The 56,701-nt window shown below is 63.6% G+C and carries 52 protein-coding genes, 1 tRNA gene and 2 pseudogenes (1 of these 55 cut by a window edge); 33 read left to right on the top strand and 22 right to left on the bottom strand.

What is annotated here, in order from left to right; all coding sequences use genetic code 11:
* The 3 genes in view from ACHIRB_RS23685 to ACHIRB_RS23675 are tightly spaced (each overlapping or abutting the next) and all read right to left on the bottom strand, a layout consistent with a single transcriptional unit that may run on beyond the window.
* Positions 1–892, bottom strand: the 5' portion of a protein-coding gene (locus ACHIRB_RS23685; protein WP_395117425.1) for a HesA/MoeB/ThiF family protein. It extends 407 nt beyond the left edge of the window; the window shows 892 of its 1,299 coding nt (coding positions 1–892); its start codon is at positions 890–892; its stop codon lies off the left edge, out of view.
* Complete coding sequence (locus ACHIRB_RS23680) at positions 879–1,493, bottom strand: hypothetical protein (protein ID WP_395125310.1); 615 nt, start codon at positions 1,491–1,493, stop codon at positions 879–881. Before ACHIRB_RS23680 ends, ACHIRB_RS23685 begins: the two co-directional genes overlap by 14 nt.
* Entirely contained in the window at positions 1,490–2,455 is a 966-nt protein-coding gene (locus ACHIRB_RS23675; protein ID WP_395117429.1) for an SMODS domain-containing nucleotidyltransferase, read from the bottom strand. The genes ACHIRB_RS23680 and ACHIRB_RS23675 overlap by 4 nt, the downstream gene beginning before the upstream one ends.
* Positions 2,456–2,761: 306 nt before the next feature.
* Between ACHIRB_RS23675 and ACHIRB_RS23670 the strand changes: the two genes are divergently transcribed.
* The 3 genes from ACHIRB_RS23670 to ACHIRB_RS23660 all read left to right on the top strand — a co-directional run bounded on the left by ACHIRB_RS23670 (position 2,762) and on the right by ACHIRB_RS23660 (position 4,292).
* Positions 2,762–3,130: a helix-turn-helix domain-containing protein gene (locus tag ACHIRB_RS23670; protein ID WP_188550641.1), complete on the top strand. Its 369-nt coding sequence runs from the start codon at positions 2,762–2,764 to the stop codon at positions 3,128–3,130.
* Between the two features lie 3 nt (positions 3,131–3,133).
* Positions 3,134–3,706: an ImmA/IrrE family metallo-endopeptidase gene (locus tag ACHIRB_RS23665; RefSeq protein ID WP_395117431.1), complete on the top strand. Its 573-nt coding sequence runs from the start codon at positions 3,134–3,136 to the stop codon at positions 3,704–3,706.
* A 193-nt stretch (positions 3,707–3,899) separates the two neighbouring features.
* On the top strand, positions 3,900–4,292 hold the full coding sequence (locus tag ACHIRB_RS23660; RefSeq protein WP_395117433.1) for a sulfate permease: 393 nt from the start codon (positions 3,900–3,902) through the stop codon (positions 4,290–4,292).
* Here the strand turns inward: ACHIRB_RS23660 and ACHIRB_RS23655 are convergent.
* Entirely contained in the window at positions 4,204–4,662 is a 459-nt protein-coding gene (locus ACHIRB_RS23655) for a helix-turn-helix domain-containing protein (RefSeq protein ID WP_395127786.1), read from the bottom strand. The genes ACHIRB_RS23660 and ACHIRB_RS23655 overlap by 89 nt on opposite strands.
* 206 nt (positions 4,663–4,868) lie before the next feature.
* Between ACHIRB_RS23655 and ACHIRB_RS23650 the strand changes: the two genes are divergently transcribed.
* The 3 genes from ACHIRB_RS23650 to ACHIRB_RS23640 are packed head-to-tail and all read left to right on the top strand — an operon-like array spanning position 4,869 to position 6,113.
* A complete protein-coding gene (locus ACHIRB_RS23650) occupies positions 4,869–5,345 on the top strand; it encodes a MarR family winged helix-turn-helix transcriptional regulator (RefSeq protein ID WP_395117437.1) in 477 nt (158 codons plus the stop codon).
* Positions 5,346–5,397: 52 nt separating this feature from the next.
* Entirely contained in the window at positions 5,398–5,754 is a 357-nt protein-coding gene (locus ACHIRB_RS23645) for a DMT family transporter (RefSeq protein ID WP_395117439.1), read from the top strand.
* On the top strand, positions 5,751–6,113 hold the full coding sequence (locus tag ACHIRB_RS23640) for a DMT family transporter (RefSeq protein ID WP_395117441.1): 363 nt from the start codon (positions 5,751–5,753) through the stop codon (positions 6,111–6,113). Before ACHIRB_RS23645 ends, ACHIRB_RS23640 begins: the two co-directional genes overlap by 4 nt.
* A 55-nt stretch (positions 6,114–6,168) precedes the next feature.
* Here the strand turns inward: ACHIRB_RS23640 and ACHIRB_RS23635 are convergent, their stop codons facing one another.
* Positions 6,169–6,372, bottom strand: a complete 204-nt coding sequence (locus ACHIRB_RS23635) for an excalibur calcium-binding domain-containing protein (protein WP_199708178.1) — start codon at positions 6,370–6,372, stop codon at positions 6,169–6,171.
* A 115-nt stretch (positions 6,373–6,487) separates the two neighbouring features.
* On the opposite strand from ACHIRB_RS23635, the gene ACHIRB_RS23630 reads away from it, so the two are divergent.
* Complete coding sequence (locus ACHIRB_RS23630) at positions 6,488–7,417, top strand: acyl-CoA dehydrogenase family protein (RefSeq protein WP_395117443.1); 930 nt, start codon at positions 6,488–6,490, stop codon at positions 7,415–7,417.
* 66 nt (positions 7,418–7,483) lie between these two features.
* Here the strand turns inward: ACHIRB_RS23630 and ACHIRB_RS23625 are convergent, their stop codons facing one another.
* The gene (locus ACHIRB_RS23625) at positions 7,484–8,971 is read right to left on the bottom strand and encodes a flavin-containing monooxygenase (protein ID WP_395117445.1); all 1,488 of its coding nucleotides are present in this window, start codon (positions 8,969–8,971) and stop codon (positions 7,484–7,486) included.
* Positions 8,972–9,164: 193 nt separating this feature from the next.
* On the opposite strand from ACHIRB_RS23625, the gene ACHIRB_RS23620 reads away from it, so the two are divergent.
* Positions 9,165–10,304: a multicopper oxidase family protein gene (locus ACHIRB_RS23620; RefSeq protein ID WP_395125311.1), complete on the top strand. Its 1,140-nt coding sequence runs from the start codon at positions 9,165–9,167 to the stop codon at positions 10,302–10,304.
* Between the two features lie 11 nt (positions 10,305–10,315).
* On the top strand, positions 10,316–10,666 hold the full coding sequence (locus tag ACHIRB_RS23615; protein WP_395127784.1) for a multicopper oxidase domain-containing protein: 351 nt from the start codon (positions 10,316–10,318) through the stop codon (positions 10,664–10,666).
* 14 nt (positions 10,667–10,680) lie between these two features.
* Here the strand turns inward: ACHIRB_RS23615 and ACHIRB_RS23610 are convergent, their stop codons facing one another.
* Positions 10,681–11,358, bottom strand: a complete 678-nt coding sequence (locus tag ACHIRB_RS23610; RefSeq protein ID WP_395117449.1) for a hypothetical protein — start codon at positions 11,356–11,358, stop codon at positions 10,681–10,683.
* A gap of 52 nt (positions 11,359–11,410) precedes the next feature.
* Complete coding sequence (locus ACHIRB_RS23605; protein ID WP_395125313.1) at positions 11,411–11,788, bottom strand: nitroreductase family deazaflavin-dependent oxidoreductase; 378 nt, start codon at positions 11,786–11,788, stop codon at positions 11,411–11,413.
* A gap of 113 nt (positions 11,789–11,901) precedes the next feature.
* On the opposite strand from ACHIRB_RS23605, the gene ligA reads away from it, so the two are divergent.
* Positions 11,902–13,893, top strand: coding sequence for an NAD-dependent DNA ligase LigA (ligA, locus tag ACHIRB_RS23600; RefSeq protein ID WP_395125314.1), 1,992 nt, complete (start codon positions 11,902–11,904; stop codon positions 13,891–13,893).
* 80 nt (positions 13,894–13,973) lie between these two features.
* Here ligA and ACHIRB_RS23595 read toward each other — a convergent pair whose 3' ends face one another.
* On the bottom strand, positions 13,974–17,147 hold the full coding sequence (locus ACHIRB_RS23595; RefSeq protein WP_395125315.1) for an AfsR/SARP family transcriptional regulator: 3,174 nt from the start codon (positions 17,145–17,147) through the stop codon (positions 13,974–13,976).
* Positions 17,148–17,256: 109 nt separating this feature from the next.
* Between ACHIRB_RS23595 and ACHIRB_RS23590 the strand changes: the two genes are divergently transcribed.
* From ACHIRB_RS23590 to ACHIRB_RS23560, 7 genes are all read left to right on the top strand, one after another.
* Entirely contained in the window at positions 17,257–18,153 is an 897-nt protein-coding gene (locus ACHIRB_RS23590; protein ID WP_395117457.1) for an alpha/beta fold hydrolase, read from the top strand.
* Complete coding sequence (locus tag ACHIRB_RS23585; protein ID WP_395117459.1) at positions 18,153–18,746, top strand: NADPH-dependent FMN reductase; 594 nt, start codon at positions 18,153–18,155, stop codon at positions 18,744–18,746. Before ACHIRB_RS23590 ends, ACHIRB_RS23585 begins: the two co-directional genes overlap by 1 nt.
* Before the next feature lie 59 nt (positions 18,747–18,805).
* Positions 18,806–19,351 (top strand): dihydrofolate reductase family protein, encoded by a 546-nt coding sequence (locus tag ACHIRB_RS23580; protein ID WP_395117461.1) that lies wholly within the window; start codon positions 18,806–18,808, stop codon positions 19,349–19,351.
* 180 nt (positions 19,352–19,531) lie between these two features.
* The gene (locus tag ACHIRB_RS23575; protein ID WP_395117462.1) at positions 19,532–19,750 is read left to right on the top strand and encodes a hypothetical protein; all 219 of its coding nucleotides are present in this window, start codon (positions 19,532–19,534) and stop codon (positions 19,748–19,750) included.
* A gap of 25 nt (positions 19,751–19,775) precedes the next feature.
* Positions 19,776–20,996, top strand: a complete 1,221-nt coding sequence (dinB, locus tag ACHIRB_RS23570) for a DNA polymerase IV (protein WP_395125316.1) — start codon at positions 19,776–19,778, stop codon at positions 20,994–20,996.
* Between the two features lie 129 nt (positions 20,997–21,125).
* A complete protein-coding gene (locus ACHIRB_RS23565; RefSeq protein WP_395125317.1) occupies positions 21,126–22,124 on the top strand; it encodes an ATP-binding cassette domain-containing protein in 999 nt (332 codons plus the stop codon).
* The gene (locus ACHIRB_RS23560; RefSeq protein ID WP_199708150.1) at positions 22,121–22,924 is read left to right on the top strand and encodes an ABC transporter permease; all 804 of its coding nucleotides are present in this window, start codon (positions 22,121–22,123) and stop codon (positions 22,922–22,924) included. Before ACHIRB_RS23565 ends, ACHIRB_RS23560 begins: the two co-directional genes overlap by 4 nt.
* Before the next feature lie 22 nt (positions 22,925–22,946).
* Here the strand turns inward: ACHIRB_RS23560 and ACHIRB_RS23555 are convergent, their stop codons facing one another.
* Entirely contained in the window at positions 22,947–23,774 is an 828-nt protein-coding gene (locus ACHIRB_RS23555) for an arylamine N-acetyltransferase family protein (protein ID WP_395117468.1), read from the bottom strand.
* Positions 23,775–23,896: 122 nt separating this feature from the next.
* Here ACHIRB_RS23555 and ACHIRB_RS23550 point away from each other — a divergent pair, with 122 nt between their 5' ends.
* Positions 23,897–26,137, top strand: a complete 2,241-nt coding sequence (locus ACHIRB_RS23550) for an MMPL family transporter (RefSeq protein ID WP_395117470.1) — start codon at positions 23,897–23,899, stop codon at positions 26,135–26,137.
* A gap of 36 nt (positions 26,138–26,173) precedes the next feature.
* Here the strand turns inward: ACHIRB_RS23550 and ACHIRB_RS23545 are convergent, their stop codons facing one another.
* Positions 26,174–26,653, bottom strand: a complete 480-nt coding sequence (locus ACHIRB_RS23545; protein WP_395125319.1) for a hypothetical protein — start codon at positions 26,651–26,653, stop codon at positions 26,174–26,176.
* Positions 26,654–26,743: 90 nt separating this feature from the next.
* On the opposite strand from ACHIRB_RS23545, the gene ACHIRB_RS23540 reads away from it, so the two are divergent.
* Positions 26,744–27,271, top strand: coding sequence for a peptidylprolyl isomerase (locus ACHIRB_RS23540; RefSeq protein WP_307829913.1), 528 nt, complete (start codon positions 26,744–26,746; stop codon positions 27,269–27,271).
* Between the two features lie 13 nt (positions 27,272–27,284).
* A complete protein-coding gene (locus tag ACHIRB_RS23535) occupies positions 27,285–28,238 on the top strand; it encodes a rhomboid family intramembrane serine protease (RefSeq protein WP_395117474.1) in 954 nt (317 codons plus the stop codon).
* Here ACHIRB_RS23535 and ACHIRB_RS23530 read toward each other — a convergent pair.
* Together ACHIRB_RS23530 and crgA are read right to left on the bottom strand one after the other, a co-directional pair.
* Positions 28,235–28,672 carry a PH domain-containing protein gene (locus ACHIRB_RS23530; RefSeq protein ID WP_395117476.1) on the bottom strand — a complete coding sequence of 146 codons (438 nt, stop codon included), beginning with the start codon at positions 28,670–28,672 and terminating at the stop codon, positions 28,235–28,237. The two genes, ACHIRB_RS23535 and ACHIRB_RS23530, sit on opposite strands and share 4 nt — an antisense overlap.
* A 69-nt stretch (positions 28,673–28,741) precedes the next feature.
* Positions 28,742–29,005 carry a cell division protein CrgA gene (crgA, locus tag ACHIRB_RS23525; RefSeq protein WP_199708139.1) on the bottom strand — a complete coding sequence of 88 codons (264 nt, stop codon included), beginning with the start codon at positions 29,003–29,005 and terminating at the stop codon, positions 28,742–28,744.
* 73 nt (positions 29,006–29,078) lie between these two features.
* Here crgA and ACHIRB_RS23520 point away from each other — a divergent pair, with 73 nt between their 5' ends.
* On the top strand, positions 29,079–29,813 hold the full coding sequence (locus ACHIRB_RS23520) for a DUF881 domain-containing protein (RefSeq protein WP_395125320.1): 735 nt from the start codon (positions 29,079–29,081) through the stop codon (positions 29,811–29,813).
* Positions 29,814–29,872: 59 nt separating this feature from the next.
* Complete coding sequence (locus ACHIRB_RS23515) at positions 29,873–30,514, top strand: aminodeoxychorismate/anthranilate synthase component II (RefSeq protein WP_395117480.1); 642 nt, start codon at positions 29,873–29,875, stop codon at positions 30,512–30,514.
* A gap of 68 nt (positions 30,515–30,582) precedes the next feature.
* Here ACHIRB_RS23515 and pknB read toward each other — a convergent pair whose 3' ends face one another.
* The 7 genes from pknB to ACHIRB_RS23480 all read right to left on the bottom strand — a co-directional run bounded on the left by pknB (position 30,583) and on the right by ACHIRB_RS23480 (position 40,344).
* The gene (gene pknB, locus ACHIRB_RS23510; RefSeq protein WP_395125321.1) at positions 30,583–32,514 is read right to left on the bottom strand and encodes a Stk1 family PASTA domain-containing Ser/Thr kinase; all 1,932 of its coding nucleotides are present in this window, start codon (positions 32,512–32,514) and stop codon (positions 30,583–30,585) included.
* Positions 32,511–33,995, bottom strand: a complete 1,485-nt coding sequence (locus ACHIRB_RS23505; RefSeq protein WP_395125334.1) for a serine/threonine-protein kinase — start codon at positions 33,993–33,995, stop codon at positions 32,511–32,513. The genes pknB and ACHIRB_RS23505 overlap by 4 nt, the downstream gene beginning before the upstream one ends.
* A complete protein-coding gene (locus ACHIRB_RS23500; protein WP_395125322.1) occupies positions 33,992–35,458 on the bottom strand; it encodes a peptidoglycan D,D-transpeptidase FtsI family protein in 1,467 nt (488 codons plus the stop codon). Before ACHIRB_RS23500 ends, ACHIRB_RS23505 begins: the two co-directional genes overlap by 4 nt.
* On the bottom strand, positions 35,455–36,921 hold the full coding sequence (locus ACHIRB_RS23495; RefSeq protein ID WP_199708123.1) for an FtsW/RodA/SpoVE family cell cycle protein: 1,467 nt from the start codon (positions 36,919–36,921) through the stop codon (positions 35,455–35,457). The genes ACHIRB_RS23500 and ACHIRB_RS23495 overlap by 4 nt, the downstream gene beginning before the upstream one ends.
* A gap of 3 nt (positions 36,922–36,924) precedes the next feature.
* A complete protein-coding gene (locus ACHIRB_RS23490; protein ID WP_395125323.1) occupies positions 36,925–38,373 on the bottom strand; it encodes a PP2C family protein-serine/threonine phosphatase in 1,449 nt (482 codons plus the stop codon).
* A complete protein-coding gene (locus ACHIRB_RS23485; RefSeq protein ID WP_199708120.1) occupies positions 38,370–38,834 on the bottom strand; it encodes an FHA domain-containing protein FhaB/FipA in 465 nt (154 codons plus the stop codon). Before ACHIRB_RS23485 ends, ACHIRB_RS23490 begins: the two co-directional genes overlap by 4 nt.
* A 214-nt stretch (positions 38,835–39,048) precedes the next feature.
* Complete coding sequence (locus ACHIRB_RS23480) at positions 39,049–40,344, bottom strand: FhaA domain-containing protein (protein WP_395125324.1); 1,296 nt, start codon at positions 40,342–40,344, stop codon at positions 39,049–39,051.
* A gap of 176 nt (positions 40,345–40,520) precedes the next feature.
* Between ACHIRB_RS23480 and ACHIRB_RS23475 the strand changes: the two genes are divergently transcribed.
* From ACHIRB_RS23475 to ACHIRB_RS23455, 5 genes are all read left to right on the top strand, one after another.
* Positions 40,521–40,603, top strand: a tRNA-Leu gene (locus tag ACHIRB_RS23475).
* A 256-nt stretch (positions 40,604–40,859) separates the two neighbouring features.
* Positions 40,860–42,704: a Cof-type HAD-IIB family hydrolase gene (locus ACHIRB_RS23470; protein ID WP_395125325.1), complete on the top strand. Its 1,845-nt coding sequence runs from the start codon at positions 40,860–40,862 to the stop codon at positions 42,702–42,704.
* Between the two features lie 24 nt (positions 42,705–42,728).
* On the top strand, positions 42,729–43,826 hold the full coding sequence (locus tag ACHIRB_RS23465) for a phosphoribosyltransferase-like protein (protein ID WP_395125326.1): 1,098 nt from the start codon (positions 42,729–42,731) through the stop codon (positions 43,824–43,826).
* Positions 43,827–43,909: 83 nt separating this feature from the next.
* Positions 43,910–45,781, top strand: coding sequence for an ORC-CDC6 family AAA ATPase (locus ACHIRB_RS23460; RefSeq protein WP_395125327.1), 1,872 nt, complete (start codon positions 43,910–43,912; stop codon positions 45,779–45,781).
* Positions 45,778–46,875, top strand: coding sequence for a hypothetical protein (locus tag ACHIRB_RS23455; RefSeq protein ID WP_395125328.1), 1,098 nt, complete (start codon positions 45,778–45,780; stop codon positions 46,873–46,875). The genes ACHIRB_RS23460 and ACHIRB_RS23455 overlap by 4 nt, the downstream gene beginning before the upstream one ends.
* Here the strand turns inward: ACHIRB_RS23455 and ACHIRB_RS23450 are convergent.
* Complete coding sequence (locus ACHIRB_RS23450; RefSeq protein ID WP_395125329.1) at positions 46,835–47,854, bottom strand: carbohydrate kinase family protein; 1,020 nt, start codon at positions 47,852–47,854, stop codon at positions 46,835–46,837. The two genes, ACHIRB_RS23455 and ACHIRB_RS23450, sit on opposite strands and share 41 nt — an antisense overlap.
* A 141-nt stretch (positions 47,855–47,995) precedes the next feature.
* On the opposite strand from ACHIRB_RS23450, the gene ACHIRB_RS23445 reads away from it, so the two are divergent.
* From ACHIRB_RS23445 to ACHIRB_RS23420, 6 genes and pseudogenes are all read left to right on the top strand, one after another.
* Entirely contained in the window at positions 47,996–48,268 is a 273-nt protein-coding gene (locus tag ACHIRB_RS23445) for a hypothetical protein (RefSeq protein WP_395125330.1), read from the top strand.
* A gap of 1,541 nt (positions 48,269–49,809) precedes the next feature.
* Positions 49,810–50,418: an ATP-binding protein gene (locus tag ACHIRB_RS23440; RefSeq protein WP_395125331.1), complete on the top strand. Its 609-nt coding sequence runs from the start codon at positions 49,810–49,812 to the stop codon at positions 50,416–50,418.
* Positions 50,304–52,214 (top strand): annotated as a pseudogene (locus tag ACHIRB_RS23435) (nSTAND1 domain-containing NTPase); the annotation flags it as partial. The gene ACHIRB_RS23440 and the pseudogene ACHIRB_RS23435, both read left to right, overlap by 115 nt.
* Positions 52,153–52,449 (top strand): annotated as a pseudogene (locus ACHIRB_RS23430) (hypothetical protein); the annotation flags it as partial. The pseudogenes ACHIRB_RS23435 and ACHIRB_RS23430, both read left to right, overlap by 62 nt.
* 126 nt (positions 52,450–52,575) lie before the next feature.
* Complete coding sequence (locus ACHIRB_RS23425; protein ID WP_395125335.1) at positions 52,576–53,712, top strand: WD40 repeat domain-containing protein; 1,137 nt, start codon at positions 52,576–52,578, stop codon at positions 53,710–53,712.
* Between the two features lie 174 nt (positions 53,713–53,886).
* On the top strand, positions 53,887–54,099 hold the full coding sequence (locus tag ACHIRB_RS23420) for an NHL repeat-containing protein (RefSeq protein ID WP_395125332.1): 213 nt from the start codon (positions 53,887–53,889) through the stop codon (positions 54,097–54,099).
* A 381-nt stretch (positions 54,100–54,480) separates the two neighbouring features.
* Here the strand turns inward: ACHIRB_RS23420 and dxs are convergent, their stop codons facing one another.
* The gene (gene dxs, locus ACHIRB_RS23415) at positions 54,481–56,490 is read right to left on the bottom strand and encodes a 1-deoxy-D-xylulose-5-phosphate synthase (protein ID WP_395125333.1); all 2,010 of its coding nucleotides are present in this window, start codon (positions 56,488–56,490) and stop codon (positions 54,481–54,483) included.
* Positions 56,491–56,701: the final 211 nt, after the last annotated feature.

Raw genomic sequence — 56,701 nt, 5'->3', positions numbered from 1 at the left:
CCAAGATCGCCGGCTTCCGTGCGCGCCTGGAGAGGTGGCTGACGACACGCCTGGGAGCAATACCGTCTGCGGCACAGAGCACCAGGTCGACGCGGTCGACGATGGGCCGGATGTAGTGCGCCTCGGCAACCACGTCGCGTCGGTGGGCAAGTACTGTCTGTTGCGGCCAGTGCTGGGCGAGGTGATCTTTCATGGCCGCCACCTTGAACCGCCCGACGCTTTCGGCGCCGAGAGTGTGGCGAAGCATGTTGTGCCAGAGGAATCGGTCCGGGTCGACAAGTTCCACACGTCCGACTCCGTATCCTGCTAGCGCCTCTGCTGCGGCGCTGCCGATGCTGCCGCAGCCCACGACCATGACGCTGTTGGCGGCGAGCTGCTCGATCGGCCACTTGCCAGCCAACTGTGCCAGGCCAACAACTTCTGGCTCCATCTCGATAGCGAGCGGTTCCACACCGCTGCGCCGGACAGCCCATCCCGCAAACTCCGAGGCACCGGCCTCCACCAGCTCCGGTGGAAGATCGGGGTCGTGAGTGACGACCACGCCAAGGTGGTTGCCGGGATCGGCAACGCCCGGCACCAGCTCCCTGAATTCTTTGAACCCTATGGAGATATCGGGGCGTCTGGACAAGAAGAGATGGTGAAGATGGGCGTCGTTCGGTGCCACCCTGATCCACTGAGCGGCATGGTGGGGGTCGCCTGAACGAAGCGCGGCGTACTCGCGTGGGACTTCGGCTGGAAGCCGGATGTCTTTGCCGGTTTCCACGGTCTGGACGACATACATATCGTCCGCGGGAACGCGGCGGAGCACCAGCGATCCGCCCGACAGGTCGGAGCCTGCGATCTTCGTGACCGCGTCTCTGGGCATCACGATGTAGGGGTTACTGGGAGACATCTGTGTCTCCCGCCTCGGTCGGGTCCGGTGTTGGAGCTGCTCGCTGAATCGCTCGGTCAATCAGGTGGTCGTGCGAGGGGTCAGAGACGATGCCATTGACCGACATCTCATTGATGACTCCAGCCTTCATGAGGGCGTACTCGATTCGCCACCCCGATGCCTTCGCCAGAAGCTCGGTGAGGCTGGCTTCGGGCTGCCAGCCGCCATCGCTCTGGAGCAGACAGAGCGATCCTCCTGGGGCTACGTGCCATGCGGACTGTGTCTGTTCCCAGATCGACGGCTCCGGATCGAGGGAGTAGATGGTCGGCGGCACCATCGGGTGCGCCGCGGAGTAGGCGACGAGCACCCGCAGTTCCTGGTCCCCGAGCAGCTCGTCGAGAGTATTGGGCTGCGGCCGCTCGAACGGCCAGCGGGGGAGCACGCCGATCCATCCGCCGTGCGGCAAGCCGTCGTCTGCTGGACTCTGGTATTCGAGCAACGGCGCGAATGCCTGGACTTCATCTTGGTCGCGCGCCAATCGCACAGGTTCACGTTCAGTCCAGAGCACGGGGTTGAGCGCCGCGGTGCCCGCGCCGCGATCCGGCCCTGTTGCGCGAGTCATCCCTGCGGAGTGTCCTTCACCGGTCGGGGCGCCGCTGGTACGACCGCAGGCGCCGGGTTGCCAGTGGAGGCGGGAGGCTTCGGGAAGTCGTCCCCAAACACCTCACCCCAGTGCTTGATCGCAGCGGCAGTGTCGTTGTTCGCCTGTGCCTGGAAGGCCTTGATCGCGTTATCTCGTGCAGATCGAAGGGAATCGGCGAACTCGCCGTAGTCGATGTCAGGCTGAATCGGTCCACAGAGCCCAGCAGGATCGGCCACTTCGTTCCCGCCCTCAATGTGGTAGCAGGCGCTGACGAAGAACTGCTTGATCGCAGCGGGCTGGTTGACGTCCGTCAGCAGGAAGTCGAGCGCGAGGACCTCCATGACGAGAGACTTGATCTTGGTGTCTTGCTCGGCGGCCCACCACTTGAGCATCCGAACAGTGCCGGCGAACTTGTTCCACTGTGCGTGCCTATCCGCGACCTCGGCGATCAGGGATTCGGGGTCGCAAGCGACCCAGTCTTCCGAGAGTGCTTCAGGAATGAGGAGCCGCCCATCGCGGCGAAGTGCTGGCATGGCATCAACCGTGAAAGCGTCAGGATCGTCGGGGTCATCTAGGAAGCACTTGACGGCATGGTTGCGCCACCGGGCCAGTCGGACGGCGTGGTCGTAGGTGCCGTTCGTCGCCCCGAGCAGCGCGTTGACACGCTCGCGCGTGTGATCGAGAGCGTCCGCGGCGGAACCTCCCGGCGCTCCCCACTCAGGATGCTCGTCCTGATCGAAGACGACGATCACATCGACGTCATGGATCGGGTCCTTGTGCGTCCCTCGCGCGAGCGATCCGGACGCGATGACTTCCTCCACATCGTCCTCGGTGCCGAAGGCACTCTTGAAGAGATCGCGCCGGGCGCGCGCTTCGCGGACGTGTGTGATGTCAGCGTTCACGACGTCCTGAAAGGTCTTGAAGGCGTCCGTCACGCTCATAGTCGTTCTCCTGGTTGGTTCGTCGTTCGATCACCGTAGTTACTGCCACCGACATTGCTGCGTCGAGCAGGTGCGGCTCGCTGCCTACTTCTTCTTGCTGCGCTTGCCGGTGGTCTCGTTGGTCGTGGTCTTCGGGTGACGCTTCACCGTGGACTGCTTCACGAACCGACCCGTGACCGCGCTGCGCCCTCGCTTGCCTGCCATGCTCCTCACCTCCTCGGCGTTCTAAACTCGATGCTGCGTTTCAATTCTAACACAGTCCGTGTCGGAGGCGACGAACTGTCGCAGATGTGACACACTGGGGGTATGGCCAAAACCACGATCAACACGGCCGCGCTGTACTCCGCCCTAGACGCCGCGCGTCAAGAGCGCCAACTCTCCTGGCGAGCACTGGCCGGTGAGATCGGCGTGAGCCCCTCCTTGCTCTCCCGGCTCGGCAACGGCCTCAAGCCAGACACCGACGGCTTCGCCACGATCATCGCCTGGCTCCGACTCCCGGCCGAGGACTTCTTCGAGCACGAGGGAGAACGTGACGCCGACGACACTCGCGAACCCGACCTCATGGCCCAGCTCGCACCGCTCCTGCGCGCCCGGAAGGACCTCAGCGAAACCGACGTCAAGTACCTGCAACAGGTGATCGGCGCGACCATCGAACGTGCACGGGCCCAGGGATGACTCGTGCGTCGAGGATTCAAGACCGAGGCGAAGAGCCTCGCGCTGGAGCTACGAGCCGAAATCGGCCTCGACGCGCACGCGCCGTTCGACCCCTATGCCTTCGCGTCTGAGTACGGCATCCCCGTCGTCCAGCTCAGCGACCTCGATGGTGTGGCGCGCGACCACTTCCTACGAGCGGACGGGAGCGCACTATCCGGGGCGCTGATCCCGAACGGCAGCGGGGTGGTCATCCTGGAGAACGATGCTCAGCCCTTGACTCGTCGGCGCACCACCATGTGCCACGAACTCGCCCACGTCGTCCTGGAGCACCAGTTCGGCGTTTCGCTTTCCGACGAGAGGAAGTGTGGGCTGGGCGGCGACCAAGAAGCCGAAGCTGACTGGCTCTCGGGGGAGATGCTGATCCCCAACGACGGAGCCTTCCGGCTCGCCCGAGCGAACGCCACCGACGACGAGGCCGCGGATGCCTACGACGTCAGCCTCGCTGTCGCCCGCTGGAGGATGAACCACAGCGGCGCCCGCAAGGTCATGGAACGCGCTCGCGCCAAGTGGTCCAAGGCGCCCAGCTCCTACCGATAGTTGCGACCCAGCAGCGGGCGATCGGCCTGGGCTCGGTGCGAGTTCGCCCGTCCCTTCCTTCACGTCGGGCCCGAGGCGTAGACTTGGCCTTGAGGCGGATTTCTCCTCTGTAATGCGCCGCTTGCGGCAGACCCTCGGGTCACTCTTCAACGCACCGCCTCGTCAGATGAACTGTGCGATGGAGAGGAAGACCATGATCCGTCTGATCTGGACCGTCAGCGTCCACACCCGCTACTTCCTGCGGCGCTACATGCCTACCAACATCCTGCTGGATGCGATCCGAACTCACCGACGCGGCTTGAAGTGGGGTATCCCCGCGATGCTGCTCGCAGTCCCGTACATCCTGATCGCGAACGTCTGTGTCCAACTCATCGAGGACGGCGCACCCGGATGGCTCCACCTCGCAGTGCTGTGGGCGATCTGGAACATGCTCAAGATGCTCTGGATCGGGCCGGTCAGCGCTGTGCTCCTAATCCGCGCCCGTGTCCGCGAGTCCGTCACCGCCCGTCGCGAGCGCGCCAGCTCGCCCAGCGAAGCAGACGACGCAGAAGAGCGTGCCGTGGTGGACGCGATAGGTATCCGGTGAGGTGTGAGAACTCAGGCGCCGACCCGGCGACGACCGCCGGCACGGATCGTCCCGCCGCACGGATCGTCCCGCCGCACGCGAGCACCGCCGAGCGCACGGCCTCATGGCTTACTCCGAGTCGCGCGGCGACCTGAGCGAGCGTCATCCCACCCGCATAGAGCTGAGCGGCGTCCACTCGGATCGCGTCCGGCAACTCCGGGCGACGCGCCGCCAAGCCTGCCTGCCGAGCTATCTCCCGCACAGTGCCGCGGTGCACGTTGAATCGCGTCGCAAGCTCCCGCACGGGCACACCATCGGCGTACCCGGCGAGCAGCTCGGCTCGATTGGAGACGCTCAAACGGGTTTGAGACTGCCGAGAATTCTCACGCACCGGACCGCGCTCATCGGTCAACCGAGCACCCCGAGCGCGCGGCCGACGAGCCCGAGAACCCCGTAGAACGCGGGAAATCAGCGATCCGAGAGGCTTCCGGGGGTTTGAGAAGCTGCTACGGAGGTCCACAGTTCGCAACGGCAAGTAGCCCGCTCCCGATTGGGGGCGGGCTTTCTTGTTGGTCGACCTCCCGTTAGCTTATATGTATGTACATGAATCGATCGGAGTCCGGCGAAGCTGCCGGAGACTTGTTCGATGACTGGGTCCAACTCGCGTCGTTCGTAGCCTCGGTCGATACCAGCCTCGGGAAGTGGTTGACGGATCACCACAGACTCGTCCTTACCGAGTACCGCGCCTTGCGTCAGCTCGATTCGATGCCGGACAAAGAGCTGAGGATCAACGACCTTGCCCACCGGATCGGCCTGAATCAGAGTTCGGTGACTCGCCTGCTGGTTCGACTCGAGACGCGAGGGCTCACCCGTCGTGACACCTGTTCCGAGGATGGGCGCGGTGTCCACGCGGTCATCACGGCCGAGGGCGAAGCTCTCGTGGCGCAAGCGCGCGAACCGTTTCGAATTCACCTCGACCGGACTCTGCAGCGATTGCACGAGTTGTACCCCGCGCTCGTCGCACTGCCTATCGGTCGAGCTCTAGCGGACCTCGACAGCCCCGACGACACCTGACGCGTTGCGGCATCGACAGCTGCGAGATACGCCAGCTCCTGCCTCGCTTTATATGTATGCACGTACAACTAGAAACCGAAAGAGTGACAATGAACTGGGTATATCTGGCTATTGCAGTCATCTTCGAGATCGCAGTCGCGATATCGGCCGGAAAAGCAGCCGATTCACGAACCCACGATGGACGATTGCCACCCTCGCAAGCGGTGGCATCGCTACCTACTTCCTCAGTCGCGCATTGCTCACCTTCGATGTCGGTGTCGGCTACGCGATGTGGACTTCGATTGCCGGTGTCGGAATCGTCCTGCTGGGCACGCTGCTGTTCAACCAGCGACTCGACTGGCGTAAAGCGATCGGCATCGCCATCGTCATCGGAGGAGTCGCCGGCCTCCAACTCAGCGGTGTTGCGTGAGCAGCACTGTGGAACGGACCAGCGAAGCCCGAGCCTGGATCGTTCTTCTTCTGGCCGGAGTCTTCGAAGTCGGCTACGCCCTGTCAGTGGGGGGAAGCCGCGGCTTCACCGTGCTGACCTGGTCGCTCGTGGCGATCGTCTTCTTCCTGCTCACCCTCTTCGCCCTCAGCGTAGCCCTGAAGTCGATCGAGGTCGGGATCGGATACGCAGTTTGGGCAGGAATCGGCGCCGTCGGTGCCGCGCTACTCGGACCAGTCTTCTTCGATGAAACACTTACCGCCGCAAAAGGCTTCTGGCTCGCGGTTGTCATCGTCGGAGTGATCTGGCTGAAACTCGCTGACCGTACGAAGGATGCGTGATGTGGGTCCAGGAGTCTCTACTGGTCTGGCAAGTGCGGGCTTTCTGTTCGGCTGTCTATTCGCAGGCGACGCCATCGTCGTCGCGGTCGAGGTGCGCGGCATAACCCGGGTCTCCTCGATGCAAGGGAGTCACGCCGGCCTCGCGAGCTTCGGTGCAATTTTTGTAATCGGGCTCCGGCGCAGCGGATGCGATCGTGGGTGAAGCGAGGGTGAGCATTGCTGCGCCGAGGAAGCTTGCGCAGACGAGGCGAACGACCATGTCTTTCTCGATTCGTGCGGGTAGTAAGCGAGTGGTAACCCACAATTTCTACTCTCAAATTGCTCAGGTGTCCTGAGTAGTCTGCTACCTGACCGTCCACGCTACGGTCAGCCAAGTGAACAGGCTTCTCGAATACGTCCTGACGACGTCACCGGAAACTGCACCGACAACGTCGGTCGACGACTCCTGGCAGCGACAACTCGAGCTTGCGGATCGATTTCCGCGACAGATCGACAGGGCCGCCGCCGCTGGATTCGGCGCCGACCGCCTCGGGTACGCGTTTCTCTCCGGTTATCAAGCAGCGCTGCACACGATGCTTCCCGACGTTGCTCAGGACAAGACGATCTCGCTGTGCGCCACCGAGGCGGGCGGAGGTCATCCAGCGGCAATCCGGACCGCGTTGAGGCAGGACGGCGTCGACCGTTGGTCCCTTTCCGGCACCAAGTCCTTTGTGACGCTCGGGACACGCGCTGACATTCTGGTCGTCATCGCGAGTGTCGGCGAGGACACGTCGGGACGGAACAGTCTCCGGGCAGTGACCTTCGAGAACGGGCGAGCAGGCGCCCAGGTTACGGACCTTCCCGCGATGCTGTTTGCGCCGGAAATCGGGCACGCATCGCTGGAGCTGTCAGATGTGATGATTAGACCCGACGACCTGCTCCCCGGTGATGCCTACGTCAACTACCTCAAGCCGTTTCGAACGATCGAAGACCTGCATGTGCTCGCTGCTGGATGCGGAATGCTCGTCCAGGTCGCCAGGCGATCGAACTGGCCGGCTTCGGTGGTGGAGCGAATTCTGGTGTTGCTCACAGCGATCCAATCGATTGCGGCCGCGTCACCTGCAGCGGCGTCGACGCATGCAGCGCTCGGCGGGGTGTTCGGCGCATTCACAACGCTGATCGACGAGCTCGGCGACCACTGGGCGGCCGTCGACGCCGACACGCGGTCGCTGTGGGAGCGGGACCGACCGATTCTCGGGATCGCCGGAACTGCGCGGGCGAAGCGGCGTGAGGTTGCGTGGCGGGCGCTCGGCGTCGCCACGTAGTTGGATGCAAAGCGGCCGGGAAGGTTTCACGGGAAACCTTCCCGGCCGACGGCGGAGAGCGTTCGATCAGGCGTACGTGTAGTCCTCCAGCGGGAAGCGGCTCGCCTCGCGGAGCGCGTTGAGGGTCGAGGTCGGGCGCAGAATCGCCGCCTCGCCGTGCTGGTTGAAGTAGTAGCTACGCGAGGTCTGGCAGTTGCCGTTGTAGAAGACCGAGTCGTCGAGCTGCTCGGTGCAGCGATCCAGGAACTCGTCGTTGGCGTCCTGCTTCACCTCGAAGGTGGTTGCGCCGCGTCGCTTGGATTCGGAAAGCAACCTGTCCATGTGCTTCATCTGCGACTCGATCGTCGTGAAGTACGACAGTCCGCTGTAGGAATACGGGCTGGCCAGCGTCATGAAGTTCGGGAAATGCGGAACGCTGATCCCCTCGTAGGCCTGGAAACGGTTGTCGCGCCACCACTTTCCGAGGTTGCGTCCGTCGCGACCGAGGATCTCGATGGCTGGGAAGTTCACGTCCCACAGGTTGAAGCCCGTTGCCAGGATCAGCGTGTCGATCTCGGTGCGGTTGCCGTCGGTCGTCACGATTGCGTTGGGTTCGATGTGATCGATCGACGTGGTCTCCAGCCGAACATGGTCCTTGTTGAACGCCGCCAGATATTCGTTGGAAAACGAGGGCCGCTTGCAGCCGAAGGAGTAGTCCGGAGTGAGTTCCTCGCGGGTCTTCTTGTCGCGAACCTGCGCTCGTAACTGTGCGCGAGCGATCAATTCGGCGCCCTTGTTGAAGATCTTGGCCTGCCGATAGTGCAGCACGCCGGCGACCATGATCGCCTCGAGAACGCTCGAATTGACGACGCGGGCGACCTTCTGAGTAACCGGTGCCCTGTCGAAAAGTCGCTGCACGACGCCCGGAATCGGCAAGTCGACTTTCGGCACCAGCCAGATCGGGGTGCGCTGGTAGACAGTCAGCTCGCGGACCTTGTCAGCCACGCGCGGAACGAGCTGGACCGAGGTCGCGCCGGTGCCGATGATCGCCGCGCGACGATCGGTGAGGTCGTAGGTGTCGTCCCACTTGGTCGTATGAATGACCTTGCCCTCGAACGTGTCGATTCCCGCGATGTCCGGCGTCTTCGGCTGGGACAGAAAGCCAGTCGCCGTGAGCAGGTACCGAGCCGTGATCGACGGACCGTCCTCGACATTGACGACCCAGTACTGCTCGTCTTCGTCCCAGCGTGAGCCGGTGACGGACGTGTTGAATCGCATGTAGCGCCGCAGGTTGTACTTGTCGGCGACGTGTTCGGCGTAGCGCTTGAGCTCGGCACCGGGCGCGAACATCCGCGACCAGTAAGGGTTCGGCTCGAAGGAGTACGAGTACGTGACCGATGCGATGTCGACAGCCAAACCGGGGTAGTGGTTCACGTGCCAGGTGCCACCGAGGTCGTCTTCGCGCTCGAGGATGGCGAGATTGTCGAGGCCGAGTCGGTTCAACTGGATCGCGGCACCGATACCGCCGAATCCTGCGCCGACAATAATTGCGTCGTGTTGCGGGTGCACAGTCATAAGTGCGGAGACCTCCTCGTCTCTGGCGGCGGACTCCGTGCCCGAACGCCATTTCAAATACCATTGGTACCCGAAACTCGCCGTAACGGCAATATCCGTTTCTCACCGTCACATCATCTCGGGGTAATCCCTGACGCTGAAATGGGTCTCTACCTGGATGTATGTGCACGACGAAGACGCCAGGCTCGGATACATGACGAAACGGCGGCCAACCTGGATCCGCGTGCTGGTCGCTGCAATCGTGCTCGGCATGACGCTCTCGACCGCAGCCGTTGCCGTCACGGCATATAGCTGGACGATCGCGCGGGTCGACACAGTCGGACGGGTCGACTTCGAGAAACCAATGCAGATTCCGCCACTCGCCGCATCGACGGTCGGACCCGACGGGGTACGTAGCTTCGATCTCGACATGCAGAGCGGCACCTCCGACCTCGGCCACGGACCCGACACCGAGACGTGGGGTGTCAATGGCTCCTACCTCGGGCCGACGATCAGAGCAAAGCGCGGTGAGACGGTTCGGATGAACGTCAGTAACCGACTCGGCGTCTCGAGCACGCTGCACTGGCACGGGATGCATCTCCCCGCCGCGATGGACGGTGGACCGCACCAACTCGTCGAACCAGGGACGACGTGGTCACCGCAGTGGACCGTGGACCAGCCGGCTGCAACGCTGTGGTACCACCCGCACATGCACGGGGAGACGGCCGACCACGTCTATCGCGGGATCGCCGGGATGTTCCTGATCGACGACCCTGCCGGCGCTGCACTGCCTGACCGCGACGGCGTCGACGACGTGCCGGTCATCGTGCAGGACAAGAAGTTCAACGGCGAGCGCCTCGACGCCTCGTCGGCGATCTTCAACGACACGGGTGTGCTCGGCGACGAGATCTTGGTCAACGGGACGCCGGGACCCTATCTGGACGTGACGACCGAGCGGGTCCGGCTGCGTCTGCTCAACGCGTCGAATGCTCGTGTGTACAACTTTGGATTCTCGGACGACCGGGACTTTCAGCTGATCGGAACCGACGGCGGCTACTTGCGAAACCGGTTGCGATGCAAAGCCTTCGGCTCTCGCCCGGCGAGCGGGCCGAGATCGTTGTTGCACTGTCACCGGGTACGACGACGGTCCTGCGCAGCGCACCACCCGACCTCGGTGCCGGCTTCTGGAACGATCGATTCGGTGGCGGTGCTGATTCCTTCGACATCCTGCAACTGCGGGCAGCATCGACGCTTGCGCCCAATGCCGCTGTTCCCGAAACACTTTCAACCCTGCCCGACCTCGGTGACCCGACCGTCACCAGGAGTTTCGACATCACGAGTTCGACGTCGCTGAACAACAAGTCGATGGACATGAACCGAATCGACGAGGTCGTCACGGTCGGCACCACCGAAGTGTGGGAAGTGCACAACAGCAGCGGTCAGGTTCACAATTTTCATGTGCACGACGTGCAGTTCCAGGTGCTCGACACAGACGATCCGTCGCTATCGGGACGCAAGGACACGGTGTACATCGCGCCGAATCAGACGCGTCGATTACTGATGCGGTTCACGGACTTCACCGACCCCTCGATGCCGTACATGTTTCACTGCCATCTCCTGCGGCACGAGGATCAGGGTCTGATGGGGCAATTCGTCGTGGTGGCGCCGGGGAAGACCGAAACTCCAAGTGCACCAAACCATTCGGGTCACGGTTGAGTTCTGCGCTCGATTCAGCGCGCCGACATCCCGATACTGGAAGCGCTGCGTCGTACTCCTGCGACGCGTGCCATGGCAAAGGTCCCGCTCAAAATGAGAACTACGACAATCACCACCACGATCCACGTTGAGGTTGCCGTCGAGAAACCGAGCGTCCATGCGCTACCCACACCCGCGGCGGTGGCGAGAATGCCGCCTGCTGGGAGCAGGACGGCAGTTGCTCGAGTCGTGGACTTCGTGGTCGGGTCGCCGATCACTCGCAGGGATACATGCACGGCCGCGATAGCGAGGAGGTATGCGAGCACGCCAGTGATTGCGTACATTCCGAGCGGAGTGACCCCGGCAGTCAGGTCGATCGTGGCAGCCATAGTGATGAGGACCGGCGATAGACCGATGGCGCTCCCGAGCAGGCCCGCCAGCACGGTGAGGACCGCGCCGTCGTCAGCACTCATCCGCATTCCCACAGCGTGCAGCACGGCGCCGGACACCAGTCCCACAACTGCACCGAGTAACCCGACAGTCAGGTATCGAGCGGGATCCGAGCTGAAGCGAACGGGGAAAGACGACGTCTGGCTGTATCCGGTGATGAAAGTACCGGCGACTTCCGGGCTCGACAAACCCTGGAAGAGCGCTGCCGCCAAGAAGGCGGTCAATCCCCCCACGAGCATCAGAGCGAGACATAGTCGCCTCACAAGCCCACCCCTCTTATCGGATACGTAACGCACGTTCGGACTCGGCGACCGACTACACGCGCTCGCCTAGCGTGGCGACGAGCGTCGAGGTCGCGGACCGGGTGTAGACGCCGGCGATGCCCTTCGCGGTTATCTCCGACGCGTGGACGACCCGCGGGTCGACGAGCCTGAAGCGCTTGCCACCCCGCTGGATCTCGCCCCCACCAGCGGCCAGCAGGTTCTTGACCCACTGGCTCTGCGGCCCGTAGAGCATCGGGATCGCAAAACCCTCCGGGGTCTTGAAGCCCATGATCGGCGTCTTGAACGCGCGGCCCGAGGACCGTCCCGTGTGATGCACGACCGCCCACGGCGGGAGCAGCCACGCCCAGAGGCCCTGAATGTGGTTGGTGACGTACTTGTTGAAGCTCGCGATCGCACGAGGCAGCTGCATGACGGCCAACGCTACTGCGTGACGGGACCTTCGGCGGGTAAGCGGCAGGCCTCGGGTGTGCTGGGGGAATCGGCGACTATTGCTGTCAGTGGGCTTCTGTAACGTCCGGTGTTGTGGAAACAGGGGAACACGCTCAGGAGCTCGCGGACCGAATCGTGGCGCTGCGCGAGGCGTACTACCAGGGTTCGCCGCTGGTTGCGGACGCCGAGTACGACGCGTTCGAGGACGAGCTACGTGGCCTTCTCGAAGCGCACCCCGACATCGCGCTCGACCCGAATCCTCTGGAGCAGGTGGGCGCACCCGCAGAGTTGCACTCCCCGGTCCGGCACTCGCGTCCCATGCTGTCACTGGAGAAGGCGACCAAGCCCGAGCAGGTGGTGGCCTTCTTCAACCGCTTTCCCGGGCAGTCGGTGGTGGTCATGCCGAAGCTCGACGGTTTGTCCTTGTCCCTGGTCTTCGAGGAAGGGCGGCTCGTGCGTGCTGTCACCCGTGGTGATGGCACGACTGGTGACGACGTGACCATGCTGGTTCGCGCCCTCGTCGACGGCGTCCCCGAACGGATCGACAGCGCTGGGCGGGTGGAGGTGCGTGGCGAGGCGGTGATGCTGCGGTCCACCTTCACCACCTACAACGAGGCGAATCCCGATAAGCCGCTGATCAATCCGCGCAACGCCGCGGCGGGCACGCTGCGGGCGAAGGACCCTGCGACAGTGGCCGAGCGACGGCTGCAGTTCTTCGGGTTCGACTTGGATACCTCGACCGGTGACGCCGCCGTCGACCTGGAGGAGGGGCTGCAGGCTCTCGGCATCGCCGGTGCGCAGATGCAGCACTGCACCGACGCCGAGCAGGCGCAGGCCGCGATCACCGCGATCGAGCAGGGCCGCAATGCGCTGAACTACGACCTCGACGGTGCGGTGCTGCGGTTGGCTGATCGGGAGGCCTATGCGGCGGCCGGAACACGGTCGAGTTCGCCGCGTGGCGCCTTGGCATTCAAGTTCGCCGCCGAGGAGAAGACCACGTTGCTGCGCGAGGTGATCTGGGATGTCGGCAAGACGGGCAAGATCGTCCCGGTTGCGTGGCTGGAGCCGGTGTTCGTTGGCGGTACGACCGTCACAAAGGCGACGCTGGCCAACCAAGAAGTCATCCGCGCCCGCGACATCAAAATCGGGGACACGGTGCTGGTGCGCCGCGCTGGCGACGTAATCCCGTTCGTGGCAGGCGTTCTCGACGCCGCCAAACGCACGGGTGCGGAGCGTGATATCGAGCCGCCTACCGTCTGCCCATCGTGCCAACAGCCGGTGACCGAGCAGGGCAACAGCCGAGAACTGTTCTGCACCAATGTCGCCTGCCCTGCGCAGACGGTCCGCAGGCTGATCCACTGGGCGTCGCGCGCCGCAGCGGATATCGATGCAATAGGGCAGGTGTGGATCGAACGCCTAGCTGACGCGGGCATCCTCGAAAACCCTTCGGACTTCTACACACTGACGAAGGAACGCCTGCTGGAGTTCGACCGCGTGGGAGAGGTCTCGGCGCAGCGCATGATCGATTCGATCGATGCCAGCCGCCAGGTAGGCCTGCGGCGTGCTTTGATCGGCCTGGCGATACCGATGGCGTCCGACGGCACTGCCGCGCGCCTGGCCCGAGCGGGGTTCGGCTCCCTCGAAGAGATCGCTGAAGCGGGCCAGGAACGGCTCGTCGCGGTGGATGATATCGGCGCGAAGGTCGCCGCCTCGCTCGTCGCACACCTGGCCCGCCTTCGCCCGGAACTCGAAAAGCTGCGTGCGGCAGGCGTATCCCTGGACGTGCGTGAGGAGGACCTACCGCCGGTCATTGCGGCCGGCGCACCACTGGAAGGCAAGACGGTCGTGATCACCGGCGCTATCAGCGACCCGCGCTCCGGCGAAAAGGTTGCGCGCCCGACGTTTCAACGCCTCTGTGAGCAGGCGGGCGCGACAGCGGCTTCCTCGGTCTCGGCCAACACCGACCTGCTCATCACCGGCGCAGGGGTCGGTGACAGCAAATTGGCCAAGGCCGAGAAGCTCGGCGTCGAGGTCATCGACCAGGGCGAGATCTGGGACCTGCTGATCGCCGCGAAGGTCGTCTAGCCGGGCACACCTCGATGTTGTGTCTCAGGGGTCTGACGGCCGAACCACATGGTCCCCGAATACCGCCCGCATTCGGCGGTTCAGACCCGACTGTTCCAGCCGGCCTCGACGATCGCTGCAACCTCATCCGTCGCGAGTGTCCGTCCCGCCTCGATCAGAGCGTCGACTTGGGATCGGTCGCGGGCGTCGGTCAACCGCGCCATGACGCGGTCGAGGTCGACTTGCTCCGTAGGTGCCGTCGGTAGGCCCACCGTGGCCCGATGGGCATCGGCCGCCCCGAGCAGGTGTGCAGCGGCAGTGTGGTCACCCGCGAGCGACGCCGCTCCCGCAAGGCCTTCAAGTGCATATGCGACGTCTCGGGGCGCTGCGAAGTCGACAGACATTCGGTAGGCATCCACGTGGAACCGCCACGCGGTGTCGGCGTCACCGCGCAACTCAGCGACGAACCCGAGTTCGCAGAGGATGTTCGGAAGGTACAGCGGTGGACCGGTTTCCGGGTCGGGTGGACTGATGTCGACGATCGACTGCAGTGTCTTCTCGGCGCGATCGAGTTCTCCGGCCTTGCGCGTCGAGAAGCCGAGACCCATCAGTGCAAACACTTGACCTGCTATCGACCCCTGTTCGGTGGCCAGCTTCAGCGCCTGCTGGCAATACTGGATAGCTGGCCCGAAATCGCTGCGCTGCATGGCGATCCAGCCGAGCCAGGACAGATGGCCCGACACTTCCGGCCACAACTCGAGTTCCTCGGCGATCTGCAATCCCTCGGTGTGCAGAGCCGCAGCTCGGTCGTGGTCGCCGACGAGTTCTGCGTGTCCACCGAGCCACCCCGTTGCCTGCAGCTTTCCCCAGCGATCACCGGAAGCTGTGAACAACTCGGCGCTCAGCTCACTGCTGTTGCGCAGTGCGTCGATGTCGCTGCCGAGGTGGGCGATTTTGGCTTTGACGATGTGCACGGCTGCGATACCCCAGCGGTCGTCCGTGGCCGCGAAGGTAGTCAATGCCTGATCCAACAGCACTTCGACAGCCTCGACATCGCCGAGGTCGAGGGCCGTGTAGGCGAGGAACCATTGCGCGCGTGCTTTGGCGATCGGGTCGGCGATAAGTTGTAAAGCGCTATCCCGCAGCGTGTCCCGATCAGCGCCAACGCCGGACACGAAACCGAAACCGGCGTCCCAGGCCAGTACCTGCCCGCGCAGCGCGTCATCTGTGCCGATAGCCAAGGCTGCCGCGAAGGCCCGACGTCCTTCGGCGAGACGGCCACGCAGAAACCAGTACCACCCGAGCGCGTAGGTCAGACGCAGCGCGCTCACGCCGTCGCCGGAGGCAACCGCGTCGTCGAACGTCGCACGCAGGTTCGCCGATTCAGCGTCCAGCCGCCGAAGCCAACGCTTCTGCTCGCCGCCGTACAGGTGCGGGCGCGCCTGTTCAGCGAACTCGAGGTAGTAGTCGTGATGACGTGTCCGCGTCGCCGCCTCCTCGTCGGCCTCGAGCAGGCGTGGAACACAATATGCCGCAATCGATTCCAGCAGCCGATAGCGAGGCTCGCTGCCGGTGTGCACCACGGTGACCAGCGACCGATCGACGAGCCGGACGAGCAGGTCGGGAACGGCGTCCGGGTCGATATCGGCACCGCTGCAGACGATCTCGGCCGCAGCGAGGGTGGCGCCATCGGCGTGCACGGCGAGTCTGCGCAATACCGCCTGCTCGTCGGACTCGAGCAGTTCCCAGCTCCAGTCGATCATCGCGGTCAGCGTCTGCTGCCGAGGTGGCGCGCCGCGATAACCAGTTGCGAGCAGCCGAAAACGGTCGTCGAGGCGGGCAACCATCTCGTGTACACCGAGTGCACGCACGCGCGTCGCGGCCAACTCCAGCGCGAGGGGGATGCCGTCAAGCCGCTTGCACAACACAGTGACCGGACCCGACGTGTCGTCGTCGAGTGTGAAACCACGTGCGGATGCGCTCGCCCGCGTCGCGAAAAGAGCTACGGCACTGTCGCGTTCGAGCGGCATGACGCCGAAGACGTACTCACCGACCAAGCCGAGTGGTTCGCGGCTCGTCGCGATGATGCGCACTCCGGCGGCCGCGCTGAGCAAACTGTCGGCCAGTTCGGCTGCGGCGTCGATCAGGTGCTCGCAATTGTCCAGCACGACAAGCACATTCTGATCGTGCAGCGCTGCACCTAGACGTGCGATCGGGTCGGTCTGCTCGCCCGCATCACGAATCCCGAGGGTCTGCGCGACGACATCGGCAAGGTCGGTCGACGAATCCCGCTCGACGCCGGCCAATTCGATCAACCACGCACCGTCGGCGGGGGACTTCGTGTGCGCTGCCGCGACCGCAAGGCGAGTTTTGCCGACGCCACCGGGACCCGTGAGAGTCACCAACCGTTGGGTGTCGAGGATGTCGGCGAGGTCGACAAGCGCGGCATCGCGACCGATCAGATCGGTCAGCGGCGCAGGCAGATTCGACGGGCGTACGTGTCGCACCGCTGCTGGAACCGTTGGGCTCAGTGCAGGGTCCTGAGCAAGGATCGCGCGCTGCAAGGCAACCAGCTCGGCACCCGGATCGAGTCCGAGTTCGTCGGCAAGTGCGTTGCGATGGTGCTCGAAACTGTCCAATGCATCGCTTTGGCGCCCGGACCCGTACAACGCCTGCATGTGGGCGCCCCGAAGGCGCTCCCGCAGTGGATGACGCGTCACCAGATCGGTCAGGTCGCCGACCAATTGCGAGTGGTGGCCGAGAGCCAGCCTGGCCTGTGCCAGATCCTCGCTCGCGACGAGACGCTGTTCCTCCAGCTTGGTGATGCTCGCTTGCGTGAATGCCTCGTCGGCGAAGTCCGCGAAGGCCGCACCGCGCCAGAGGTCCAACGCCTCCGACAGCAGCGCTGCCTTTCGCGCTGGGTCGGCGGCCGCATCCGCCGCCGCTGTCAGTTCGACGAACCGAAGTGCGTCGACATCGGACTTGGCTACATCGAGTCGATAGCCCGGTGGTGGCGACACCACAAGTCTGCGTGCGCCGGGTTCGGCATCGTCGAGGGCGCGTCGCAGCTGGGAGGCCTTGGCCGACAACGTGCCAGGCGCATTACCGGGGGGTGCCTCGCTCCAGATGTCGTCGATCAGCCGGTCTGCCGACACGGGTCGTCCCGCGTGAACGAGGAGGTCTGCAAGCAACGCGCGGACCTTCACGCCCGAGACGACTACCGGCTCGCCGGCCTCAGTCCACGCCGCTACAGGTCCCAAAATTCCGAATCGCATCGGCGCAAGCCTAACGATGCCGACGGCAGGAGACCGTAAACAAACCGTAAGCCGCCCCGAGCAAAGTGGTTCTCAACGGAGCAACAAGCCACTTACCAGGGAGAACACAGTGAAGAAGTCACTTACCGTCGCAGCAGTCACAGCTATCGCCGCCGCGTCGGTCGCACTCACAGGCTGCATGAGCAACAACGATTCGGGCACCGACACCGCCGCCGAGCCTGGCCGCTACGCATCGGTGAACGGCCTGAACATGTACTACGAGGTGCACGGCGAGGCCAACGGTCAGCCACCACTCGTCCTGCTGCACGGTGGCCTGTCGGCGACCGGAACGTCGTTCGGCGAGTTGCTTCCCGGTCTAACCGAAGGCCGGCAGGTCATCTCGATCGAACAGCAGGCCCACGGTCATACGGCCGACATCGACCGTCCGGTCACCATCACGACCATGGCGGACGACACCCTCGATCTACTCGACCAGATCGGCGTCGAGCAAGCCGACTTCTTCGGTTACAGCATCGGAGCGGGTATCGCGCTGGAAATCGAGGTCAGCCATCCCGAGAAGGTCCGCAAAGCCGTGCTGGCGACCGTCTCCTACAACACGTCCGGACTGCAGCCGGGAAATTCGGAAGGCGTCGGCACGATCACCTCGGAAATGATGGACGGTACGCCGTTCAAGGACGAGTTCATCGCTGTCGCCCCGCATCCGGACCAGTTCGACAAGACGCTGCAGCGGATGAAGGAAACCGCTGCAAGCACGATCAACTACGCACCCGAGCAGATCAAGGGCATCCAGACACCAACTCTGATCATCGCGGCGGACAACGACATCGTGACCCCCGAGCACACGACCGAGATGTACCGACTGCTCGGCGGCGGTATCGAGGGCACGCAGGGTCTGCCGAAGTCTCAGCTTGCCGTCATCCCAGGGACGTCACACCTCACGCTGGTCCACCAGCCCGAGGTCCTGCTGCCGATCATCGGATCGTTCCTCGACGCCGGCGGCGAGTGATGCGCACCGACGGTCCGCTGCGAGTGGCGGTGATCATCGCCAGCACCCGCAGCGGCCGGTTCGGACCTACCGCAGCAGCGTGGTTCACCAATCAGGTTCGTCGTCGGCACGACCTTGCACTCGACGCGATCGATCTGGCCGACACCGACCTTCCGGCCACGATGTGCGACGACGAGGACCTCCCGGCGCAGGTGCAGGCCTTGGCGCCGCGGCTGGCAGCGGCGGACGCCTTCGTGATCGTCACCCCCGAATACAACCGCAGCTTCCCGGCCTCGCTCAAAGTCGCAATCGATTGGTTCTACGACGAATGGGCAGGCAAACCCGTCACCTTCGTTTCCTACGGAAGGGAATCGGGAGGGCTGCACGCAGCATCGCAGCTACGGGAAGTGTTCAGCGAACTGAACGCCGTCACCATCCGCAACAGCGTCAGCCTGCCCTGCTATTGGGAACAGTTCGCAGCCGACGGAAGTTGGCCGAAAGCCCGAACCGCATCGTCGAATCTGGACGACGTGGTACGCACAACGGTAGATCAACTGATTTGGTGGGCACATGCGCTACGTGCTGCGCGCGCCGAACAGCCTTGCCCGACTTGATATTTCGAGATCCGCACACATCCACACAGAGAAAATCCGAATAACAGGAGGAAATGAAAATGGGAAAGATCATCGAATCGACGTACATCACTCTCGACGGCGTCATGGAAGATCCGCAGCTGTGGTCGTTCGACTACTTCGATCCGAGTGCCATGGAGTACGCCAGCGAGGTGTTGCGCCGCAGTGATGCACTGCTGATGGGCCGACGGACCTACGAGGGCTTCGCAGAAGCGTGGACCCAGCGCAGCGGAGACGAATTTTCCGACAAGTTCAACAGCATGAAGAAGTACGTCGCCTCGACGACTTTGCAGGATCCGACCTGGAACAACACGACGGTCCTCGGGTCCGACGTCGTAGGTGAGGTTGCGGCGCTGAAGCAGGAAATCGACGGCGACATCGTGATGTACGGGCACGGTCCGGTCGCGCGGTTACTGCTCGAGCACAACCTGCTCGACGAGATCCGGCTGTGGATCCACCCGCTGTTCTGGGGCAAGGGTACTTCGGAGGACATCCTGTTCCGCCCGTCAGCCGAGGCGCGGTTGCAGTTGGCAGACACGAAGGTCCTCGGATCGGGTGTCGTCATCCTGACCTACACGCCCGCGTAAGCGGTTATCGAGGAGCGAATGTGGCATCGGTACCGCTATCCGGGACCGATGCCACATTCGTCCGTGCGGACTGTCGAAAAACGTGTCGGTGATTCGACGTATCAATAGAGGCAGAACCGGCGATGTAGTTCCCAGTAGCCGAACACTCGAGCAGCCGGCGCCGAGACGAGGAGGATCGAAATGAACGTGTTGATCGAAATGACCGCCCTGTCGATCGGTCGTCCGAGCACCGACGCCAGTGTCGAGACGATTGCCGCCTGGTACGAGGCCAAGTCCAAGCTGCACGAGCACATCGCAGCTCAGGGTGGTCCCGACAGCGCGCGCGAAAGCGCCATCGCGGCGGCCGCTCACGAGCATTCGCTGCAGTTGCTACTCAGGCCGGTTCTCCAAGTCGCTTAAATCTGTCGGTACCGGATGCGAACATATGTTCGTGTCGATTTCCCATCCAGCTGTTCCGCGCACCGAGGCGACGATCCTGCACGCGGATCTCGATTCGTTCTATGCCTCTGTCGAACAGCGCGACGATCCGACGTTGCGGGGTCGTCCGGTGCTGGTCGGCGGGGGAGTCGTTCTCGCTGCGAGTTACGAGGCCAAAGCTTTCGGGGTGCGGTCGCCGATGAACGGTCGAGAGGCGTTGCGATTGTGTCCGCAGGCAGTGGTCGTCGGGCCTCGGATGTCGGCGTACTCCGAAGCAAGCAAGGCGGTGTTCGACATCTTTCGCGACACGACGCCGCTGGTCGAGGGCATATCGGTGGACGAAGCCTTCCTGGACGTCGGTGGGTTGCGCAAGATCGCGGGCTCGCCGTCCGACATCGCGGAGAAGCTGCGGAAGAGGGTTCGCGACGAGGTCGGGCTGCCGATCACGGTAGGCATCGCCCGAACCAAGTTCTTGGCGAAGGTCGCGAGTGCGGTCGGCAAGCCGGACGGACTGTTGTTGGTGCCGCCGGAAACAGAGCTCGAGTTTCTGCACCCGCTACCGGTCGAGCGGCTGTGGGGTGTCGGCGCCGTCACGGCGAAGAACTTGCACGAGCACGGCATTCGAACGGTCGGGCAGATCGCGGAACGCAACGAATCCGCGTTGTCGTCGATCCTGGGGCAGGCGTCGTCGCGGCATCTCTACGCGCTGTCGTGGGCGCGGGATCCACGACACGTGCAGGTCGGCAAACGGCGACGATCGATCGGATCGCAGCGGGCAATCGGACGCAGACCAAGACCACCCGCCGAACTCGACGCGATCGTCGTCGGAATCGTCGAGCGGCTGGGCAAGCGGCTACGGGCCGCACACCGGGTTACTCGAACGATCGTGTTGCGGTTGCGGTTCGACGACTTCACCAGAGCGACGCGATCTCGCACGGTGTTCGAACCGACCGCGCGCAACGACCTGATCCTGCAGGTGGCTCGAGGACTGCTCGACGACGCACTGCCACTCATCGCCGAACGTGGCTGCACACTGATCGGCTTGTCGTTGAGCAACCTCGACGACGACAACGCAATTCAGCTGGCCCTGCCTTTCGATGCCGATTCGAACGGGTCGCTCGACTGCACCATCGATTCGCTGCGGGATCGGTTCGGGTCGGCCGCGGTAACCAAAGCGGTGCTGATCGGCCGCGACCAGGGCATGACCGTCCCGATGCTTCCGGACTGAGGCGAAACCGATGAACCGTGACAGTTACTCCAGTCCTAATTCATGTGCGCTTCGAGTACTGCCGACCTACCCTCGGCGAGTGGACAAGCGACCAACCGATATCCGAAACAGCACCAGCGAAGGAACAAGATGACCGACGCGATTGTGGCCGAAGGCCTGGTCAAGCGATACGGGAATGTAGTCGCTCTCGACGGCATGGAACTGACCGTCCCCGAAGGCACCGTCTTCGGGCTGCTCGGCCCGAACGGCGCGGGTAAAACCACCACGGTTCGAGTGCTGACCACCCTCCTCAAACCCGATTCCGGCCACGCTGAGGTAGCTGGGTTCGACGTCGTGAAGCAGGCACGCCAACTGCGCGCCCACATCGGAGCATCAGGCCAATACGCGGCCGTCGACGAGTATTTGACGGGTGCCGAGAACCTCGAGATGGTCGGGCGGCTTTATCACCTCGGCACCAAACGGGCGAAGGTCCGCGCCCGCGAACTTTTGGACCGCTTCGAATTGGCACACGCTGCCGATCGTCCGGTGAAGGACTACTCCGGTGGTATGCGACGCAGGCTCGACCTCGCGGGAGCGCTGGTCGCCGACCCTCCCGTGCTGTTCCTCGACGAACCGACAACGGGTCTCGACCCCCGCGCCCGCATCGGGCTGTGGGACGTCATCGAAGAACTGGTCGCCGGTGGCACAACCCTGCTGTTGACGACGCAGTACATGGAAGAAGCCGATCGCCTCGCAGACAAGATCGCAGTTGTCGATCACGGCAAGGTGATCGCGTTGGGCACGGCCGACCAATTGAAGGATCAAATCGGTGGCGAGCGAATCGAACTCACCGTCGTCGATCCGGCTGACCTCGGCACCGCGCGGGAAACGTTGACCGGCTTCGCCGTTGGTGAGATCAAGACCGACACCAACGCTCGGCAACTCACGGTGCCGGTATCCGACGGTGCGGTCGCGTTGGCCGACGCGTTGGCTCGACTGAATGCCAGCGGTATCAAGGTGCGCGATGTCGGCCTGCGCAGACCGACGCTCGACGACGTGTTCCTCTCCCTGACCGGCCACGAGGCCGAAGCAAAGACCGGCGGCGACGACGAAGACCAGATCGCGACAAGCAAGGAGTACAGCCGATGAACGCGATACAGATGGCGGCGGTCGACGGCCTCACGATCGCCAAACGCAACGTCATCAAGATCAAACGAGTGCCTGACCTGCTTGTGTTCACGGTGCTCTCGCCGATCATGTTCGTCCTGTTGTTCGCCTACGTCTTCGGCAGCGTCATCCCGATGGAGGGCATCTCCTATCGAGAGTTCCTGATCGCCGGAATCTTCACGCAGACAGTGATTTTCGGCAGCACCTTCACCGGTCTCGGCCTCGCCGAGGATCTGCAGAAGGGCATCATCGACCGCTTCCGCTCACTGCCGATGTCACCCGCGGCCGTGCTGGTCGGACGCACGACGAGCGACATCATCATCAACGTGATCAGCCTGATCGTGATGTCGCTGACCGGCTTGCTCGTGGGATGGCGAGTAAGAACGTCGTTGCTCGAAGCACTCGCGGCGTTCGGACTGCTTGTGCTGTTCGCCTACGCCGTGTCCTGGGTGATGGCGGTGGTCGGGTTGTGGATCCGCACCCCCGAGGTGTTCAACAACGCGACCTTCATGATCATCTTTCCGCTCACGTTCGTCGCGAACACCTTTGTGGACAGCTCGCGTTTCCCGACTGTGCTGAAGGCGATAGCCGACTGGAATCCGGTGTCGGCGCTGACACAGGCGGCGCGAGAACTGTTCGGCAACACCAACTCTGCGATGCAAGTGTCGGACGCGTGGCCGATGCAGAATCCGATCGCGGCGACTCTGCTGTGGATTGTGCTGCTGCTCGTCATCTTCGTGCCGTTGGCCATCTACAGGTATCAGAAGGCGGTCAGTCGGTAGCAGGTTCCGTCGTCCAGCTCGCCTACGTCAGCCGGTCGAAGGCCGTTTCGAGCGGTCGCCAATCAGGCAGCTGGACCAGGAAGGTTTCCTCCAGACACTCGATCAGTCCGGCAGCGGTCGTGAACTCGGTTCGCTCTGTCGGACCGTCGAGATGGTGGATAGCCAACCTGCGACCGTTGAGTGCAAAACGGCAGTCGGCGGCCGGGCGGGCGAGCATCAAACCTTGCACGAAACCCGATTCGGGCGAGGTCGAGAGGTACCAGTTCGTCGCAATGTAGTCGACGCGATACTGCCGCTGCAGGTCGAACCGGTACGTCGTCTTCCAGGTGCCGCGGACCTTTGCCTGCATCGCGTAGTCGCCGTCGATGTCGATCAAGCGGAACGGTTCGTGTGGTGTCGCCTGTTCGACGTCGCGCTCCAGACGCAGCACACCGGTCAGCGTCATTCCGCCGAAACCGACGTCGACAATCCACGGTCGATCGTCGACGTCGACACGCAACAACATGTGCGACCGCTTCGGCACAGCGTCGAGTTCGCCTGACCACAACACGCGCGCGGCAAGGGGTGTGACGTCGAATCCCAGCTTTTCGAGCACCTCCAGCAGTAGCCCGTTCTGCTCGAAGCAATACCCGCCGCGTCGGCTGCCGACAAGTTTGCGTTGCAGCGAGGCGACGTCCAGGCGGGCGGGTATCCCGAGAAACGGATCGAGGTTTTCGAACGCGATCGTCGTTGCGTGCGCGTAGGCGATGGCGCCGTGTGTCGCAACGGTCGGCGTTCGAGATCCCGAGTAGCCGATCCGTGCGAAATAGGCATCGAGATCGAGATCAGCTCCGAAAGTTGGGTTAGCCATCGCGTCCATGTAGGCAAGTGTCGTCGCCGCACCGACTGTCGGTATGTCCGGTTAGTGTTTGCGTCGAAAGTGCGTCGAGCAGCAATTGGTAGCCGGCAGTAATGTGAGCGAACGGAGCCCCGATGTCGGAGCAGATCGAGACCGACCAGGCCGCGTCGGGTACGCACCGCATCCCGCGGCGATGGCCGGTGTTCGCGATCATCGCCGTGGCTATCGCATCATTTCTCGCCGGTGGATTTGGCGGCTCGTATCAGGGCAAGCTCGCCGAGGTACAGAAGAACGACAACGCGTCGTTCCTGCCCGGGTCGGCCGAGTCCACTAGAGCCGGTGACGAGGCCGCGACGTTCCTGAACGTCGAGAGCATTCCGGGTTTCGTTGTCTTTCAACGTACTTCGGGACTGACAGACGAGGACCGAGCGGCGATCGGTGCCGCGCAACGCGCCGTTGCCGAGGTGCCCGGTGTCGACAAGCCCGCCTTGGCGGCGCCGCAGTACTCCGACGACAATCCGCAGACCACGGCAAATCTCTTTGTTCCGCTGGTCGCCAAAGAAGACGGTGTCGTCATCAACGGTGCAGAGCTGTCCATAGCCGAGAAGGCCGTGGTGGCCGCGGCCGAAGAGGCAGTAGCAGATCGCGAAGGTCTGACTGTTCACCCGGCTGGTCCAGCCGGCCTACTCGTTGCGTTCATCGACTCGTTCGAGGGGCTCGACGGTGCGTTGCTCGGTGCCGCCCTGCTCGTCGTGATTCTGATCCTGTTGTTCGTCTACAGATCGCCCGTGCTGTGGATCTTTCCGATCCTCGGTGCCGTCCTTGCGCTGGGCCTCGCGTCCCTCGTCATCTACTACCTCGCCAAACACGAGGTCCTCACGCTCAACGGGCAGAGTCAGGGCATTCTGTCGGTCCTTGTGCTCGGAGCAGGGACCGATTACGCGCTGCTGCTGATCTCTCGATATCGCGAAGAACTGCACGAATACGAGAATCGGTTCGACGCGATGATCGTCGCCTGGAAGGAGTCCGCAGGGGCAATCTTTGCCTCGGCCGCGACGGTCACCGCAGGACTTCTGTGTCTGCTGTTCTCCGAGCTGAACTCGAACAAGGGGCTCGGACCCGTCGCGGCGATCGGCATCGTCTGCACGGTCGTCGTCATGATGACCTTCCTGCCGGTCTCGTTGGCTGCTGCCGGTCGCTGGGTGTTCTGGCCGCGCAAGCCGAAGACCGACCATCAGGTCGACATCTCGACACACGGCATGTGGGGCCGCGTCTCGGAAGCCGTGGTCACCCGCCGTCGACCGGCGTGGATCGGTGCCACGGCCGTCCTCATCATCGGAATCTTCGGCATCGGGATGCTCGACACCAGCGGTCTGACGGTCGAGGAAAGTTTCACCAATGAACCCGCTGCCGTTGTCGGCCAACAGATTTACGACTCCAAGTTCGACAAGGGGGTTGGCGCACCGGCTGTGATCGTTGCCAACGCTGCGGCTGCCGACGAAGTGATTCGGACGGCAGGCACCGTCGAAGGCATCTCCACCAAGCCGGGCGCTATCTGCTACCAGGTCGACGTCGTCAAACTCGCAGAACTGGCGAAGCAACTGCCTGCAGGCGGTCCACCTGCCGCCTCGGGAGAGCCGCAGTGCCCACCCTCGAACCTGCAGGTGCAGCCGATCAACGGACGCACGGTCATCAATGCAACGCTGACCGACTCCTACGATTCACCGGAAGCGCTGCAGACAATCGAAAGACTGCGATCGGCACTACACGGACTTCCAGACGCGGATGCGCTGGTCGGCGGGTCGTCGGCTGCATCTCTCGACGTTCAGGACGCAGCGATCCACGACCGAAATCTGATTATCCCGATCGTGCTCGTCGTGATCTTCATCGTCCTCGCAGTGTTGTTGCGAGCACTGGTCGCGCCGATTCTGTTGATTCTCTCGGTCGTCATCTCGTTCGCCGCGGCGCTCGGCGTCAGCGGTTTCGCGTTCAGCCACATCTTCGACTTCGCGGGCGCCGACCAATCGTTCCCACTGTTCGCGTTTGTGTTCCTCGTCGCGCTCGGAATCGACTACAACATCTTCCTGATGACGAGGGTGCGCGAAGAAACTGCGGTCCACGGCACACGCGAAGGGATCAGGCGAGGTCTGTCGGTCACCGGCGGTGTGATCACCTCTGCGGGCATCGTCCTTGCCGCAACTTTCGCGGTGCTGGGAGTCATGCCGCTGGTGTTCCTCGCCGAACTCGGCTTCGCCGTTGCATTCGGCGTGCTGCTGGACACGATCATCGTCCGCAGCATCCTTGTGCCCGCCCTTGCGCACGACATCGGCAAATTCATCTGGTGGCCGTCGAAGCTGGCGTCGGCGAAGGACTAGCAGGCGGGCGTCCGGAGAGAACGGCGCAGCCTGACGCTACGAAGGGTGCGAAACCTCGGCCTGAGTCGATTGCGCCGGCGCGGAGCCGTTCGACGAGGGTCCGAGTGTCGGCGGCGCCTCGGCAACGGGAGGCGGGGAATTGCGTCGCCGACTCCAAGCAAAGAAGCCGGCACCTGCAGCGAGGGCGGCACCGACGAGTCCGCCCGCAACCAGTCGTGACCGCACCTTCGACGACTTCGGCGCGGGGACTTCCTCGGCGAAGGTGCTCAGTTCGGCCGTGGATTCGCGCGCCTTTGCCAGGCCCTTCTTCGCGAGGGAGTAGCCCGTCTGGCCGACGGTTTGGGCAAGGAGAAAGCCCAGCCCACCGGTTCCGCGGGCAAGAGTTGTCGCACCGGACCCGAGCAGCCGCAGCGAGCTCGAGTACGAACGTCCCTGCGCGGGTTCGGCGAGAAGTTCGGAGTCGGCGTCAGCTTGCGCCGAATCAGCGGACACGGCACTCGACTTGGAGAAAATCATCACTCCACCTTGGCACAACAGTTCGGCCGCATGCAGGAACTTCCGCATCGGGCCACGGCGTGGCGGGGTGCGCATGGCACGATGTGGGGTGTGACCACACCGAATCAGACGTCCACGGCAACGCTGCACACGAATCGAGGCGACATCACGATCGCACTCTTCGGCAACCACGCTCCCGAGACGGTCAAGAACTTCGTCGGCCTGGCCGACGGTTCGAAGGCTTACACAACCCAGAACGCCTCCGGCGGAAACAGCGGACCGTTCTACGACGGAGCCGTCTTCCACCGCGTCATCTCCGGATTCATGATCCAGGGCGGCGACCCGACGGGCACCGGCGCGGGCGGCCCCGGCTACGAGTTCAAGGACGAGTTCCACCCGGAACTACGTTTCGACAAGCCGTACCTGCTTGCCATGGCCAACGCCGGACCGGGCACCAACGGCTCGCAATTCTTCGTCACCGTCGGTCCGACGCCGCACCTCAACCGCAAGCACACGATCTTCGGTGAGGTAGTCGACGCCGAATCAAAGAAGGTCATCGACGACATCGCGACGACGAAGGTCGATCGTCGTGACCGTCCCGTCGAGCCCGTCGTGATCAACAGCATCACCATCGCCTGAGCGGACACTTTCGATGAACACCCCCGGAGGCTGGGGCCCACCGCCACCGGGCGGTCCCGGCCCCGGGGTGCCACCACAGCTGCCGTCACAGGTCTGTGTGCGGCACCCTAATCGCCCGACTGCCCTCGCTTGCACGCGTTGCGATCGTCCGGCGTGCCCGGAATGTCTTCGTCCGGCCGCTGTCGGTCAGCATTGTGTCGACTGCGTCCGCGCCGGACAGCGGGATGTCCGTCCGGTCCGGACAATCGCCGGGGCAACCACCCGCGGCACCTTCGTTCCTTACGCGACCTATGTGCTGATTGCCGCCAGCGTCATCGTCTTCGCGATCACGGCAGCGCAGTCGAGCGATGTGATGAACAACCAGAGCCCGTCACGCCTGTTCGCCGACTGGGCGTTGTGGCCCCGCGGGATTGCCCAGGGCGAGTTCTACCGGATCATCGGCAGCGGCTTCCTGCACTTCGGACCCATTCACCTTGCCGTGAACATGCTCGCGCTGTACATCATCGGTCGCGATGTCGAACACATCCTTGGTCGGAGTCGGTACGTCGCGGTGTATGTGACCGCACTGCTCGGCGGTGCGGCGGGTGCACTTGCGCTGCAGGACTCGCTGTCTGTGACTGCAGGCGCATCCGGCGCGATCTACGGTCTGTTCGGCGCCCAAGCGATCATTTTGATTCGACTGCGGCAGAGTCCAGGCCCGATCTTCGTGTTGATCGCGATCAACGTGATCATCAGCGTCTCGATCCCCGGCATTTCGCTGTGGGGTCACATGGGCGGGCTCGCCGCCGGCACCGCCGCGACCGCCGGATTGCTCTTCGTTCCCGGTTGGCTCGGCAACACCGGTGGACCCTCGAGTTCGTCGGCACGACTCATCGGCTGGGGTTCGATCGCAGCGGTTGCTGTGTTCGCCCTCGTCGTCATCGCTCTCCGCACGCTCCAACTGAGGTCGGAGTTCGGCTACAGCTAGGTCGGGCGGGCCATGCCGTTCGCAACCAACGCGTCGAGGACGTCTTCTGGATGCGTTCCGAGGTCCCATTTGCTGAAGATCAGCAACCGGTCGGAATCGCCATGTGCGACGTCGACCTCCAGCATCGGTATTCGACGTCCGAGGCGCGGATAACGCACGATGCGTGCCTGCCTGACGTCGTCGTGGGCATAGATCGTGTTTCGGTACACGCCGCGTACCGCCAACCTCCGACCAGGCAACAGTGCCAGCCGTGGTCGTTGCCGTGCGCGGATCACAGTCATCACCAGCAGACCGATCGCGGCGAGTCCAACGAGGGCTCGGCCAGGCGGATCCGTGGGTATCGCCACAGCGCACATAGCCAGCGCAACGCCGGAAACTCCGAGCACGGCGATCGCAGAAGTGGGCGTCGACCACTCGACAACAGAGTTATCCACAGGAGTTATCCACAATGGGGATAAATAACATGCGTGTAATTGCTGTCCGTTTCTGCGGCGCGACGGCAGCTAGCGCCAACGCATCGTCATGACTAGACCGACGACCATCAAGCCGAACCCGATGAGGAAGTTCCAGGCGTTGAGGCTGTTCATCCACGAGATCTTCTCGGCGGCGAGGTAATAAACGATCAACCACAGCAGCCCTGCGAGCATGAACCCGAGCATGATGGCGACGTACCAAACCGGCGACGGACCTGCTTTGACTTTCACAGGAGTCCGACTCGCGGGGTTGATCGTGTAATCGGTCTTCTTCCGGACCTTCGACTTCGGCATGACTTCCTCTTTGGATCTTCAGTACAGGCGCGGTGACACCAGGCGGTGTGAACTACACGCTAACCTAGCGGTCGTGACCGGCGGAAATGCGATCTGGAAGCCGCTGGTCCTGGTTGTGTGCCTGGCGGCGGGAGTCCTGCTCGCCACGACGCGGCTTGCCTCGGACGGAACCGAGTTGAGGAGCACCGACTCCGGCCGGATATCGGACCTGGTCAGAGCCGCGCAGACGGGCGCAGACGCCGCGGAAAACGAGCGCGATGCGCTGGCAGCGCAGGTGGCCGAGCTGCAGAGCAAAGCGGCCGGATCCGATGGGGCTGTCGCCGACGCCCTCGCCGAGGCCGAGGGACTCGCAGCCGCGGCCGCGCTGACGCCGGTCAGTGGTACAGGGGTGACGGTGACGTTGACGGACGCACCGCGTGGAGCAGACGGGAACTACCCCCTCGGCGCACGCCCCGACGATCTCGTCGTCCATCAGCAGGACATCGAGAGCGTTCTCAATGCATTGTGGTCCGCGGGCGCGTCCGCGGTCGGGATGCAGGATCAGCGGATCGTGTCGTCGTCGGCGCCGCGCTGCATCGGAAGCACGTTGCTGCTGCACGGTCGGACCTACAGTCCGCCGTACCTCCTGACGGCGATCGGTGATCCCGCTCGACTCGAGGCGACCCTCGACGCCGAGCCGGGGGTTCGGCTGTTTCGCGAGTACGCGCAGCGGTATGGACTCGGATACAGCGTCAGGATCGACGAGCAGCTGACCGTTCCCGGCTTCGACGGTGCCACCAGCACGCGTTATGCCCGGCCGATCGGTTGATGCCCGCCCACCCGTTATTCGCTTGAACCGCCCCCGACCTGGGCACGTAGTCTCTCGGTATGCGCATCTTGGTCGTCGACAACTACGACAGCTTCGTGTTCAACCTGGTGCAGTACCTAGGCCAGCTCGGCACCGAGGCTGTCGTATGGCGAAACGACGATCCGAACCTCGCCGACCTCGACGCGGTCGCGGCAGCGTTCGACGGAATTCTGCTGAGCCCCGGTCCGGGCACACCGCAGCGCGCGGGTGCGACGATGGGATTGGTGACCGCCAGCGCGAAGACCGCGACGCCGTTGCTCGGCGTGTGCCTCGGGCACCAGGCGATCGGTGCGGCGTTCGGTGGAACCGTCGACCGCGCGCCCGAGTTGCTGCACGGTAAGACAAGCGTCGTCCATCACTCCGGTGTCGGCGTCCTGGCCGGTCTGCCGGATCCGTTCACCGCGACTCGCTATCACTCGCTGACCGTCCTCGAAGAGACGATTCCCGAGGTGCTCGAAGTGACAGCACGAACCGACAGCGGCGTGGTCATGGCGATGCGGCATCGGGAGCTACCGATCCACGGTGTTCAGTTCCATCCCGAGTCGGTCCTGACACAGGGTGGGCACCGGATGTTGGCGAACTGGCTAGAGGTGTGCGGCGACCGACCGGCGGAGTCGCTCGTCGGCCAACTCGAAAACGAAGTAGCCGCCGCTCTGGTCTAGCGCTTCGCGCCTCGTGAGTCCTTTTAGTGGTCCCGCCCTCCGAAAGGACTCACGAGCGGCGTAGCCGCCTACCGCGGAATCCCTACTGTCCCAACGCCTATGGTCACGGTGCCGTTCTTGGCGATCGGCGCACCCGGCGCAGGTGATTGCGTCACGACACGCCCCAGCCGCGGCTGATCGAGCACCGGCTCAGCGGTCTGGATGAGCTGTTCCGCAGCACCGATCCAGCCAGCCGTGCGCAGCGTGCTGATCGCCTCGGGCACCGTCTGATTGGTGAGGTTCGGCATCGGAATCTCGTCACCCTGCGACACCTGGACCCGGACCGTCGAACCCTTCTCCGCAGTGCCACCGCCCGTCGGGTTCGTCGAGATGACCTCACCCTTCGGCTCGGAGGACGCGACCTCCTCGACCTCGACGACGAACCCCGCGCCTTCGAGGTTGGGTCGCGCTGCGTCGATGTTCGTGCCTACCACGGTCGGTATGCGGACCGACTCCGGACCGTCACCGATGGTGATCTTGACCAGCGAATCGATCTTGATGCTGGACCCCTCGGACGGCTTCTGCTCGATGACCTTGCCCTTTTCGGCCACGCTGGAGGGTCCACGTTCGACCGTTGGGTCGAGTCGGAGCCGCGCAGCGTTGAGGGCCTGCGTTGCCTGGTCCTGCGAGAGACCCGACAACCGCGGTACAGCGATCAACTCGGGTCCACGCGAGACTTTCAACGTGACGGTCGAGCCCTTGTCCTTCGGGGATCCGGCAAGAGGACTCGTTGCAATCACCTTGCCTGCAGCGACGCCGTCGTCGTTGAACTCGTCGACTCGGTCGACTTCGAAAGAGAGATCCTCGAGCTGCTTCTGCGCTTCCTGCGCCACCAAGTTCGTGACGTCGGGTACTTCGATTTGATCGTTGCCGGTCCCGAAGACGTCGAATCCCTTGAAACCGACCCACGTGAACATCGCGACGACGATCATCGCTGCCGCAACCAGAGCGCCGATCTTGAGCAGCGGGCGCTTCTTCGGCTCCTCGTCGTCGTCGAGCTCGACTGCGGCAGTGGTCTTCACCGGAGGCTCGGTGCGATACCGGCGCGCAGTGGAATCGACGGCACCGAGGATCGTCGTGCGGTCTTCTTCCGTCATCACGGTTGGAGCGCTAGGCCGCTGACCACCGAGCACACGAATCAGGTCGCTACGCATCTCGGCCGCGGACTGATAGCGATTCGCGGGGTTCTTGCTCATCGCCTTCAGAATCACCGAATCGAGCTCGCGCGGAACACCCTTGTGCACCGACGACGGCAGCGGAGGCTCCTCGCGCACATGCTGATACGCGACGGCGACCGGCGAATCACCCTTGAAAGGTGGTTCGGCAGTGAGGATTTCGAACAGCACGCAACCGACGGAGTAAACGTCGGACCGGGCGTCGACCTGTTCGCCGCGAGCTTGTTCCGGCGAAAGATACTGCGCTGTTCCGATGACAGCGGCGGTCTGCGTCATCGGGCTCGAGCTGTCCGCGATCGCCCGAGCGATACCGAAGTCCATCACCTTCACCGCGCCGGCGCGGTTGAGCATGATGTTCGCCGGCTTCATGTCGCGGTGCACGATGCCGTTGCGGTGGCTGAAATCCAACGCGGCGCAGACGTCGGCGATGATCTCCATCGCGCGTCGCGGAGCCATGGGTCCTTCGTTGCGGACGATGTCGCGCAGCGTGTCGCCTTCGACGTACTCCATCACGATGAACGGCAACGGTCCGGCGTCGGTCTCCGCTTCGCCGGTGTCGTAGACCGCGACGATCGCGGGGTGGTTCAGGGCCGCCGCATTCTGTGCCTCGCGCCGGAAGCGGAGGTAGAAGGTCGGGTCGCGGGCCAGATCGGCGCGCAGCACCTTGATCGCGACGTCCCGACTCAGACGCAGGTCACGAGCCATATGTACTTCGGACATGCCACCGAAACCGAGGATCTCGCCAAGCTCGTAGCGCGACGAGAGCTTGCGCGGTGTCGTGGTCATGGCTGTCCTAGCGTTGGCCGCGGCAATGTGAACGGAGATGGAAGCGTCAAGGGTTTCGGGCCGGTCGTCGTCGGGGGTGGTGGTTCTGCGGCGGTCGTAGTCACGGGCGGGGGAGGTGTTGTGGTCGTGGTCGGTTCGGGAGTCGTCGTCGTTGTGGTCGGCTCAGGCGTCGTGGTTGTCGTCGTTGTGGTGGTGGTTGTCGTCGACTCCGTCGTTGTCGGGCGTTCCGACGTCACCGGCGGAACGACAACCTGCGTCGTCGTCGTCACGTTCGAGGTACTCACAACCGGTGAGGTGCCGTCGTCCGACGTCTTCGCGATCAACCAACCCGCCAGGACGAGTGCAACGAGAAGAGCCGCGGCACCCACGCCGGCGAGCAACTTCTGCGGCATAGACATCCCGCTGCGTGGACTCGGCGGGCGAGAACTCTCCGAATTCCTCCCGGCAGCAGTGTATCCCGTTGGCGGCGCGGCATATTCACGCTGCGCCGACGGCAACACGCTTGTGCTCGGCACCGGTGGCGGTGGCGGTGGCAGCACTCGCGCGGCACCGGTCGGCGCGGGGAAAGGAGCCGTGCCGAGCGAATTGGTCGGTCCGTGGACAGCCGCCGGTGGACCCCCCGTCACCGTTCCAGGTGGCGGCGGACGACGCCCGGCGCGCACAGCTGCGACGGCGTCGGCGAACTCGCCACCGCGCGAGTAGCGGCCTGCCGGATCCTTGGTCATCGTGATTTCGATGAGCTCGCGGACGTTCGGCGGCAGATCGGTCGGCAGTGGTTCGGGTGCTTCGCGGACGTGCTTCATTGCGACGGTGATGGCACCTTCGCCGATGAACGGTCGTTTGCCCGCGAGAGCTTCGTAGCCGACGACCCCGAGTGCGTAGACGTCACTCGCCGACGTCGCGTCCTGGCCGAGTGCCTGTTCCGGGGCAATGTACTGAGCGGTGCCCATGACCATTCCGGTCTTGGTGACCGGCGAGGCGTCGACGGCCTTCGCGATACCGAAGTCGGTGATCTTGATCTGGCCGGTCGGCGTCACCAGGATGTTGCCCGGTTTGACGTCGCGGTGCACGACACCCGCTTCGTGTGCGACCTCGAGCGCTCGCCCGGTCTGCTCGAGCATGTCCAACGCGTGTGGCATCGACAACCGGCCGACGCGTCCGAGCACGGCGTTGAGCGGCTCGCCCGCGACCAGTTCCATCACCAGATACGACGTCGCCGCACCCGACGGGTCGTGCGTCTCGCCGTAGTCGTACACGCCGGCGATACCGTGATGGTTGAGCATCGCGGTCGTGCGTGCCTCGGTGCGGAACCGTTCACGGAACGTCGGATCAGCCGAGAACTCGGCCTTGAGGACCTTCACCGCGACGCGACGATCCAGGCGTGTGTCGATCGCTTCCCACACCTGACCCATGCCGCCGGTTGCGATCAACCGTTGCAGGCGATAGCGATTGGCGATGAGGGCACCGTTGTTCAACATCAGCGCCCCTGCAATCCAGCGGCAAGCACCGCGCGGGCAATGGGAGCCGCCACGGTTGCGCCTGTAGCCGACAGCCCCTTGTCGCCACCGTCCTCGACGATCACCGCGATCGCGATCTTCGGATTGGTCGCGGGGGCGAAGGCGATGTACCAGCAGTTCGGCGGCGTGTTGCGCGGGTCGTTGCCGTGCTCGGCCGTTCCGGTCTTCGACGCGATCTGCACGCCGGGGATGCCTTGCCCACCCGCGTTCTTCTCGGCGTCGATCATCATGTCCGTCAGGGTCGCCGCAACCTCCGGCGAAATGGCCTGACCTGCGGACACGGCGTTGAAGCCGGCGAGGTTGGTGAGGTCGGGTCCGACCAGCTGCGCGACGAGCTGCGGCTGCATCCGGGTGCCGCCGTTGGCAACGGTCGCTGCGATGACGGCATTCTGCAGCGGTGTCAACGCAACGTCACGCTGCCCGATGCTCGTTTGAGCCAGTGCGGCGTCGTCGGGGATGGGACCGACGGTGCTGTCGGCAACCGAGATGGGAATTGCGGGCGCATCGGAACCGATGCCGAACTCTTCGGACTGGTCCTTGACTGCCGCATCCGTCGTCTCGATGCCGAGTTCCGCGAACGCCGTATTGCACGATTTCGCGAACGCTTCCTGCAGCGTCACTGTCGGGGTCGAAGCACACGCTTCGCCGCCGTAGTTCTCCAGCGTTGTCTCGGTGCCCGGGAGCGTGATGTTGGGCGCTGCCGTCACCTGCTTGTCCGGCGTCACGCCACGACCGAGCGCGGCAGCGGTGACGACAACCTTGAACGTCGAACCCGGATGGTAGGTCTGGCTGACCGCTCTGTTCAGCATCGGCTGGTTGGGGTCGGAACTGAGCCGCTCCCACTCGGCCCGCACTTCCTTGCCGTCGTGGCCGGAGAGTTGGTTGGGGTCGTAGCTCGGTGTCGACACCATCGTCAGAATCTTGCCGCTGCTCGGTTCGATCGCGACGACGGAACCGGTGAAGCCCTTCGACGTCAGCTCGTCGAAAGCAACCTGCTGCATCACGGGATTGAGCGTCGTGACGACGTTGCCGCCGCGCGGGTCGCGACCGGAGACCATGTCGAAGAATCGTCGGCCGAACAGTCTGTTGTCGGAGCCGTTGAGCACGGGATCTTCCGCACGTTCGAGACCCGTGCTGCCGTATTGCATCGAGTAGAAGCCGGTGACGGGGGAGTAGGCCTCCGGCGTCGACGGGTACCGACGCACGTACTTGTAGCGGTCGTCCGTCGCCTCGGAAACAGCAAGGACCTGTCCGTCTGCCGAGATCTGGCCACGCTGGCGCGAATACTCGTCGAGCAGCACCCGTGAGTTGCGGGGGTCGGCGCGCAGGCTGTCGGCCTTGATGACCTGAACGTAGGTCGCGTTGGCAAGCAGAGCGACCACCATCACCATTACGGCAACGGCGACTCTGCGCAGTGCGACGTTCATGTCCTCTTCAGCATTTCGGTCGGGGCGTCCGCGATGGGTGCCTGCTCCTTCTTCTTCGGTGGTGCCGGGGCGCGTGCTGCGTCGGAAATCTTGATCAGCAGCGCTAGTAGCAGATAGTTTGCCAGCACCGATGATCCGCCGTACGAGATGTACGGGGTCGTGAGGCCGGTCAGTGGAATGAGCTTGGTCACGCCGCCGACAACGACGAACAGCTGGATCGCGACCGTAAACGACAAACCTGCAGCTAGCAGTTTGCCGAAGCTGTCACGAACGGCCAGTGCTGTCCGGAGTCCGCGCATGATGAAGACCAGGTACAGCACCAGAACCGCCGTCAATCCGACGAGGCCGAGTTCTTCACCGATGGTGGCGATGATGAAGTCGGTCTTCGCTAGTGGCACCTCGGATGGCCGACCGCTGCCGAGACCGGTGCCCGCGATTCCGCCCGTCGCCAGACCGAACAGCGACTGGGAGATCTGCAAGCCGGTGTTGTAGTAGTCCTCGAACGGATCGAGCCAGGTGTCGGTGCGCACGCGGACGTGACTGAAGGCCTTGTAGGCGAAAACGAATCCAACGATCAGCAGTGCACCGCCGATGAGAACCCAGCCGACTCGCGCTGTGGCGATATACAACATCGTGAGCACGGTGCCGAACAGCAGCAGTGACGTGCCGAGGTCCTTCTCGAACACCAACACCGCAAGCGAGACGCCCCACGCGACCAGAATGGGTCCCAGATCGCGGGCGCGCGGGAAGTCCATGCCGAGAAAATGTTTGCCGGCGGAGGTGAACAACTCACGTTTCGCCACCAGCACCGCAGCGAAGAAGATGATCAGCAAGATCTTGGCGAATTCACCCGGCTGGAAACTGAAGCCGGGGAGCAGGATCCAGATCTTGGAACCGTTGATCTCCGAGAACTTCGACGGCAACACCGCGGGGATCGACAGCAGGACGAGGCCGCCCAGGCCGAGGGTGTAGCCGTAGCGGGCGAGGGTGCGGTAGTCACGCAGCACGATGAGCACCGCGAGGAACCCGATCAGGGCTAGGCCTACCCAGAGCACCTGCTGATTGGCGTCGGGCGACGGGATCGGATCGCCGTTGTACTGCGCTTCCTGCGCGTCGGCGAGGTCGAGGCGATGGATCAGAACCAGGCCGAGCCCGTTGAGCAGCGCGACGATAGGCAGAAGCAGCGGGTCGGCGTAGGGCGCGAACCGCCGCACACCGAGGTGCGCGATCGCGAACAAGCCCATGTATGCGAACGCGTACTTGGCGAGGTCCCAGGTGATCGACTGTTCCTGGCTCGCTTCGACGAGCACGAGTGACAGCGTTGTGATGACGACGCCGAAACCGAGCAGCAGCAACTCGACGTTGCGACGATTCGACACCAGTGGCGCAGGTGCGAAGCCACCGGGCGGACTCGGAAAAGACGGCGCCGGAGATGATCTTGCCGAGGGCTCAGGAGACGACATCGGTTAGCCGGGCCTGCAGTCCGTCTGCCCTGGCAGAGCCGACGGTGTGGTCGTAGTTGTCGGTGCGGCCGTCGTGGTCGGCGGGGCTGCGGGATCACCGGGCGGCGGAACCTCACCCGTCGGCGGCGGCAGCAGTTCGGTCGGCGGTGGCGTCGTCGTCGCAGGCTCGCGCTCGGGTTCGCGGGTCTCCGCACGGCACTTCGGCTTGAGCCCGGACTCGATCAACGACTGCAGTTGCGTCCGCGCTTCGTCCAAGGAGCCCGACTGCAGGCCCATCCGCACCGAGCTCTGTGCGGAGTCGGTGAGATCCGACATCTCGAGGACGTCGCAGGACGCGTGCGACTCGTCGGGATCGACGTCGGACACGTTGTCGTTCCTGTCGAGGCAGCCGACACGAGCAACCTTCTCGAACGAGTAACCAGGTACCGACAGCGGAATGCCGTTGAGAATGACGACCTCGCCGTCCTTCTCACCGACGTAATAGTTGCCGCGAATGATGTTGCCTGCGATCACGACTGCGATGACCAGCGCGATCAAAACGCCGAGTGCGACCAACGTCCAGCGCAGCTTGTGACTCTTCTTCGGCGGCGGCTCCGGCGCAAGTGGCAACCGCTTCGGCGTCGCGCGCGGCGGTCGAAGTGCTGCTGCGCGGCCCGCAGCGGTATTCGGGTTCGGCGTGTGCTCTTCTTCTTCACTCGACGCGGCGCCACCGACGATCGGATGACTCTGGCCGTAGTCGAGATCGATGACGTCGGCGACGACGACCGTCACGTTGTCGGGTCCACCGCTGCGCAGCGCCAATTCGATCAAGCGGTCCGCGCACTCGTCCTGCGAGCCGACGCGCATCGTGTCCTGGATGGTCTCGTCGCTGACGACGTCGGAGAGTCCGTCCGAGCACAGCAGATAACGATCGCCGGCCCGCGCCTCGCGCACGGTCAGCGTCGGGTCGATCTCGTTGCCGGTCAGCGCGCGCATGATCAGCGACCGCTGCGGATGTGTGTGAGCTTGTTCGGCGGTGATCCGGCCTTCGTCGACCAGTGACTGCACGAAGGTGTCGTCGCGCGTGATCTGAGAGAGTTCGTCGTCGCGTAGCAGGTACGCACGCGAGTCGCCGATGTGCACGAGCCCGAGCTTCGTCCCCGCGAAGAGGATCGCCGTGAGCGTGGTGCCCATTCCGTCGAGTTCGGGTTCGGCGTCGACCTGATCGGCGATGGATGCATTGCCCTCACGGGTCGCCGAGTCGAGCTTGCCGAGCAGGTCGTTGCCAGGCTCGTCGTCGTCGAGATGGGCTAGAGCCGCGATCATCAACTGCGAGGCGACCTCGCCGGCCGCATGTCCGCCCATACCGTCGGCAAGGGCAAGCAGACGAGCTCCGGCGTAGACGGAGTCTTCGTTGTTCGAGCGCACGAGGCCGCGGTCACTGCGGGCGGCGTACCGCAGAACAAGGGTCACGATCGCAGCTCGATCACAGTCTTGCCGACCCGAACCGGCGTTCCGAGCGGAACGCGGACGGCGGTGGTGACTTTTGCGCGGTCCAAATAAGTGCCGTTCGTCGAGCCGAGGTCTTCGACATACCAATCAGTGCCGCGCGGCGAGATTCGGGCATGGCGAGTCGATGCGTAGTCATCGGTGAGAACCAGCGTCGAATCGTCCGCACGCCCGATCAGAACCGGCTGTGTGCCAAGCGAAATGCGCGTTCCCGCAAGCGAACCCTGCGTCACGACAAGATGTTTAGCACCTTTGTGCCGATTGAACGAGGGCAGCACGTTCGAACTGCGTGAGGCGCGCGGTTGAATCCGGATTCCCGAAGCCGCGTAGATGTCGCTTCGCAGCGTCCGCAGTATTGCCCACACGAACAGCCACAGGACGAGAAGGAAACCCGCTCGAGTCAGTTGCAGGATCAGGCCTTGCACGGCGGTCCACCTCCTCGTTCGGCTCGGACGATTGCTCGGACGATTGCTGTGCCATCCCCCGGCACACGTTCGCGGTGTGCTGATTCGTTGGCAGCATCATATGGTGCGGCGCAAGCTACGCCATCACGATAGGGACGCGGACTCACGATACGGAATCGGCGGGCGATTTCGGACATATTCGAATACGGATCGCCGCAGCGGGCGGAGTCGAAGTTCAGACGATCCGAATGAGGATTTCGGAGTGGCCCGCTCGGATCTGATCGCCGTCGGCAAGCTGCCATTCCTGCCCGACCTGAGAGCCGTTGACCATCGTGCCGTTGGTCGAACCGAGGTCGAACAGCATCGCGATCTGGCCGTCCCAGCGGATCTCGAAATGGCGACGCGAGACGCCGGTGTCGGGCAGCCGGAACTGTGCGTCCTGGCCACGACCGACGACGTTGTTGCCGTCGCGAAGCTGGTAGGTCCGGCCGCTGCCGTCGTCGAGCGCGAGGGTCGCGGTGTAGGAGGCACCCGCGTGACCGTACGCGGGCTCGGCGTAGCCAGGCTGCTGGCCATAGCTTTGATCCTGGTAGCCGCCCTGCTGGCCGTAGCCGGGATCCTGGTAGCCCTGGTCGGCGTAACCCTGCTGAGCTGGCTGGCCGTAGCCGGGATCGGCGTAACCCTGCTGGCTGTACGCCTGCTGGCCGTAGCCGGGGTCTGCGTAGCCCTGCTGGCCGTGGCCCTGATCCGCGTAGCCCTGCTGGCCGTAGGCCTGGTCGGCGTAACCGGGCTGACCGGGCTGACCCGGCTGACCGTAGCCCTGGTCCGCGTAGCCCTGCTGGCCATAAGCCTGATCGCTGTACTGCTGACCCTGGTCGGCATAGCCGCCCTGCTGGTCGTAACCGTTCTGGTAACCCGCACCGTAGGGCTGCTGTTGGTCGTAGCCGTTCTGGTGCGGCTGCTGGTATGCGCCGTTCTGATATCCCGGCTGGGCGTACCCACCCTGCTGCTGTGGGTAATCGGCTCGCCCGCGCTGCCGGTCCGCGTCGGAGGGGTCCGCGGGCTCACGGCTTCCGTCGTAGCCTGAGTTCTGCGTCATTGGGCCAGCTCCTGGTTGGGGTGTCGCGGGTGGTCGGTTGGTCGCGGGGGATTGTCCGGCATCGGGGTCGACCCGGCCGGACGTACGAAACTGCCCGGTGTGCAGCGACGGCGACGCCTCGAATGCGACGTGGATATCGCCGTAGGTCTGCCAGCCCTGTTCCCGGATGAAATCCTCGAGGTGGCGCGAGAAGGCTCGCACACTGAGGTCGTGATCGGCTGCCAACTTCTCGTGGTCCGACGTATTGATGGTGATGACGTAGCTGTTGGGAGCCAGTAGGTGGCCGCCCTCCAGTTCCTGCACATGGTCGGTCGCCTCGTGTTGCAGCGCGACCTCGACTTCTGCAGGTACGACACTGCCACCGAACACTCGGGCGAAAGCATCGCCAACGGCGCCCTGTAGCTTTCGCTCGAAACGCTGAACGATTTTCACGGCGGCCTCCCTTCGCGCGGGTTCATCGGAGTACCCCGCGAGCGTGTCGCGGGGTGCGAGCAGTTACGGCCATGATATCTATCATTGTCCACACCCGTAACACCTCGACGCGGAAGTCCCTCCAACAGGCGTTTCGGTAGCTGCCCTGCAGTCGTGATAATGTTCGGCGGTCGCTCGGGCGAGTGGCGGAATGGCAGACGCGCTGGCTTCAGGTGCCAGTGTCCTTCGGGACGTGGGGGTTCAAGTCCCCCTTCGCCCACAACGAGCAGTTCCACGAACTGCGGTGCATTAGGTCACGAACTCAAAAGAGGTCGTGACCTTTGTGTTTTGCGCTGGGCGCGATAGAACAAGCGTTGAAGTAGTCGGAAGCGGCACCCGTGTCTCGACTCATCCGACCACCACTACTGCTGGCTCGCTGACGGCGGTTTGGTTGTCGGTGCCGCCGGTTACGGTTGCATATCTACTTCTTCGAGGGGAAAGGCGCCGAGTACGTGGGCCGACGGTATTCAATTGAGTTGTCCGAGCTGGGCCGGACCTATGAACTCGCCTCGGCCGCGCCGCTGGCGGCGCTGGCGGCGGCGCTGCGGTCAATAGATTCGGGTCCGGTCGTCTTTATCGGTACCGGGGGGACCTTGACGCTCGCGGCGTTCGCGGCCCAAGAACACATGCGCCGAACCGGGCAAGCCGCGACCTCCCTGACTCCTTTGGCGTTCGTCGCGAACATTGGCACGAATATTTGCGCAGCGATTGTGATGTTTTCAGCGCGGGCTCGACATCCGGACATCGCGGAGGCCGCCCGCGCTGCACGCGAGCAATCGATCGGTCCCGTCGTACTTGTGACACAGCGGACGGTAGATGATCTTGATCCGGCGCTTTCAGTATTCTTCGACCGAATCGTCACAGTGCCTGCCGTGACGTCGGACGGCTTTCTCGCCACTAACAGCCTGCTGGCAATGACGACTGCCTGGGTGAGCGCAGCGGGCTACCTGCTTCCCAGCACGCTTAATTACATACAGAAAGCGCCCGATGAAGTGCTCTCGCCCAAGATTGGCCGCATCGTCGTGCTGCACGGAGCCGAACATCGGTTAGCTGCGTGGGACTTCGAGACGCGAATCAGCGAAAGCGGTGTCGCGGCCGTCCAAGTCGCCGATCTTCGCAGCATCGCACACGGCCGCCATGTCGGATTGGCCCGTGAGGGTCAGCAGACGGCGCTGCTCGTGATCAAAGGTCCCGAGAGCCGCAAACTGGCCGCTCAAACAGTTGCGTTGTTACCGCCGGTCCACCAGATCACGATCCTGGACACGCAATCTGAATTTCCGGCCGGCGCACTCGATTGTCTCGTCGGAGGAATGCACCTTTTCGGTCGCCTCGCGACAGCACACCAGATCGACCCCGGGCGCCCAGCGGTTGCCGCCGCTGGCCGCCGCCTTTACCACCTGAAATGGACCCATCAATCGTCGCGGATCGCATCAAACACCAAGCAGGAGGCGGTCTCCCGCAAACTACTCGCCGCGAACATCCCCCGAGGTTCCGATACGGGGCGTCAACTGTACGCACGCCATTTCGATTCTTGGCTGGTTCGTGCGGAAAGTGTAGTGGCTACCGGTGTTGTTCTGGACTACGACGGTACTTGCTGCACCACGTCCGGCCGACTTGAACCGCTACGCCCCGAGGTGACCTACGAGATTATTCGCCTTCTCGAACACGGTGTCGCCGTTGGCTTTTGCAGTGGGAGAGGCCGTTCGTTGCACGAATCGCTACGACAGTGGGTACCTCCGAGCTTGTGGGTCCATGTCCGCATTGGGATGTACAACGGCGGTCTTATTCAAGGTCTCGATGACGATGTCGCGCCGCGATGTGATAGCGACGGTGTGCTAGGTGAGTTGTCCGAGCATCTGCAATCGACGCTCGTCGGCACCGGCTTCCGTGTGACCGGGCGTCTCGGTCAAGTCACGATCGATGGTGACGGACCGACGACTCTGTCGTGCGTAGCTGTGGAGAACATCGTCCGGTCGATCGTTGCTGCATCGGGCGCGCAGCTCAAGGTCCACGCGAGCGGACACAGCCTGGATGTCGTCCCCACGGCATCGTCGAAACTGAATATCATCGAATCGCTACACGGCGACGCGACAAAGATCATCGCAGTCGGTGACAGAGGGGGACTGGGTGGCAATGACTTCGAGCTGCTTGCGAGCGTCGGCATCGGCTTGTCGGTCGATGAGGTTTCGGCAGATCCTGATCGCTGCTGGAATGTCGCCGCGCCCGGCCGCAAAGGTCCGGATGCACTTGTGTCCTACCTCCGGGCAATCACCGCAGCCGATGGCACTGCGACCGTTCGTCTCGACGAGCTGCTGGCGTGAGCCCGGACCGTCTGGGCTACAACGATGAAGACAGAGCTTGCAGGGGAGCTTCTGAGTGCGGTCGTCGACCTTGGAGACGATCTTGACTCGATTCTGCCTCGGCTAGAAGCAAAGGCTGCGTGGAAGTGGGACAGTTACGAAGGATTCCGGGCGGGTCAGCGGTTTCTGGAAAGTCTGGCCCGGTGGCTGCAGGAATTCGAGGAGCCTGCACGCCGACGGTGGCTGGAATTCGTTCTCGAGACGATGGTATTCGTGAGTGCACATGAGCTTGATCACCTCATCGCGACGGCATACGAAACTGTCCTTCGGCCTGTGTTCATTCGCCGAACCGCGGAACGGATCGGGCTACCCCATCACCGGATTGCCGAAGTGACGGCATCTCTGGAATTTCGTGAGGAGCAGCGTCGGACACTGATCGTCGGACTGTCCGACGGCGCACGGCTCGACCAGCTGCGACGATCGAACGTCGATCTGTCTCACGAGCAGTACGCCGCCACGGTCCACAGCGCCAGCGATCGTGCAGCTGAGTTGGTGGAGAAGCTCGACAATGCGCTGGCAATAATGGAGTCGACTGCAGAACGGGCGTTCTCGCACGTCGTGCTTGTCGATGATTTCTACGGCAGTGGTACTAGCCTTATCAACTGGAGCGTCGAAGACGCCGACGGCAACCGTCGGCTAAAAGGAAAGATCGAGAAGTTCCGCTGCGCGATTGCCCAGGTCGCCAACGCTGGCAATCATCCGCCGCTACTCGAAAAGAACTACGACGCAACGATTCTGCTCTACATCGCGAGCGAGGAAGCCGCAGATCATATCCGGAAAACTTTGGCCGAAGCGAAGTTGCCGTGGGACCTGCGGGTGATGCAATTGATCCCGCGGTCGAGCAAGATCACCGATCCGGAGCTGTTAGCAGATTGCCGGAAATTCTGGGATAGCGACCTCGAAGACGAGCACAAGAGCTATGCCGCCCTGGGATATCGTGACTGTGCATTGCCTCTGGTGTTGCATCACAATGCGCCGAACAACAGCGTGTGTCCGCTCTGGGCAGACAGCACCGGGCGTGGCGACAAAAACCGCCACGCTCTATTCCCCCGGTACGAACGGCACCACAAGGATCGGCCATGAGAGGGCCGTCGAATCCGTTTCGCAGTCGGCACAGCGACACCCCAGGTGAGCACAAGGAGTTCGCACGATCCTTCGCGCCACAGATGTTGCAAGTCCTGCCGGCGCAGCCGTGGCATCAACTCCTCGTGATTCGCAGCGCCCCGGGTGCGGGAAAGACGAGCTTGATGAGGGCGCTGAGCGCAGACACACTTGCCTGGATCTCGCGACATCCGACTGTCGTCAAACCAACTTATGAAGCGTTATGCGATTTCGATGCGATCGGCGAGGAGGGTCCCCAGCTGCTGGGCGTAAGGGTCAATCTTAAGTACGACTTTTTGTCGCTAGCAGATGTCGGGGGCGACGCCGAGCACCAGCAGCGCATCCTCAACCGACTACTCGACGCGAGAATAGTTAGCGCGCTTGTTCGCGCGGCACTCGTCGTTGCCGGCGAGCCGCCTGAGAGGGCATCGGCCGTCCAGATCAAGGCCGATCCCGACAACGTACGTGCAGTTACGGCCCTTCGACGCATGGGTGGCCCTAGCGGAACGCAGCTCTTGGCAGCTTGCGAGGTAGCGGAAAACGAAATCCTCGATGTCCTCGATCGGTTGGTAGTTCGCGGGCATACGCTGCCAGACGGGCATCAACATGTCTACGCGTTACAAGCGCTCAGCGGTGCACGAATCTTCGTGGCAGCGAGAGAGTTACGAATGCTGCCCGTAATCATGCTGGATGAGGGCCAAAGCCTTTCGGCCAATCAGCGTAGCCGACTGCTGACTGAACTTAGCGACCGCGAGACGACAGTCGCGCGGTGGGTCGGGGTCCAATCCCGCGCGATGGCTGACAACGAGCTAATCGGCGCTGGGCAAGCGGGGCGCGACTACGAAATTATCGAGCTTGAGTCCTTCTCCCGCGAACGCACCGGCCGCTCATTCGACGCCAGCAGTCCAGTCCAACGGATGACCCCGACGCGATATCGGGCGATGCTGATCGACATTGCCGACAAACGGGGCAATCTAGCGGTCTCTCGACTCGGGGTCGGCGAGGAGTCCTTCAGCGGATTCTTTCCGACCGAGGACGACGAAGAACTGGCGCGAAAGTTCGAAACTGCCGCCGACTCCCTCGCCTCTGAATTGCAAGCATTGACGCTGGGCTCGAACCGCTACATCAAATGGCTCAACGGCGCCGAGCAATGGCGCGGAAGGGATCGGTTGGCTCGGCTCGCCGAAATCGGCGTTCTGATCGCACGCGACAAGGCGCGCCATCAGCAGGAGCTGTTCTTCGATGAAATGGCGTTGCCACAAGAAGAAATCGGGCGCCGGGGGGACAGTTCGCTGCGCGAAGCTGCGATGCTCGCGGTATCGAACCGATTTGACCTGCCTTACTATCATGGCACCGACGCCCTAGCGCGCTTGGCCAGCTCGAACATTGAACAATTCCTTGAGTTGTCCGGTGACCTTTTCGCCCACCTGCAGGTCCGTGCAAGGACGAACAAAGCAGTCGAGTTGGACGCCGCGACTCAAGATCGGATCGTCCGACGAGCTAGTGACCGCTACTGGAACCAACTCGACAGACTTCCGGACGGATTCCTGATCCAGCGACTCATCGAAAAGATCGCCGATCTTGCGGCGACAGAGGCGGCGAAACCGACGATTCCGTACCCGCCTGGTGTGACTGGAACCGCGTTGAGCATGGCCGACCAACGCCGGTTAATTGACCCGAAGCAACGGGCGCGACATCCTGGCGCCGACCATTTGCGACGTGCCCTCGCGAGCGCGATCGCGCATAACGTCGTGTGGATTGAGCTCGACTACAGCGTCAAGGGTGATCGCTGGATGGTGATCTACCTCAATCGTCTGCTTTGCCCGCGATTCCATCTGCCACTGCTGCTGGGCGGTTTCCGAGAAAGGAAGCTGCGCGCTATGGCCGAGTGGCTCGTCGACCCGAGCACGTTTGCCGAGCAAGGGCGACTCCTGTGACCGCAGCTCCGCCGCTGCTTCAATGGCGCGATCCTGTCATGGCCTCGGACGACCCGGATGGTGAGAGCGCTGTCGATTCGCTGTTGCGCGCAGGATTCGAGTCGCCGGAGTCGGCGCTGTTCGTGCTGTCCGAAGGGTTTGACCCGCGATGTCTCAGTGCGCTGCGACGATTCGTCGCAGCTGTCGGTGTTCCGCGAGTTGTTGCTGTTGATCCGCAGCCGCCGAGTTCACCGGGAGAGTCGCTGACGCTGCGCCACCGAGAGCAACATACCGCCGAGCTGAACGATCTAGTGGGCGACCGTTTGGTGCGCTTGCCGTACCCAGAAGTTCACGACGCATCAAGTGTGGGGCGAGTGCTAGCTCAGCAGCTGACCGATACGTCCATGCTGGAAGGTGTCACCGCAGTTGCTTTCGACGTCAGCGCATTCCCCACGTCGTTGTCCTTCCCACCGTTGCGGGCGTTGCTCGATGTGTGTGGGCAGGAGGGAGCGCCGAGCGAATTGCAAGTTCTCGTCACCGCAAACCCACAGCTCGACCACAGTATCCACAAAGCAAGTCTCGGTGTGCCGCACATGCTGGCGGGCTTCCGACCGCGAGGCACTGATAAGCGAGTGCGGGTGTGGACGCCGGTGCTCGGCGTGAGAGGCAAGGACACGCTTAGCCGTATCGCCGAATTCATCGGCCCGCGGGAGGTATGCCCGATACTCCCATTTCCCGCGTTGGATCCACGACTTCCGGACGAGATTCTTGACGTCCATCGCGAATTACTCCTGGACCGATACGAAATCGGGCCCAACAATCTGATCTACGCCGCAGAAGGGAATCCGTTCGATCTGTATCGCACGCTTGCAAGATTCAACACCGACTACAAGACAACACTGGAACCGCTAGGCGGTGCCCTGGTACATATCAGTGTGCACGGCAGCAAACTGCTGAGCATTGGCGCGCTGCTGGCTGCCTACGAGTTCGAGCTGCCGATCGTTGCGATGCGAGCAAATCGCTACAGCGTGGCCGACGACCAGTACGTCGATGAAACGCGCGCCGGCGACCGCCTCACCGCGCTGTGGTTACGAGGTCAGCCGTACGTTCGCTGATGAACGGGTCCGACGACAGACACATCGCACACGCCACATCCGATCCTGGATGTGGCAGCGCGATGTCGAATTGGGTTTGCGAAGATAGTCCTCGGGCCGCTAACTGCGCCCGGACCGCGTTCGCTGGCGCCGCCGTCATTCCCCGGGCTCCTATGTGCTCGCACGATGACGCCGCGACTGCCTGGCCAAAATCAAGCGCGGCGCCTATGCCGCGCGTCGAGAGTTCACCGCGTGTGGAAACGAAGTGTAGAAAACCCGAAGTCACCCAGTCGCCTGCGCCGGCGCTGTCGACTATCGCGCACGTGTGCGCTCGGCGACGGCGCCAAGACTGACCGACGGTGCGCCATAGCAGTCCCTCCGCGCCCTCGGTTCGGATCTGGACCTGGCCCAAAGGTCCATCGTCAACTAGCACCGGCAGCCTTGAATTGCAGCTGCTGCTGAACTTTACGATCGAGGCGATCTGGATCGCCCGCGTCGTCAGCTGTTCCCTGCCGACGCCGTTTGGCTCAAACATGACGATCCCGCCCGAGGCGCGAACGAGCTCGGCGGTTGCCAACGCCGCTGCGCTGGCACGGTCGAAGAAGAACGTCGCCGGCGTAGGGGAACACACCTCCCTTACCGTGTCGGTCGTGATTGGGCGGAAGCTTGCAGATGGGCGCCGACAATGGAGACAGCTGAACAGATAGCGGGGCTCGCGAGCATTGGTGACGTCGTGAATGAGGACTGGAGTGCGGACCTCGGGATCTAGTTCGACATGCTCGACGCCGACGCCGAACGCCCGCATTTCCGCTTGGATCAACCGGCCTGCCGGATCGGAACCGATTCGCACCGCCAGGTCGACCTGGCCCCGTCCGAGCCACGCAAGGTTTGAGGCGACATTCGCCGCAGTTCCGCCGGTGCGGTGGGAAATCACGGTGGAGTCATCGACGCAGACATCGACGACGGTGTATCCCGCGCAAACAACCCGCTGATCGGCCATTCAAGCCCCTTCGACGATCCGCTACCGAGACGGGATCTAATCATGCCAGCATCAATGCGACTGTTGGTCAGGTATTATTTTACGATACATTGTTTCATTTATCCGGGAAACGGTTCACTCGGCGAGGGAGGCGTGACCGCGATGAGCGTCAACACTTCCGAGTCCATGGCTCGCGGCCGTCCGCGGCGAGCGGAACCAGCCGAGCCCTCCGGTTACCGGATGACGCAGCGCACTCGGCGCGAAATCGACCTCGCACGTGGGTTTTTCGGCTTCGGTAGCACGCAGCAAGTCATCGACGAGGCCGTCCACGCATATCTGTCGCACCTGCGCGTTACAGACGCTCGATTCAAGGTCGCCGTCGAGGAGCTCGCAGCGAAGATCGCCGAAGAACGGCCTCGGCTACTTGAGGATTAGGATGGCAACAGCTGAATGGAGGCCCGGTCCAGTAGGTGCTTTCGGACACTCCGCCTGAGCACGGGCGATCGTGAAACGTGTAGGACAGACACCGGGCGGCGCCCTTCATCGGTAACTGATCGGATGTCAGCCTTCCGACAAGCCGAAGTCCGCGACGTCGATGTGATGTCGCTCAGACGAGCAGACTGATTGTGCGGCGGGCCGCTGCACAATCGGCCAGATATTTATCGGCGTCCAAGACAATTTGCGGGCGCGCGCGGCGTCGGCGGCCGGGGTCAAACTTTTCGGCACACGCAACGGCGCGGTTCCATGTCAACCATGGGCCGGTCGAGCGACCGCACGACGAGCTCAAACTTGGGGCTACTGAAACAGCAGGGTCGATTCAGTGATCGCCAAACGCGGGTTGCGTCGCGTCATCATCGTCGTTATCTGGAGGTCGGGGGAGCCTCGCTGGACGAAATCGGGTTCTTCGGTGGACGCCTCGGGGACAGGGTGCCGCTGGTCAAGTATGACGTCACTGTTGTGCCTCCGGAGGAGATGACGACTTCGTGATTCTTGAGGACGGCCGAGGTCTAAGCCGCGACGATTGTTCGTCGCCAGCCAGCGCGGTATTGGTCGGATGGGGCCGTGATTGTCGATGGGCGCGCTGCTCGGAGCTGATTGACCAGATCGCTAACGATCAACGACATTCTCGGTAGCTAAGTCGGGTGTATGGTGCCGCGGGTCGGCATAGCATGCGTCCCGCCACCGGTCGCTCGAAACCTTGCTTTTTCGTCGGAAAGTTGTCCACGGGTAGGTCTGGGGATCGGTGTTTTACTTTCTGGCCGGTTCTGGTTGCGCGGACTAATCACCATGGCGGACAAGGAGCTTCGGAGGCCTTATCGCGGGAACAACGCGAAGATCGCCCTGTTACTCGAACCAACGATTGCAACGGTCGACCACCCAGGCGTTGACTCGGTGGTCACGATAGCGAGCCGGGCCGATGAGTGATCGAGCACTGAATGGCGGGATTGCACAGTAAGGATGCTGCTGGTGTCTCGGTGGTTGTGAGCGTATTAGGCAAAGGAAGCGCCAGTCCAGATTAGTGATCGGGGGAATGCGACCCGTCCTACTGACGTGACCACCACGGGCGCCGACCGACTTTCAAGACAGTCAACGGCAGCGAGCGCCGCCCATTCGATGAGTACCTGCTCGCAAAGGATTGGAAGTGCTCCGACGTGTTCGGCGCCACGAGACCGGCTATTTGCCAGGTTACGGTCACGCCATTCGCCGCTGCTCGTTCGCCGACGCGCGTTAAGCGGCGGACTGAATTCCGACTGCAGTCTGTGTTCGAGGGCAAGGCCGCAGTGCGCAGAGAGAACATTGCTTCAATTCCTTTCGTAGGCTACTGATTTCGATGGCCTCGAATGTGTGACACCTTCACTGGTACAGCGCCCGAGCGGACGGCGTGCCGTGGACAAGTGGGTCCAAGCAGCTGTTTTGCGGGACGATGTCGGTAACCCGCCGCCGTGGCGGCGATGCTGAGTGTGAGGATTCGTGGGATGAGCGGTGTGGAATCTCGGGATCGTCCCGCCGAGTTCATGTCTCGAAAAGATTTCGGCGAGGCGCTGACCCGTCGAGCGCAACGGCTGGATCTGTCGCAGACCGCGATCGCACGAGAATCGAAGCGGCGCGGCGAGCTGATCCGGGCTGGGACGCTGGCGAACTGGATGGTCGGCAACTCGGTGCCGTCGGTGAACCTGACCGACCAGTTGCGGACCTTGTTGCGGATCTTGCAGGTCCCCGAGACCGAGATCGGGGAGTGGGTACAGGCCGCACGCCGCATCGGGGAAACTCCGAAACCCGGTGCGGCGATCGACTCGCCGTGGCCGGGCCTGGCCTCTTTCGCGCCCGACCAGGCCGAGGATTTCTACGGTCGCGACGACGTGCAGCAGCGGCTTCGCGCTGCCGTGGCCCGTGCATGGGAGGACACCGCGTGCGGCATCGTCGCCGTCACCGGCGCGTCCGGGGCCGGAAAGACGTCGCTGCTCACACCGTGCTGCGCACCGGATTGTCACCGAGCGTCAGGTTCACCCCCGGTGAGGATCCGGACGGAGCGCTTCGGGCGGCGCGCGCGCAGCACGAAGCGGGCAGTGAACAGTTGGTGGTGATCGTCGATCAGTTCGAAGAGTTGTGGACCCAGTCACCGGATGGTGGCGCCTGGGCACGTCCACAACGGCGCGGCAGTGCGGCCAGTCAGCAGCAGTTCCTGCAGGAGCTGTCCGTGTGGGCCCGGCAGCCATCGGTCGCGGTCGTGGTCGCGTTGCGCGCCGACTACTACCCGGATGCGTTGGGCGAACCGGTGCTGTACGCGGCGATCACTCGATCACACATTCCGCTCGCCCCGATGACATGGGAGCAGCTCAAACAGGTCATCGTCGAACCCGCGGCCCGTGGGGGCCGGGATTTCGTCATCGATCCCGCGCTGTTGACCCGGCTACGTGACGACCTGGAGGTTGGCGACGGCACCGCGGATCCCGGGATCCTGCCGCTGCTGTCGCACGTACTGCGCGCGATGTGGGAACGGGTTGATTGGACAAAGGTCACCAAGACCGCGCGGAGACTGACCTACGAACATTACGACCGCACGGGCGGCGTACGCCACGCGGTCGCGCACAGCGCGAACGAGGTGTACGACGCGCTCAGCGAGGATCAACAGAGGCTCACCCGCCGGTTGATGACCCGCGCGGTCGTCGTCGGTGAACAGTCTTTGGCGCGGCGTCGCGTCGCGATCGCCGAACTGAACTGGACCGATGTCACCGACGAGCACATCGATGTCGTCCTCGAGCGATTCGTCGCTCGCCGGTTGATCACCGTGACCGCCACCGGCTATGAACTCAGCCACGAAGCGTTGTTGACTGCATGGCCCACCTTGGCCAAATGGATCGAAGACAACCGCGCCACGATTTGGCGTCACCGCCGACTCGGTGACGAAGCCCAGGACTGGGATCGGCGTGACCGCCCCGAAAGCCACCTGTTGACCCCTGGACGCACCGAGGAGTTCGCCGAGTGGGCGGGTCGCGACGACATCGCTGCCGACCTGAACACCGTCGAAACCGAGTTCGTCGCCGCCAGCGTAGCGCACACGAACCGGCAACGCGACCGTGAACTCGCTCAGCTCGAACGCGAACGCGAACACACCCGCCAACTCCAGCAGGGAGTGCGGCTCCGCACCAGACTGCTCGTCGTCGCGGTGATCGCCATCGTGTGCGCGGCCGCGGCCGGAGTCGGGTTCGCAGTCAAGAATAGCCAACTCAACACCACCAACGCACAGGCCTGGTCCCGGCAGGCAGCGCTGCAATTCCAACTGCTGCGCGACCGCGACCCCGGGTTGGCGCAGCAACTGGCGTTGGCGGCCTACAAGATTTCGCCCACCGTCGAGGCTCGCTCGGCGTTACTGGACTCCACCGCCACCCCGACCCCGGTGCGCACCCCCACCGTCCCTGGCCCAGCCGCGATGGCCGTCAGCGATGACGCCAACTTGATGGCGGTGACCGGCAACGACGGGAAGGTGCGTCTGTTCGATCCGCAGCACCCGGGACGACCTGCGCTCGCCACGATCGAGGCGGCGCAGGAGAACCTGCATACCGCTGCATTCCGGCCGGGGCGGCCCTTCCACCTCGCAGTCGGCGGCGTGCACGGTGCCAGTCTGTGGGATCTCACCGACCTCCAGAACCGCAAGCAACTGGCCACGTTCGAGGGCAGCGTCGACGACCTGGACTGGTCGCCGGACGGGGGCGAACTGGCTGCGGGCACCGACACCGGCACCGTGCGGTGGAGCGTCGACCCATCCGGGACCGTTGCGGTGTCCGCGGCGCCGCTCGACGCGGACACCGCCGCCACCTATGCGGTCGCCTACAGCCCCGACGGCAGATTCTTGGCCGTCGGCGGCAACAATGCCACGGTCCAGGTGTGGTCGCGTGCTGTGCCCGTACCCGTCCTGCTGGGCAGCTACCCGATGCGCGCAGCGACGCACGCGTCCTCGACCTCGCGTTCGACCCCGGCTCGACGAGCTCGCGGTCGGCTCCCGAGCCAACGAGGTCACCGTTCTCGACCTCACCGACCCCACGCGTCCACGCGATATCGCGCACCACACCGGATTCACAAGCTACGTCAACGGCGTCGCCTTCAGCCCCGACGGCAGCCGAATCGCAGCAGCGAGCTCGGACAACAACATCCGGCTCGTCGGACTCGACTCCACCACCGACCCGGTCACGCTGCCCGGTGCCGCCCCAGTGACTTCGGTCCGATTCCTCAACGAGGACACCGTGATCGGGACTCGTACCGACGGATTCATCGATCAATGGCCGCTACCTGGGCCGGTCACACCATCGCTGCGTGGTCGGATCTTCACCCTGCCCGCCGACACCGCAGGTCGCACCGCGCTGGTCGGGCTCGCCCCCGACCGAGACGCTGACGGGGCGATCCTGGAAACCGCGAACATGCTGCGGATCTTCGACATCGCCGACCCACGGCATGTTTACGAACGCGCACCCGCGATGAAATTCGACGGCGCCGAATACCTCTCAGGAGTCGCCGCCATCTCCGATGACGGCCAAGTCGCGGCCGCGGGCACCGCCAACGGCACCGTGTACACCTGGGACCTGAGCCAACCGGTGCCCCAGCGAACGGGCGAGCCGATCGCGGGCGCCACCGACAGTTTCGTCGGAGCCCTCGCGATGACCCCGCACGGCGAACTACTCTTTGCAGCCTCGTCCGACAGTATGAAAGTCACCGTGATCGACCGGTCCGACACCAGTCGACCCCGTCCCGTGCGGATGCTGGACAACGGTGACCTCGTGCAACTGCTTGCGGTCAGTAGCGACGGTCAACTACTGGCTGTGGCGACCGCCACCACCATCAACATCTGGGACCTGGGTGGCGGGGTCGAAGCCATCCACCAGATCGGGACCCTCGGCGGATTCAAGGACACGATCAGTGTCGTGGAATTCTCTGGACGACTGCTCGCTGCGGGAAGCGAGGATAAAACGATCCGGCTCTGGAACCTCACATATCCGAGCGCGACCCAAGAGGTCGCTCAGGTCAGCGGGCCCGCGGGCGCGGTGATGTCGTCGCTGACCATCAACACGCAGGCAACCCGGATGGCTGCAGGGATCGGCAACGACCAGATCTGGGTGTGGGACATCACCAACCCCACTGTGCCAACCGAATTCGCGGTCCTCTACAGCTACGGGAGCAGGGTCAACGACGTCGCCTACGGCCCGAACGGCGACAGCTTCACAGCTGGCGGTCCCGATCGGACCCTACGCACTTGGAGCACCGATCCCGATGCCGTGACCGAACAGCTGTGCTCCCACACCGCCGCGATCCTCACCCGCGACGAATGGACCCAACACCTGCCCGGCGTGCCGTTCACAGCGCCGTGTCCGGCTGCCGCTTCGTGAGATCCTCGCTCGATGCCGTCACTAGCCGCGCTGGACCTGAGCAATCTCGGTACCCGCGTCGGGGATCGAAAGAAGCCGGCATCGGCGAAAAGATCATTGTGGGTAAAAAGAGTTTCGCGGTCGTATCTCTAGGTACTTTTTTCTCGCAGGCACTTGCTTGTGAAGTGCGCGGGTGTGGCCGTCGATTCCAGCGGCACCACCTTCGTCAGCGAATTCGGCAGCCAATTCGGCGCCGGCAACCTAAAATACCTACGCAACACTGACGCCACTCCCACCCTTCTGCAGGGTGGTCTGCAAGACCCCGAGGGCCTCGCCATTGACACCGCCGGCAATCTGATCTTCGCCGAGCTGCGCGGAGGAACCATCAAGATGCTGCCCAAGAACTAGCTTCCTCACGACTGCTCCCTAACGCCCAGCTCCTCTGACGCCCGAGCCCGCCATGTTCCGGCCGGCGGCCGGTGCCGTCTGCATCTATTCCCAACTGGGCGTTGTCCTCGCGGAGGACTGCGATTGTCGACTTGCTCGGAAATCTGCGTGGCCACACGCTGTGACCCCACTTGCCGGTGCCGCCGGAATCGGCGAACAACAGCATCGACTCTTCCGCATAGCCGCGGGGTTCGCACTGTCCAACATTGCATGAACTGGCACGTCAGCGAGAGCTGTTGCTAGTTCGGCCCCTTTCGATTCCCAGCACCCTCCGCGCGGGCAGTGACCACTGATGAACGTGAGTGTGACCGCGAGGTCGAGAACGATCTTGCCTGGATTGTGTCACTGGCCATTGGTGTTGAGCCACGGCGCAACGGGTTCGAGCGCGGCTACCCAGCCCGTGACGCGTCGCGCGACATCTTGAGCGGTGAGGCCGACCTCGCGGTGGATCTGATCCCGCGAGGCGTGTTCGAAGAATCGCTGTGGAACTCCGAGGTCGCGGCTGGGCACATCGAGACCTGCGGCGCGCAGCGCAGCAGACACCGCCGATCCGATGCCGCCCTGGACGCCGCTGTCCTCGATCGTGACGACAAGTCGAAAGTCCTCGGCGAGCTTGACCATCGCATCGTTCACTGGGAGCACCCACCGCGGGTCGACGACGGCAGCGGAGATGCATTGGCTCGCCAGGCGGTCGGCAGCATCCAGTGCGAGCCCTGCGAACGGGCCGACGGCGACGAGCAGGACGTCGCCGCTTCGCTGTGTCGGCATGCGGAGCACGTCGACACCGTCGAGTCGCTCGACCGCCGAGATGTCCTCGGCGACAGCACCCTTCGGGAACCGCAGCGCGGTGGGTCCGTCGTTGACGGCCAGTGCTTCGGCGAGCTCTTCGCGCAGTGACGCGGCATCGCGCGGGGCCGCAACGCGCATCCCCGAAACGATGCCGAGAATGGAGAAGTCCCACATGCCGTTGTGGCTTGCCCCGTCGGAGCCGGTTACTCCCGCCCGATCGAGTACGAGGGTGACGGGCTGCTTCAGCAGCGCCACGTCCATGAGCAGCTGATCGAAGGCACGATTGAGGAACGTCGAGTATATGGCGACCACGGGATGCATGCCGCCGAGTGCAAGGCCAGACGCCGACGTGACTGCGTGCTGCTCGGCGATACCGACGTCGAAAAGGCGGTCAGGGAATCGGTTGCCGAAGGCGGTAAGTCCGGTGGGTCCCGCCATCGCGGCGGTGATCGCGACGATGTCGTCGCGCCGTTCGGAGTGCTCGATCAACTCCGACGAGAAGACCGACGTCCAGTCCTGCGACAACAGGCCGGAGGCGATCGCTTTTCCGGTCAGCGGATCGATCGGACCGCATGAATGCATCTGGTCGGCTACGTTGTTCTCCGCGGGCGCGTAGCCCATCCCTTTGTGGGTGACGGCATGCACGATCACGGGGCCGCCGTAGTCCTTGGCCCGGCGCAGCGCGGCCTCGAGCGACACCTCGTCGTGACCGTCCACCGGCCCTAGGTACTTGATACCGAGGTCCTCGAACAGAGCCGGTGGGCTCACCGCATCCTTGATGCCCGCCCTGACGGCGCGAATGAGCGAATACGTGGAGTGCCCGACCCATGGAAGCCGCTGCACCCAGCGCCTGCCGAGGTCAAGCGCGCGCTCGTGTTCGAACTGCAGGCGCAGCGAGGCGAGCCGATCGGCGATACCACCGATGGTGGGCGCGTACGAGCGGCCGTTGTCGTTGACGACGATCACGAGCGGCCTGCTCGTGCCTGCCGCGATGTTGTTCAGCGCCTCCCAACACATGCCGCCGGTCAGCGCACCGTCACCGACGACTGCGACGACGTGGCGATCTTGCCCTTTGAGGGCGAACGCCTTCGCAAGTCCGTCGGCATAGGACAACGAGGCTGACGCATGCGAGGACTCAACCCAATCGTGCTCGCTCTCAGCGCGGCTTGGGTAACCGGACAGTCCGCCTTTCTTGCGCAGTCCGTCGAAATCGTCCTTGCGGCCGGTCAGGATCTTGTGCACGTATGCCTGATGGCCGGTGTCGAAAACGATTGCGTCGTTCGGCGAGTCGAAGATGCGGTGCAGCGCCAGGGTCAGCTCAACGGCACCGAGATTTGGTCCGAGATGCCCGCCGGTGGCAGACACCTTTTGGACGAGGAACGCTCGAATTTCCTTCGCAAGCTCAGTCAGCTCCGACAACGACAGCTGACGGAGATCGTCGGGCGTGTTGACCTTGGCGAGAAGACCCGGTTGCAGCTTCGGGGTCTGCGGAATCAGCAGATTCCCCAGGGATCCGCCGGAAACGCTCCGCCGCGCGAGGATCGAACCTGAGTGCAGGCGCATGGTGATCCAGCCTTTACCTTGCAGTGATCGGAGACTGTCGACGAATCCGAAGCCGAGCCTGAAGCAGGCTGATAATCTGCAACTGACGACCTTTAGGGGGATCCGGGGGCACATAATGAAGTAGTACGAGACTGGTTACCGGCGGGGGTACTCCGATGACACTCCCTGTGTCAACCTCAGGCGGCAGAAGCTGCCTGGTGTTGATCGATGA

The organism is Antrihabitans spumae (assembly GCF_043944905.1).
In the GTDB taxonomy this organism is placed as follows: Bacteria; Actinomycetota; Actinomycetes; order Mycobacteriales; family Mycobacteriaceae; genus Antrihabitans; species Antrihabitans spumae.
Note: the sequence above shows the minus strand (reverse complement) of the source record. Positions and strands in the feature narration are given on the sequence as shown.

Excerpts from the sequence above, each read along its gene's own strand:
- ACHIRB_RS23645 (WP_395117439.1), top strand. The coding sequence starts at position 5,398 with ATGTATGCACGTACAACTAGAAACCGAAAGAGTGACAATGAACTGGGT.
- ACHIRB_RS23635 (WP_199708178.1), bottom strand. The coding sequence starts at position 6,372 with ATGGTCGTTCGCCTCGTCTGCGCAAGCTTCCTCGGCGCAGCAATGCTC.
- ACHIRB_RS23585 (WP_395117459.1), top strand. The coding sequence starts at position 18,153 with ATGCGCACCGACGGTCCGCTGCGAGTGGCGGTGATCATCGCCAGCACC.
- ACHIRB_RS23595 (WP_395125315.1), bottom strand. The coding sequence starts at position 17,147 with ATGCGATTCGGAATTTTGGGACCTGTAGCGGCGTGGACTGAGGCCGGC.
- crgA (WP_199708139.1), bottom strand. The coding sequence starts at position 29,005 with ATGCCGAAGTCGAAGGTCCGGAAGAAGACCGATTACACGATCAACCCC.
- ACHIRB_RS23575 (WP_395117462.1), top strand. The coding sequence starts at position 19,532 with ATGAACGTGTTGATCGAAATGACCGCCCTGTCGATCGGTCGTCCGAGC.
- dinB (WP_395125316.1), top strand. The coding sequence starts at position 19,776 with ATGTTCGTGTCGATTTCCCATCCAGCTGTTCCGCGCACCGAGGCGACG.
- ACHIRB_RS23620 (WP_395125311.1), top strand. The coding sequence starts at position 9,165 with ATGACGAAACGGCGGCCAACCTGGATCCGCGTGCTGGTCGCTGCAATC.
- pknB (WP_395125321.1), bottom strand. The coding sequence starts at position 32,514 with ATGACCACGACACCGCGCAAGCTCTCGTCGCGCTACGAGCTTGGCGAG.
- ACHIRB_RS23680 (WP_395125310.1), bottom strand. The coding sequence starts at position 1,493 with ATGACTCGCGCAACAGGGCCGGATCGCGGCGCGGGCACCGCGGCGCTC.
- ACHIRB_RS23555 (WP_395117468.1), bottom strand. The coding sequence starts at position 23,774 with ATGGCTAACCCAACTTTCGGAGCTGATCTCGATCTCGATGCCTATTTC.
- ACHIRB_RS23440 (WP_395125331.1), top strand. The coding sequence starts at position 49,810 with ATGAGCGGTGTGGAATCTCGGGATCGTCCCGCCGAGTTCATGTCTCGA.
- ACHIRB_RS23495 (WP_199708123.1), bottom strand. The coding sequence starts at position 36,921 with ATGTCGTCTCCTGAGCCCTCGGCAAGATCATCTCCGGCGCCGTCTTTT.
- ACHIRB_RS23500 (WP_395125322.1), bottom strand. The coding sequence starts at position 35,458 with ATGAACGTCGCACTGCGCAGAGTCGCCGTTGCCGTAATGGTGATGGTG.
- ACHIRB_RS23565 (WP_395125317.1), top strand. The coding sequence starts at position 21,126 with ATGACCGACGCGATTGTGGCCGAAGGCCTGGTCAAGCGATACGGGAAT.
- ACHIRB_RS23460 (WP_395125327.1), top strand. The coding sequence starts at position 43,910 with ATGTTGCAAGTCCTGCCGGCGCAGCCGTGGCATCAACTCCTCGTGATT.
- ACHIRB_RS23580 (WP_395117461.1), top strand. The coding sequence starts at position 18,806 with ATGGGAAAGATCATCGAATCGACGTACATCACTCTCGACGGCGTCATG.
- ACHIRB_RS23450 (WP_395125329.1), bottom strand. The coding sequence starts at position 47,854 with ATGGCCGATCAGCGGGTTGTTTGCGCGGGATACACCGTCGTCGATGTC.
- ACHIRB_RS23515 (WP_395117480.1), top strand. The coding sequence starts at position 29,873 with ATGCGCATCTTGGTCGTCGACAACTACGACAGCTTCGTGTTCAACCTG.
- ACHIRB_RS23465 (WP_395125326.1), top strand. The coding sequence starts at position 42,729 with ATGAAGACAGAGCTTGCAGGGGAGCTTCTGAGTGCGGTCGTCGACCTT.
- ACHIRB_RS23545 (WP_395125319.1), bottom strand. The coding sequence starts at position 26,653 with ATGATTTTCTCCAAGTCGAGTGCCGTGTCCGCTGATTCGGCGCAAGCT.
- ACHIRB_RS23605 (WP_395125313.1), bottom strand. The coding sequence starts at position 11,788 with ATGCAGCTGCCTCGTGCGATCGCGAGCTTCAACAAGTACGTCACCAAC.
- ACHIRB_RS23445 (WP_395125330.1), top strand. The coding sequence starts at position 47,996 with ATGAGCGTCAACACTTCCGAGTCCATGGCTCGCGGCCGTCCGCGGCGA.
- ACHIRB_RS23670 (WP_188550641.1), top strand. The coding sequence starts at position 2,762 with ATGGCCAAAACCACGATCAACACGGCCGCGCTGTACTCCGCCCTAGAC.
- ACHIRB_RS23675 (WP_395117429.1), bottom strand. The coding sequence starts at position 2,455 with ATGAGCGTGACGGACGCCTTCAAGACCTTTCAGGACGTCGTGAACGCT.
- ACHIRB_RS23650 (WP_395117437.1), top strand. The coding sequence starts at position 4,869 with ATGTACATGAATCGATCGGAGTCCGGCGAAGCTGCCGGAGACTTGTTC.
- ACHIRB_RS23560 (WP_199708150.1), top strand. The coding sequence starts at position 22,121 with ATGAACGCGATACAGATGGCGGCGGTCGACGGCCTCACGATCGCCAAA.
- ACHIRB_RS23660 (WP_395117433.1), top strand. The coding sequence starts at position 3,900 with ATGATCCGTCTGATCTGGACCGTCAGCGTCCACACCCGCTACTTCCTG.
- ACHIRB_RS23615 (WP_395127784.1), top strand. The coding sequence starts at position 10,316 with ATGGACATGAACCGAATCGACGAGGTCGTCACGGTCGGCACCACCGAA.
- ACHIRB_RS23550 (WP_395117470.1), top strand. The coding sequence starts at position 23,897 with ATGTCGGAGCAGATCGAGACCGACCAGGCCGCGTCGGGTACGCACCGC.
- ACHIRB_RS23535 (WP_395117474.1), top strand. The coding sequence starts at position 27,285 with ATGAACACCCCCGGAGGCTGGGGCCCACCGCCACCGGGCGGTCCCGGC.
- dxs (WP_395125333.1), bottom strand. The coding sequence starts at position 56,490 with ATGCGCCTGCACTCAGGTTCGATCCTCGCGCGGCGGAGCGTTTCCGGC.
- ACHIRB_RS23625 (WP_395117445.1), bottom strand. The coding sequence starts at position 8,971 with ATGACTGTGCACCCGCAACACGACGCAATTATTGTCGGCGCAGGATTC.